This window comes from Sphingomonas sp. 2SG, assembly GCF_005503285.1.
Lineage (GTDB): Bacteria > Pseudomonadota > Alphaproteobacteria > Sphingomonadales > Sphingomonadaceae > Sphingomonas > Sphingomonas taxi.
Genome location: NZ_SCMZ01000031.1, coordinates 1 through 47,329 on the forward strand (window position 1 = coordinate 1; position 47,329 = coordinate 47,329).

Sequence of the window (47,329 nt, forward strand, 5' to 3'; positions counted from 1 at the left end):
GTTCGGGTGCCGCGGCCACCGGTGCGGGCGCCGGCACCGGTGCGGGCGCATCTAAGTCAGCGTCCAGCATCGGGAGCGGCAGGTCGAACGGCAGATCGTCGTCATTGTCCGCAGTAACCGCGCCACCGATCCGCTCTATGCGCAATTCGCACTCGCCCATGAATTCGAAGATCGCCCGGATGTCGTCCTCGGCGACCGCCGCCGGCACGATCGCGGTCCAGCCGAGATAACAGCGCTCGGGGTGCAATTGGGTGAGCGGCGGCAGCGCCGACAGGTCGGCGGCGAGCACCTTGCCGTCCAGCATCGTCAATTCGCGCAGCAGCAACAGCGGATCGCCGCCATTCTCCAGCGCATCGGCACCGGGGACGAAAGTCACCTGCCAGTCACCCGCCGCACCGGCCGGCGCGGGCGCCTCGCACAGCGCGAACAGATCGTCGAAATCGTCGCCGGCGAACGCCACCGGCGCGAAGCCCGTCTCGTCGGCGACCTCCTCGGCAGCGGCCGGTGCCGCCGGGGCGGCGGCCGCAGGCGCGGCGTCCGGCGAGGCGGCGGCGACCAGCCGCGCGAGCATCGCGCCGTCGGCGGGCGGTTCGCCGCCGTCGCGCGCCGCGGTGACGTGGTCGCTCAGCATGTCGAACGCACCGACGATCGTGCCGAGCAGGTCGGAGGTCAGCGTCAGCGTGCCGTTGCGCACCAGGTCGAGCAGCGTTTCATATTCGTGCGCATAGGCCTGCAACCGCTCGTGACCGAAGGCGCCGGCGCCGCCCTTGATCGAATGGACCGCGCGGAAGATCGTGTTGATCGTCTCGGGATCGTAATCGCCCTGGCGGACGCTGCCGAAGCTCGCCTCCATCGTGGCGAGGCCTTCGTCGCATTCCTGAAAGAAGATCTGCTGGATCTCGTCGAGGTTCATCATCAATCCTTTCAGGCGGCCAGATCGCGATCGTCGTCGCCCGGCAGGCCGAGCGCCGCGTCGAGCCCGGCGAGCGCGATCATCCGCGCCAGCGCCTCGCTGGGCTGGTCGAGCCGGAAGTCCACGTCCTGTTCCGCCGCGGTGGCGCGGGCGCTGGCGAGCACCTGAAGGCAGGCGAGGCCCGCGCGCGTCACCTCGCTGCCGTCGAGACGGACCGGCTCACCGCGGTCGATGCGGTCGAGCAGCGCGATGCGCAGCGGGCCGGCCGCCGACGTATCGAGCGTCTCGGGAAGCAGGGAAGTGGCGGACGAGGACATGCGGGTTCGACTTTCGATACGTTCGAAACGGGTTAGAATTCGGACCAGTCGTCACCGGCGACCGCGACGGCGGTCCCCCGGCGCGACTGGCCGGCGAGGCGACGGCCTTCGTCGGCGGCGCGGCGCTGCAGACGGTGGACGCGATTGTCGGTCGGCACGGCCTTCAGCGCCGGCTGGGCCGGGCGCCCGGTGCGGAACCGCACCATCTGCGCGACCAGTTCACTGGCGTCGGCGGACAGGTTGCGCGCGGCGGCGGTCGCCTGCTCGACCATCGCCGCATTCTGCTGCGTGACGCCGTCCATCTCGCCGACCGCGACGTTGACCTGCTGCAAGGCGGTCGCCTGCTGCTCGGCGGCGGTGGCGATCTGCGCGACCAGCCCGCTGATCTCGCCGAACCGGCCGATCAGCCGCTGCAACGCCTCACCGGTCGCGCTGACCAAGGCGACGCCGGCATCGACCTGCACCGACGAGGCGGTGATCCGCGTCTTGACGTCCTTGGCCGCTTCCGCCGAACGCTGGGCGAGCGCACGCACCTCGGAAGCGACCACCGCGAAGCCGCGACCGGCATCGCCGGCCCGCGCCGCCTCGACCCCGGCGTTGAGCGCGAGCAGGTTGGTCTGGAAGGCGATGCCGTCGATCACCGAGATGATCTCCGAAATCTCGTTGGAGGCGCGTTCGATCCCGCCCATCGCGTCGACCGCACGGGCGACGACCTGGCCCGATTCCTCGGCCTCGCCGCGCGCCGAGCCGACGACGCCATTGGCGCGTTCGGCGCGCGCCGCGGTGTCGCGGACGGTGACGGTGATCTGCTGCATGGCCGCCGCGGTCTGCTCGAGGCTCGCCGCCTGCTGTTCGGTGCGCTGCGACAAATCGTCCGACGCCTGAAGGATGTCGGCGGAGCCGCCATCGATGCTCGCGGCGGCGTGATTGACCGCGGCGACCGCCGCCATCATCGCCTCCATCGCGACGTTGAAGTCGCTGCGCAGCGCCTCGAACTCGGCCGGGAAGTCGCTGGTGATTCGGAAGCTCAGATCGCCCTGCGCCAGATGCCCCAGCCCCTCGGCCAGCGCCCCCGCCATCGCCCGCTGGGCGGCGGCGGTATTGGCTTCCTCCATGTTGCGGCGGAAGATCGCCATCGCCTTGGTCATCCGGCCGACGCAATCCTTGTTCTCGGTATGCTCGATCGGCGCCTGGAGGTCGCCCGCGGCGAGCGCCTCCATGCGCAGCACCGTCTGGACATAGGGCCGGCACATGATGCCGCCGGCGAACAGCGTGGTCATGCACAGCACCACGACGGTCAGCGTGGCGGCGGCGACGTCGATCGCCGGACTGGTGTGGATCATACCGGTCGCCGCGCCCGCCGTGATCCCGACCAGAATGGCGCCGAGCAGCGCCTGTATCCCTGCGAGAACGCGGAACTTGACGCGGATCGGCGCGCGTTTCTCGAACCAGCTCAACATCGGTAACGTCTCCATCGACGACCAGCGGAAACGGTCCGTCCGGTCCATGACGATGGGGGGTGGCAGCATCGACTTAACGCGACGTTGACCACCCATTTTGGGTGTAATCGGCCGATGGCGGCTTCGGCTGCGTGCGACGACGGGTTCGTAGCCGGTAAGGCCGACGGAAGAGCGGCGGCGCGTACGGTCGCGTTGATCGTTACGATGATAGTGCACGCTGCCCCCCTTCCCTTCTATCTTCCTAGAGCGGACCGGCGGTGGCCGGTCGCGATGGCTTAGAATTCCGACCAATCGTCCGTTGCCACCGCAACCGCGGTGCCACCGCCGCCGGTACCGGTGCGGCGCGCCGACCGGGCGATGCGGCGGCCGGCGTCGGCGGCGCGATCCTGCAGCTGATGCACCACCGGCACCGCGCGCAGCACGGGTTCGCCGGCGGTCAGCTTGAAGCGCGCGACCTGACGGGCGAGTTCGTCCGCCTCGGCCGACAGGCTGCGCGCGGCGGCGGTCGCTTCCTCGACCATCGCGGCATTCTGCTGGGTGACGCCGTCCATCTCGCTGACCGCGGTGTTGACCTGCTGCAGACCGGTCGCCTGCTGCTCGGCGGCCGAGGCGATCTGGCCGACCAGCGTGCTGATCTCGCCGATGCGGCCGATGATCCGGTCGAGCGCCTTGCCGGTCTCGCTGACCAGCTCGACGCCGGCGTCGACCTGTTCGGACGAGGCGGTGATGCGCGTCTTGACGTCCTTGGCCGCTTCGGCCGAACGCTGGGCGAGCGCGCGCACTTCGGAGGCGACGACCGCGAAGCCGCGACCCGCGTCACCGGCCCGCGCCGCCTCGACGCCGGCGTTGAGCGCCAGCAGGTTGGTCTGGAAGGCGATGCCGTCGATCACCGAGATGATGTCGGAGATTTCGTTCGAGGCGCGCTCGATCCCGCCCATCGCGTCGACCGCGCGGCGGACGACCTGCCCCGATTGCTCGGCCTCGATGCGCGCTTCCTCGACGACGCTGTTGGCACGCACCGCACCCGCGGCGGTCTGGCGGACGGTCGAGGTGATCTCGTCCATCGCCGCGGCGGTTTCCTCAAGGCTCGCCGCCTGCTGTTCGGTGCGCTGCGACAAATCGTCGGACGCCTGGCGGATGTCGATCGCGCCGTTGTTAATGCCGCTGGTCGCGTCGGTCACGGCGCGCATCGTCTCGGCGACCGCGTCTAGCGCGCGATTATAGTCGACGCGCACCCGCTCGTAATCCGCCGGGAAGCTCTGCTCGATCCGGAAGCTGAGGTCGCTCGCCGCGAGCCGCGTCAGCCCCTCGCCGAGCGTGCCGACGACCTGCTGCTGCGCCGCGGCGGCGGCCTGGACCGTTTCGGCATTCTGTTTGAAGACGCTGACCGCGCGCGACATCCGGCCGATGCAATCGCGATGGTCGGCGAACGGGATCGGCGTCTTGAGGTCACCCGCGGCCAGTTCCTCCATGCGGACGACCGATGCGACATAGGGATCGCTGATTACTTTGCCGCTGACCAGCACGGCGACGACCGTCACCACGAACAGGATGGCGGCGACGACGACGTAGATCATCGCTTCGGCGGGCGTGGCCTCGGCGGCCAGATAGGTCGTCACGACGCCGGTCGCGGCCACGGTACCGTGCAAGGCGAGCAGCACCTTGAACTTGGTACGGATGGGCGCGTGATTGGCGAACCAGGTGAACATCTTCAGGTCCTTCGATGAAGGCGGACGATCCCGCCGATCCCGGCCTCTTCATCGTTTCGAATCAGCCTCTAACGTTCAAATTGGACCGAAAGTCTGAAGACCCCGTTAAATACGGCCATATTGAACCGACCTGTTACAATTATAGAACGGTCTGGAAATCGATCGGCGTACGCTGTGGCCCCGACACTCAATGTCATCGATCCGTCGCGCCATCGTCGCGGCGCTGTCACCGGCGCACGTCACCAGCCGCCTTGCACGCGCGTCAGGCGGCAGGGGATGACGAGATGATCGAACGGACTTGGTGGGTCGGCGTCGCGCCGGTGGCATTGCTGCTCGCGCAGGCCGCGGAAGCGCAGGAGATGCCGCAGGATACCGCCGCCGCGGTGACGCAGAGCGACGATACGCCGACCGGCGGCACCGGCAGCGACATCGTCGTCATGGGCTTTGGCAAGAGCCGGCAGGTGCAGACGGTATCCGCGATTGACATGGAACGGCTGACCCCCGGTACCTCGCCGCTGAAGGCGGTGGCCAAGCTGCCGGGCGTCAATTTCCAGTCGTCCGACGCCTTCGGCGCCTATGAATGGTCGACGCGGATCTCGCTGCGCGGCTTCAACCAGAACCAGCTCGGCTTCACGCTGGACGGCGTGCCGCTCGGCGACATGAGCTACGGCAACGTCAACGGCCTGCACGTCAGCCGCGCGATCATTTCCGAAAATCTGGCGACGACGACGGTGGCGCAGGGCGCCGGCGCGCTCGGCACCGCCTCGACCAGCAATCTCGGCGGCACGCTGCAATTCACCAGCCGCAAGCCTTCGGAAACCGCCGATCTCGTCGCCTTGGGCACCTATGGCAGCGACCAGACCTATCGCGCCTTCGTCCGCGCCGAGAGCGGCGACATGGGGGGCGGGCTCAAGGGCTATCTGAGCTATGGCTTCCTCACCACCGACAAGTGGAAGGGCCAGGGCGTCCAGCGCCAGCATCAGGCCAATGCCAAGCTGGTCAAGGATTTCGGCGAGCGCGGCAGCATCACCGGCTTCGTCGATTTCTCCGACCGGCGCGAGAACGACTATCAGGACCTCAGCCTCGACATCATCCGCCGCCGCGGGCTGAACAACGACAACATCACCGGCAACTATCCGCTCGCGCTGGAGATCGGGCGAGTCTACGCCAATCAGCAAACACGTGCCGGCAGCGCGACGGCTGCTTTACCATATCCTTCGTCGGGTCTGTCGTTTCCGAACGGCATCGCCACCGTGGACGACGTCTATTACGATGCAGGCGGCCTGCGGCGCGACTGGCTTGGTGGCCTGACCTTCGACGCCCGATTGACCAGCGTTCTGTCGATCACGTCGACCATCTATTATCACCATAACAAGGGGCAGGGATCGTGGATCACGCCCTACCTTGCCACGCCGGCAGGCGCGCCCAATTCCGACGGTTCACCGATCACCAACCCGGCGCCGCTCTCGTTTCGCACCACCGAATATGGCATCGACCGGGCCGGCAATCTGACGCGGCTGCTCGTCGAGACGGGAGCAAATCGTTTCGAACTCGGCGGCTGGTATGAAAGCAACACCTTCACGCAGGCGCGTCGCTTCTACGGCATGACTGCCGGCAGCACCCCCAATCGCGAGACGCTGGCCTTCCAGTCCAACCCGTTCGCGACGCAATATAACGGCAAATACGATACGGAGACGCTGCAATATCACGTCGCCGACACGCTCGACCTCGGTCCATTGACCTTGAACGGCGGGTGGAAGGGCATGCGGATACGCAATCGAGCGAACCTGCTCACGGGCGCGCTGGTCGCTGGCAAAATCCAGGCGCGCGATTGGTTCCTGCCGCAGGTCGGCGCCTTGTATCGGCTGGGTGGCGGCGTCGAGGCATTCGCCAGCTACACGGAGAACATGCGTGCCTTCGTTTCCGCTGCGACGGCGGGGCCGTTCGCGACGACGCAGGACGGCTTCGATGCGATCCGCTCGACCTTGAAGCCGGAGACGTCGAAGACCGTCGAGGGCGGCGTCCGCGTGCATAGCGGCGGCTTGCAGCTGTCCGCGGTCGGCTATTACGTCGACTTCGCCAATCGCCTGCTGACCTTTTCCAACGGCGCCGGCATCATCGGCAATCCGCCGACCCTCAACAACGCCGGCAACGTCGAAAGCTATGGCGCCGAGGCGTCGGCAAGCTATCGCATCGTCCGGCCGCTGACGCTGTTCGCCAGCTATTCCTACAACAAGTCGACCTATCAGGACGATGTCCGTGACGCCAAAGGCGTCTTATTGTCGCCGACCAAGGGCAAGACCGTCGTCGATACGCCCGAACATATGGTCAAGGGCGAGATCGTCTATGACGACGGCGGCGTCTTCGCGCGGGCCGGCGGCGATTACATGACGAAGCGCTACTTCACCTATCTCAACGACCAGTCGGTCGGCGCGCGGCTGCTGGTCGATGCCAGCATCGGCTATCGGCTGCGCGGCCTCGGCGGCGTGCTGGAGGGACTGGCGATCGAGGGCAGCGTCACCAACCTCACCGACAAGCGCTATATCGCGACGATCGGCAGCAACGGCTATGTCGCCAGCGGCGACAATCAGACGCTGCTCGCCGGCGCGCCGCGCCAGTGGTTCGTCACGCTACGCCGCGGCTTCTGACCGGCCGGGCGTCAGCGGGTGCCGAGCAGGCGACGATATTCCTGCTCGGCATGCCCGTAGGTGTCGCCAGCAAGCTGCATCAGCTTGCCGCGGTCGCGCACCACGACGCGGCCGCGGAAGGCCCGGATCGCCTGTTCTTCCTCCAGCCGATGCAGCGCATCGGTGACGCTGCTGCGCCGCACGCCCAGCATCAGCCGGAATTCCTCGTGCGTCATGCAGATGTCGTCCTCGCGGACGCGATCGTGATAGAGCAGGATCCAGCGCGCCATGCGCCGCTCGATCGGGTGCGCCAGTGACGAGACGATCGTCCGCCCCATCTGCAACATCAGCGTCTGGACGAAGCGGAGCAGCACGCTGCGCAGCCCGGCGCTCGCGTCCAGCGCGGACAGGAGCGCCGCGGCGGGCAGGCGCAGCGCCTCGCCATGTTCGGCGCGCATCGTCACGTCATAGGGCGAGCGGTCGTCGCCGAGCAGCAGCGGCCAGCCGATGAATCCCTCCGCGCCGACCAGCGCCACCGCATAGCGCCGGTCGCCTTCCAGCGCGTCGAGGATGCCGGCGATGCCGTCGTTGAGGAAACAGACGCTGGCGATCCGCTCGCCGGCGCGGGCGATATCGTCCCACACCGCGAACGACACGCGTTCCAGATGCGGGGCCAGCAGCGCCCAGTCCGCCTCGGCCAGTTGCAGCAGCAGCCGGTTGCTGGTGCCCCGATCCTGCGTGCCGATCACGCTCTTCAACCCCGTCGCCATCCGCCGTTTGCGTCCCCCGCAGCTCCGCCGGTGCCCTTTGGTCCGGTTCCGTACAGCAACATAGATTGATCCGGGTTGTTCCTCGACAGTAACAACAGGAGGAAACATGTCCGTCACCCGCACGTCCGCGCGCACCGCGACCACCGTCGCCGTCGCGCTGCTCGGCTCGACCGCCGTCTGGGCGCAGTCCGCCCCCTCGCCGAGCGCGCCGCCACCGCCCGCACCGCCCGCCACCGCGACCCAGCCGCCCAAGGCGGCGCCCGACATGCAGGCGGTGCTCGACGCGCTCGCCGGGCTCGGCGGCAAGCCGATCGAGACGCTGACCCCGGCCGAAGCGCGCATGCAGCCGTCCGCCGCCGACGGCGCCAAGGCAGTGATGGCCAAGCGCGGCATGCCGACGACGCCCGATGCTTCGGTGACGACGCAGGACAAGCCCTATGGGGGCGATCCCAAGCAGTTCGCGCGCATCTACAAGCCCGCAAACGCGCCCGCGGGCGGTGCGCCGCTGCCGGTGATCGTCTATTATCACGGCGGCGGCTGGGTGATCGCCGATGTCGATACCTATGATGCTGCGCCGCGCGCGATGGCCAAGGCGCTCAATGCGATCGTCGTCTCGGTCGAATATCGCCATGCGCCCGAGTTCCAATTCCCGGCGCAGCATGACGATGCCGCCGCCGCCTATCGCTGGACGCTGCAGAATGCGGCGAGCTGGGGCGGCGATCCCGCCAAAATCGCCCTCGCCGGGGAAAGCGCCGGCGGCAATCTCGCCGTCGCCACCGCGATCTACGCCCGCGACAATCGCCTGACCGCGCCGCTGCACGTCGTCTCGGTCTATCCGATTGCCAACAGCAGCAAGACGCTGCCGTCGCGTCGCGATTCGGCGAATGCCAAGCCGTTGAATGCGGCGATGCTCGACTGGTTCGGCTATTATTACCAGACCCGCGCCGCCGATGCGCAGGATCCGCGGCTCAACCTCGTCGCCGCCGATCTGCGCGGGCTGCCGCCGACGACGATCATCAACGCGCAGATCGATCCGCTGCGCTCGGACGGCGAGACGCTCGCCGCGGCGATGCGCAAGGCGGGTGATAAGGTCGAACAGCGCACCTTCCCCGGCGTCACGCACGAATTCTTCGGCATGGCGAAGGTGGTGCGCGGCGCCCAGGACGCCAACGCCCTCGCGGTCGCGCGGCTGAAGGCGGCGTTCGCCGCACCGGCGCGCACGCGCTGATCCCGACGCGGGGCGGAATCCTCCGCCCCGCGTTCCCTGCCCGAAGAGGAGACCTTCGATGACCGACGCCCCCATCCGCTATCGCCCCGACGTCGAGGACGTGCAGCCCGACGAAGGCGAGACGATCGCCGCGCTCTGCACCACCTTCGACACGATCCTGGAGCGGACCGCCGAGGATTATGGCCACGCCGTCCGCTCGGTCCACGCCAAGGCGCATGCCTTGCTCGACGGCGAGCTGACCGTCGATGCCGGCCTGCCGCCCGAGCTCGCGCAGGGGCTATTCGCCAGCGCCGGTACGCACAAGGTGCTGCTGCGCCTGTCGACCAACGCCGGCGACATCCTGCCCGACGCGATCAGTCTGCCGCGCGGCGTGGCGATGAAGGTGTTCGACGTCGAGGGCACGCGTCTGCCCGGTGCCGAGGGCAATGCGCAGGACTTCGTGATGGTCAACGGCACGGTGTTCCAGGCCAAGACTGCCGACAAGTTTCTCGGCAACCTCAAGCTGCTCGCCAAGACCACCGATCGGCTGGAGGGCACCAAGAAGGTGCTGTCGTCGGTGTTGCAGGGCGTGCGCGCGACGCTGGAGACGGTCGGCGTCGAGAGCGCGGCGCTCAACTCGCTCGGCGGCGCCCCCAATGCCGAACCGCTCGGCGAGACCTATTACAGCGTCACGCCGTTCCGCTACGGTGACTATATCGCCAAGTTCAGCCTGAAGCCGATCGCGCCGGAGATGACCGCGCTGACCGGCAAGACGATCGACGTCGACGGTCGCGAAGACGCGATCCGCGACGAAGTGCGCAGCGAAATGCGCACGATCGACGCCGCATGGGAGTTCCGCGTGCAATTGTGCCGCGACCTTGACCGCCAGCCGATCGAGGATCCGACGGTGGAATGGGACGAGGACGAGGCGCCGTTCCACCGCGTCGGCATCGTCCGCGCCGCCGCGCAGGAAAGCTGGTCCGAGGACAACGTCCGCGCGATCAACGAGGAGAGCCGCTTCAGCATCTGGACTGGGCTCGACGCGCACCGCCCGCTCGGCAACATCAACCGTGCGCGCAACGAACCCTATCGCCACTCCGCCGACTTCCGCGCGCGGGTGAACGGCTGCCCATATCACGAGCCGATGGGGGTTTAAGCGCCCCCAATCGGCTGGTGATAAGGCGTGGGCGATTCCCCGGCGTGACCCGGAGCCATACGTAACGTCTGCTGTGCCCCGGCCTCCGCCGGGGTACAGCCCCGCGGAGTGTCAGCGGCTGACGAACTGCTGCTGCGAAGGCGAATAGCGTGCGCCGTGGATCTCGATCCCGGCCAGCGCTGCGTCGATCCTCGTCAGATCCTCGCCGCTCAGCACGATGTCCGCCGCGCCGAGATTCTCCTCCAGCCGGTGCAGTTTCGTCGTTCCCGGGATCGGCACGATCCACGGCCGCTGCGCCAGCAGCCAGGCGAGCGCGATCTGCGCCGGCGTCACCGCTTTCTCCGCCGCCAGCGTCGCGATGAGATCGACGAGCGTCTGATTGGCCTGCCGCGCCGCCGTGGTGAAGCGGGGCACGTTGCTGCGGAAGTCGTTGGCGTCGAACGTCGTGTTCGCGTCGATCTTACCGGTGAGGAAGCCCCGGCCGAGCGGCGCGAACGGGACGAAGCCGATGCCGAGTTCCTCCAGCAGCGGCAGGATCTCCGCTTCCGGCTCGCGCCACCACAAGGAATATTCGCTCTGCAAGGCGGTGACCGGCTGCACCGCGTGCGCGCGGCGGATCGACTCGACCCCGGCCTCCGACAGGCCGAAGTGGCGCACCTTGCCGGCCTGGATCAGCTCGCGCACGGTGCCCGCGACATCCTCGATCGGCACGTTCGGGTCGACGCGGTGCTGGTAGAGCAGATCGATATGATCGGTGCGCAGCCGGGTCAGCGCCGCGTCGGTGACCGTACGGATATTCTCGGGCCGGCTGTCGAGCCCCTCGGTGGTCACGCCGTTGGTGAAGCCAAACTTGGTCGCGATCACCACCTCGTCGCGCACCGGCGCGAGCGCTTCGCCGAGCAGATCCTCGTTTGCGCCCTGCGCATAGGCCTCGGCGGTGTCGAAGAAGGTCACGCCGCGATCGTGCGCGCCGCGCAGCAGCCGGATCGCCTCGCTTCGCTCGGTGGCGGGTCCATAGGCGTAGCTCAGCCCCATGCAGCCCAGCCCCAGCGCCGACACTTCGAGCCCGCGGCCCAATATACGCGTCTGCATCATTCGTCCTCCGATTGGTTCTTGCGCAAGATAGGCGGTCGCGGAGCGCGCGATTAGACAGGCCGCATCGCTTGAGCCTATGAATGCCGGTCATGAGTTCTGATCTGCGCCGCGAAGATCTCGCCAGCCTGGCGTTGTTCCTGACGGTCGCCGAGGAGCGCAGCTTCACCCGCGCCGCGGTTCGCCTCGGCCTGTCGCAATCGGCGCTGAGCCATGCGATGCGCCGGCTCGAAACGAAGCTGGGGCTACGGCTGCTGACCCGCACCACACGCAGCGTCGCACCGACCGAGGCGGGCGAACGCTTGATCGAGACGCTGCGGCCCGCGCTCGACGCGATCGACGGTCGCATCGCCGCGCTGACCGAGTTGCGCGAGAAGCCGGCGGGCACGGTGCGGATCACCACCCCCGAACAGCCGGCGCGATCCATCCTGTGGCCGGCGCTCGACCGGCTCGCGGCCGCCTATCCCGACGTCTGCGTCGAGCTCGATCTCGACGCGAGCCTGACCGACATCGTCGCCGGACGGTTCGACGCCGGCGTGCGACTCGGCGAGCGGCTGGAACGGGACATGATCGCCGTACCGATCGGCCCGCGTCTGCGGATGGCGACGGTCGCCGCGCCGGACTATCTCGCCCGGCACGGGGCGCCGGCGACGCCGCACGATCTGTCCCGCCACGCCTGCATCAACCGGCGGATGCCCAACGGCAGCCTGTATGTCTGGGAATATGAGAAGGATGGCCGCTTGCTCAACGTCAAGGTCGAGGGCCGGATCGTCGTCAACGACGTCGATCTGATCCTGACCGCGGCACGCGCCGGCCATGGCCTCGCGCACGTCGTCGAGGATCGGGTCCTGACCCCGGTCGCCGACGGGTCACTCGTCCGCCTGCTCGCCGATTGGTGCGCGCCGTTCGACGGCTATCACCTTTACTATCCGTCGCGCCGCCAACCTTCGGCGGCATTTGCGCTGGTGTTGGAAGCATTGCGGTATCGCGATCCGTTCGCATAAGCGAACAGCGAACTGGCCGACGTTGGTAGAAACATGCGCCGAGCCGAGGCCTCTCGCGAATTTTTTCACCCATGCCGCCGGCGCTCTCCCCGGCAGCCATGCTCGCGTAAACCCTTGTGAGGCGGGTCTAATCTGACAAGGGCGGGACGCCACGACCGCCCAGCGCCAGCAAGGAAGTTGTTCAAATTCAGTCACTTAGACGCGAAAACGATCTACGGCGCCATTATGTCCATTTTTAACTCATCTTTACGAAATCGGTCATAGCTGGACGGAACAACGTCAAGTGGAGCCCGCGATGTCCCTCGCCAAGAAAAGCACGATGTCCCTTCCCGGCGAGACCAGCGCTCGAGCCGGCGGCATGAACAGCAGCAGCGTCCGCCTGACCGCAGACGCCGAAAAGCGTCGCGCCAGGACGTTCGCCCGCCAGCAGAAGGGCTCCGAACGACTCGCTTCCGCCACCGCCGAACTGTCCAGCGGCATCGCCGAAGCCTCGTCGGCGTCCGAGGAACTGCGCAAGGCCGCCGAGCAGATCAGCGTCGGCGCCGAACAGGCCTCGGCCGCGGCGCAGCAGACGATGAAGTCGATGACGCTCGCCACCGACCGCCTGCGCGACATGAAGACGCGTGCCGATGGCTCGGCGACGCTGACCCAGGCGCTGGCCGACCTCGTCGCGACGACGAGCAGCGACGTCGCCAATTCGCTGGGCGCGATCGTTCGCGCCTCCGAGCGTCAGGAGGCATCGGTCAAGCTGGTCGAGGAACTCGACCGTCAGGCAAGCGCGATCGGCGAGGTGGTCAAGGCCGTGGCGCGCATCGCGGACCAGACCAACCTGCTCGCACTCAACGCCGCGATCGAGGCGGCGCGCGCCGGCCAGCACGGCAAGGGCTTCGCCGTCGTCGCCGACGAGGTGCGCACCCTCGCCGAGACGAGCGAGAAGTCGGCGCGCGACATTCAGGACCTCATCGTCCAGGTGCAGGACGACGTGCGGCAGGTTGCCGAGGGCATCGAGACATCGGCGACCTCGGCGCGCGAGGAGGCGCAGAAGGGTACGATCGTCACCGCCGGGCTCGACCGCATCCGCGAGGAGATGGCCGACATCCTGAAGGGCTGTACCCTGATCGCCAGCGGCGCCGAGGATGCCGTACAGGCGGCCAATGAAGCGCTGAAGGGCGCCGAGGTGATCGCCGCCGCCGCCGAGGAACAGGCCGCCGCCTGCCAGGAATCGAGCAACACGATCGAACAGCAGACCGGCGCGCTCGAACAGAGCGAACAGGCCGCGCAGGAACTCGGCCAGCTTTCCGAAGAGCTGAAGAACAGCACCAACATCAGCAAGAGCGCCGAGGAAGTCGCGTCGGCGGCCGAGGAACTGTCGAGCGCGGTCGAGGAGATCAACCGCGCATCGGTGCAGGTGTCGACCGCCCTGGAGCAGATCAATCGCGGCTCGCAGCAGTCCGCCGCCGCCACCCAGCAGTCGGCGACCGCGATCGAACAGATCGAACAGAATGCCAAGGCCGCCGCGCAAGCCGCCGCCTCCGGCGCCGAGAAGGGCGAGGAGATCGCCAGATTGCTCGACGAGAACAAGACATTGGTCGGTGCGATGATGCAGGGCGTCGCTGCATCGGTCGCCGCCGGCCGCAACAGCCGCGACCAGATCAGCGCGCTGGAACAGGTCAGCCGCCGTATCGACAAGATCATCGATGCGATCACCACCGTGTCGATCCAGACCAACATGCTCGCGGTCAGCGGCTCGGTCGAGGCGGCGCGGGCGGGCGAATTCGGCAAGGGCTTCGCCGTCGTGTCGACCGACATCCGCAACCTCGCCCGCGACTCGGCGGAGAATGCCGAGCGGATCAAGGATACGGTGAAGAGCATCCAGGACACGATCGGCATCGTCCGCACCGACTTGCAGGACATCGCCGACACCGCCGCCGCCGAGGTCGAGAAGAGCCGGGCGATCTCCACCGGGCTCGAGCGGATCGCCGTCGACGTGAGCGAGGTCGTGCGCGGCAACGGCGAGATCTCCGATGCCGCCGGCGAGGTCGCCCGCGCGCTCGGCGAGACGCAGGTCGCGATCGAGCAGATCGCCACCGCCGCGCAACAGGCGGTGCGCACCTCGAACGAGGCGAGCAACGCCGCCCGCGAACAGGCGCGCGGCGCCGAACAGCTCGCCGCCGCGATCGAAGAGATCGCCTCGCTGGCCGACGAACTGCAGGCCGCCTGATCCCCGACCGCGACGAAAGGACGGGCGCATGACCGAGACGACGACGATCCCGGCGGAGGCCATCGCCTCCGCCGACCCCAATGCCGCAGACCACGAACGCGCTGGCCTCTGCCAGTTCGTGATCTTCCACAGCGCCGGCGAGATGTTCGCCGTGCCGCTGGAACAGGTGAAGGAGATCATCCGCGTGCCCGACGTGGTGCGGATGCCGCTCAGCCCGCCGGCGCTGATGGGGCTCGCCAATCTGCGCGGCACGGTGCTGCCGGTGCTCGACCTGCGCCATCTGTTCGGGCTGCCGCCGGTGCTGAGCGACGACGCCAGCCGCGTCGTCGTGCTCGATCACGGCCACCCGGTCGGCCTGATGGTCGATCGCGTCGCCAACGTCGTCACCGTCGAGCGCGAGCGGCTGGAGCCGGTGACGCAGATCCAGGCGACAATCGACACCGAATTGCTCACCGGCATGATCAAGGAGGAGGACGGCCGCGGCATCGTCATGGTGCTCGACGTGTCCAAGTCGATCGGCCGCACCTTTGCGGCGCAGGACGCGGCGCTGTGCCTCGCCGATGTCGCCGGGCCGACCGCGCTGACGCTGGAGGATGACGCCGCCGACGGTGCCGCCGACGAGGACCAGTTGGTCAGTTTCGAGGTCGACGGCCAGGAATATGCCTTCCCGATCGGCGAGGTGCAGGAGATCGTCCAGCTACCCGCCGCGATCACGCAGGTGCCCGGCACCCGCGGCCACGTGCTGGGCGTGACGACGCTGCGCAACCGGCTGCTGCCGCTGGTGTCGCTGCGCACGATGTTCGGCATGCCGGTGGAGGCGTTCACCGACGCCAACAAGGTCGTCGTCGTCTCGTTGCCCGGCGAGCGCGACGGCGAGGCGCTGTCGGTCGGCGTCGTGATGGACAAGGTGAAGGCGGTGCTGCGCGTCGAGCGCGCGCTGGTCGAGCCGGTGCCCGCCGCGCTCCATTCGCAGGACGGGCACAGCGATATCCGCGCGATCTGCCGCCTCGACGAGGGCCGTCGGCTGGTGTCGGTGCTGTCGGCGGACGCGATGTTCGACGTCGACGAATTGCGCGCGCTGCGCGCCACGCAGGGCGATGCCGGTGCCGCAGCGGACGGCGCCGCCGAAGGAGATGCCACGATGAGCGATGCAACGACCGAAGACGCGCAATATGTGATCTTCCGCCTGATGGGCGAGGAATATGGCGTGCCGGTCGAGGCGGTGCAGGAGATCGTCCGCGTTCCCGACCAGCTCACCCACGTTCCCGGCACCCCCGATTTCGTCGAGGGCGTCATCAACCTGCGCGGCACCGTGCTGCCGGTGATCGACCAGCGCCGCCGCTTCGACCTCGAAGAGGCGGCCCGGTCCGACCGCCAGCGGATCATGGTCTTCACCATCCACGGCCAGCACGTCGGCTTCATCGTCGACAGCGTGTCGGAAGTCGGCCGCATTCCCGAGGCGACGATCTCGGCGGCGCCCGATCTGTCGGGCAGCCGTGCCAAGGTCGTGCGCGGCGTCGCCAATCTCACCGCGCAGAACCGCATGATCCAGCTGCTCGACGTCGATTGCCTGATCGAGCCGGCGGCCGACGCGCTGCTGCCGCCGCACCAGCCGGCGCTCGCCGCCTGAGCCTGCCATGACCCGCGTCCTCGTCGTCGATGATTCCGCGCTGATGCGCCGCCACCTCGCCCAGCTCCTCCAACAGCAACCCGGCTTCGAGGTTCGCACCGCCCGCAACGGCGCCGAGGCGCTGGAACTCGTCGAGGCATTCGATCCTCAGGTCGTCACACTCGACGTCAACATGCCCGAGATGGACGGCATCACCTGTCTGTCGCGGATCATGGTCGGCAGCCCGCGCGCGGTCATCATGGTGTCGTCGATCACCGAGAAAGGGGCGGAAACCACGTTGCAGGCGCTCAGCCTCGGCGCGATCGACTTCGTGCAGAAGCCGGGCGGCACGATCTCGCTGTCGCTCGACGAGATCGCCGCGCAGCTCGTCGCCAAGGTGAGGATGGCGGCCGGCGCGCGGGTGCGCGGGCGCGCCGGCGTGGTCAAGCCGCCGCCCCCCGCCCCCGCGCCGCCGCCCGCACGGATGATGAAGGACGGCACCACCGAGCCGGGCCTCGTCATCCTCGGCGTCTCGACCGGCGGCCCGTCGGTACTGGAGACGATCCTGCCGGCGCTCCCGGCGACGCTGCCGTGGCCGGTGCTGGTCGCGCAGCATATGCCGAGCAGCTTCACCGGCGTCTTCGCGCGCCGGCTCGATGCCTTGTGCGCGATCCACGTGCAGGAGGTGCGCGCGCCGACGCCGCTGCTCGGCGGCAACGTCTATATCGCGCGCGGCGACGCCGACATGATCGTCGCCCGCCGCGGCGGCGTGCTCACCGCAATGTCCGTGCCGGCCAGCGAACAGCATGCCTGGCATCCCAGCGTCACCCGGCTGGTCGAGAGCGCCGCCGAGCACGTACCCGCCGACCGGCTGATCGGCGTCCAGCTCACCGGCATGGGCGACGACGGCGCGGAGGCGATGGCGCGCTGTCACCGCCGCGGCATGCGGACGATCGCACAGGACGCCGACAGCAGCGCGGTGTTCGGCATGCCCCACGAACTCATCCGCCGCGCGGGCGCCAACCTCGTTCTGGCGAGCGACGCCATCGCCGGACAGATCGCCACCTGGCTCGCCTCGAACCGGCGCGCTCACGCGTCATAATCAACAGGATACGCACCGTGCCGCTGGTCAAAGCCCCTATCGATACCCCCGCCGAACCATCGTCCGCGGCGGCCTGTACGCTCGCCGATCTGGTCGATCTGCTCGCCTCGCCGAGCGGGGCGGACCGCCGCGCCGCGGTGCGCGGGCTGGAAGCGCATGCCGACGGCGTCGCCCCGCTCTGCGCCCGCCTCGCCGAGGAGAATGCGCCGAGCGTGCGCGAGGCGATCATGGCGGCGCTGATCCGGCGGCGCTCGCCGGCGGTGGTGACCGCGCTGCTGCCGTTGCTGCGCAGCGAAGGCGCGCCGCAACGCAATGCCGCGCTGGAAGGTCTCGCGGCGATGCCCGACGAGGTCGCGCCGCACGTCGAACAGCTGCTGCGCGATCCCGACGACGACGTGCGCATCTTCACCGCGAACCTGCTCAGCGTGCTCCCGCATCCGCGCGCCGCCGCGTGGCTCGTCGCTGCGCTGGCCGACGCGCACGTCAACGTCTGCGCCGCGGCGATCGACGGGCTGGCGGAGATCGGCGACGAGACCGCCCTGCCCGCGCTGCTCGCTCTGCCCGACCGCTTCCCCGGCGATAGCTTCATCGCCTTCGCGGTGCAGGTCGCCGCGCAGAGGATCAACCGGTGCTGAGCGCCTCCAGATCCGCCGCCGCCGCCGCGCCGCCACCGGGCGCACCGGCCATCACGCCAATGGATTACGCCAAGTTCTGCGAATTCTTCTACCGCAAGACCGGCATGATGTTCAGCGACACCAAGGCCTATTTCGTCGAGCGCCGGCTGCAGGATCGTATCCTGACGACGGGCAAGACGACGTTCCGCGAATATTTCACGCTGGTGCGCTTCGAGACGTCGGGCGTCGAGATGCAGCATCTCGTCAACGCGATGACGGTCAACGAGACCTATTTCTACCGCGAGGACTATCAGTTCGACGCTCTGGTCCAGCACGTCCTGCCCGAGATCGCCAGGAACCGCGCACCGGGCAAGCCGATCCGCATCTGGTCGCTGCCCTGTTCGACCGGCGAGGAACCCTATTCGATCGCGATGCAGATCCTGGAACATTGGCCGCTGGCCGATGCCTATGACATCCAGATCCTCGCCTCCGACATCGACAGCCGCGTCATCGCCGATGCCCGCGCCGGTATCTACAGCGATCGCGCGCTCCATCGCCTCTCGGCGCAGCTCAAGGGCAAGTATTTCACGCCGCACGCCGAGGGCTTCCGCATCTGCGACGCGCTACGCCAGTCGATCGACTTCACCGTCGTCAACGTGTCGGACGCGATGGCGATGCGCCGGTTCCGCGACATCGACATAATCTTCTGCCGCAACATGCTGATCTATTTCGACGACGTGTCGCGGCGCGAGGCGGTCGAGACGCTTTACGACAGCATGCGGCCGGGCGGCGTGATCTGCCTCGGCCATTCGGAGAGCATGAGCCGCATCCAGTCGATGCTCGAACGGATGGGGGTCAATATCCGCGGCGATACGATGCGGACGCAGAACGTCGCCGCCGTCTCGGTGACCGCGACCCTGCCCGCCTTCGCGCGCGCCGGCAGTACGATCGACGTGCAGATCGCCGCGATGGGCGACGCCACCAGTCTACAGGGCGGCCTGCTGCTCGTCACCTCGCTGCGCGGGCTCGACGGGGAGATCTATGCGGTCGCACAGGGGCCGCTGTCGGTGTCGGGCTTCCGCGCGCAGGGCGCCGCCGCCTCGATCAGCCGCGGCGTGACCACCTCGGCGCGCATCGCCGGCGGGGCGATCGTCGAACGCGAAGTACCCTATTCGCTGCGCACCGCGACGACGCTGAAGCTCGCGCTCAAGAACCCCGATTTCACCACCGCCTTTCGCATCGCCGAGGTGATCAACCGCCGCTTCGACCGCGTCGCGCGGGTGCTCGACCCCGGCACGATCGAACTCGCGCCGCCGGCAGGCTCGGTGGATCACGTCATCGATCTGGTCGCGGGGATCGAGGAGCTGCCGGTCGAGGTCGACCTGCCCGCCCGCGTCGTCATCAACGAGGCGTCCGGGACGGTGGTGATGGGCGCCGACGTGCGGATCAGTCCGGTCGCGATCGCACAGGGCGGGCTGACGATCAGCATCGCCGAGACGCCGGTGGCGTCGCAGCCCGGCCCCTTCTCCAACGGCACCACCGAAGTGCTGCCGCGTACCCAGATCGGGGTGAGCGACGGCAACGGCCGCGGGCTCGGCGTCCTGCACAATGCGACGTCGCTGGTGTCGCTGGTCGCCGGATTGAACGCTTTCGGGGTCAGCCCCCGCGATCTGATCACCGTGCTCCAGGCGCTGCGCACCGCCGGCGCGCTCCAGGCGGAAATCGAGGTACAATGATGGACAACAGTCTTTCCGCCACTTTGCCCGCCGCGACGCCGGCGCCGCAACCGATCCGCAGGGCCAACGATCCGGCGGCAACCGCGCAATCGTTCGAGGCGGTGTTCGTCGGCCAGATGGTGCGGATCATGATGGACACCGCGCCATCGGACGGGCCGTTCAGCGGCGGCCATGGCGAGGAGATGTTCCGCGGCGTGCTCGCCGAGAAGATGGGCGATGCGATCGCACGACGCGGCGGCTTCGGCCTCGCCCCGGCGGTGCTCAACCAGATCATCGCCTTGCAGGAGGGCGGCGCATGATCGACCGGCTGACCGATGTGCTCGACTCGTTGCTGATGCTGATGGAGGAGGAGACGCGGCATCTGCAGGAAAGCCCGTTCGGCGCGGCGCTGCCCGAGTTGGCGGCGACCAAGGTGCGGCTGGTCGGCCAGCTCGAACAGATGACCGCTGCTTACGGGCGCAGCACGGTCGACTGGAACCGGTCGCTCGACGAGGCGCAACGCGCGCGGCTCGAGGAGCTGCTCGCGCGGCTGGAGCCGATCTCCGCCGCCAATGCCGCGGCGCTGGAGCGGCAGATCGATCTGTCGGTGGAAATGATCGGCGCGATCACCAGCGAGGCGAAGCGGCTCGCCGGGCGCGCCACCTCGACCTATGGTGCGCAAGGTCATCTGTCGCGCTTCGATCCGACGATGCCGATCGCGATCAATTCGAGCTACTGAGCACTCGCCGATGCTCGCCCGTCCTATCCCGTGCCGGACCGTGGTGGCGTCAGTCGAGCAGCACCGCGACGACGGTACCGACATCGGCGGCGTCGAGCGTGTCGAGCTCGATCTCGCGGTCGGGATTGACGCTGTAGCCGATCATCCGGCCCTGGCGATCGAAAGTGACGACCAGCAGGCGCAGCCCGCCCGCCTCGCGCACGACGGCGAGCCCGCCGGAGGATGGGAAGCGGTCCGGATCGACCACCACGATCGCATGCGCGGGCAGCGCCGGCCCCAACGTCGCCCGGCAGACGCGCAGGCCGTAGCTGTTGGGCTGGGCATGGCGCGGCGCCTCGACGGTGCGGCCGACCGGCACGCGTTCGACCAGCCCGTCGGCGAGCGGCGCGCCGAACACCGGCACCAATCGCACGGTCGCGGTTTCGGACCGTTCGATTGCGGCAAGAACGGCGGCGTCCACCCCGTCCGGCGACGTCGCGGCGGACGCGACGCGCGGCGGTTGCGCGGCCTTGACGCGGATCGCCGCCGGCTGGGCGGGATCGTGCAATTCCTCGCGCAACAGCGCGACGCGGGCGCGCGTCTTCTCGATCCGCGCCGCGCTGCTCGCCGCGGCGGGCAGATAGGCGCGCAGCGTGCCATCGGCATCGGCCCGCGCGACATGCGCGCGCAGGCTCTCCGCATCCGTGACGTCGAGCAACTGGCAGACCGCACGCACGGTCTGCGCGTTCCAGCGCCCGAGCGGCTTGTAGCCGTTCTCCAGCCGCGACAGGATCACCGGCGCGATGCCGAAGCGGCGTTCGACGTTGACGATCGACAGCGACCGGTCGGCATCGCGCCGCGCACGGATCGCCGCGGCGAGCAGCACCGCAAAGCGATCCTCGGCGATCTCCTCGTCGGTCAGGTCCTGCAATTCGGTCGCCCATGCGGCGATGTCGAACGCCGGATCGTCGATATCGAGCAACAGATCCTCGGGCGCGACGCGCATCGCCATCGCGATGCTGCGCAATTCGCTGGCCTTGGCGACGACCTCGCCGCGTTCGATCTTGGAGAGGCGGACATAGGGGATGTCCGGCAATACGGCCGACAATCCAAGCAGCCTGGCGAAGCCCTGTTGCTTGCGTAATTCGCGCACGGCATTGGGGAAGACGATCGAGCGATAGCGGTCGATATCCGGACCGTCAGCGCTAACCCCTTGTGCTGCCCAGGCCTCTTGCTCTCGGACACTGTCTGCGTGGCTCATCGGCGCAGCTTGTGCCCGAATGTGCGCGCGCTGTCGATCACCGCTCACGGCCATTCCGGTGCGATTCCCGTATGATCGGGCACGGCAAACCGCGGCGCCCGATCATCAACCCGCGGTTCAGCCTGCCACGCCTAGCGCGACGGTGCTGCCGGAGACGAGGATGCGCGACCATGCCGACGAAGCCGACGCACGCCGCAACGATGAGCGCGGCGGCGGATCGCGACCGGCGGATCGATCACAGCCTGTCGGCGCTGCTCGTCCTGCAAGGCGTCACATTGTTCGTGGTCGTGCCGATGGCGCAGGGCTGGTCGTCCGGCCGCAGCCTGCTCGACGCCTGCCACCTCGCCTTCGCTTTCATCTGCGTCACCGTCTTCACCCGGAACCGGCTGTCGCGGGTGCTGCTGATCGTGTCGATCGCGTTGCTGACCGCATGGCCGGCGTTCGGGCGGGTGGTGTCCGCCTCGCTCCAGCTCGACGCCACCGAGCAGCACGAGGCGATCGCACTGGTCGCCTTCCTGTTCAACGTCGCGGTGACTGCGGTGGTCGCGCCGCACGTTTTCGCCGCCGGGCGGGTAACCGCGCATCGCATCCGCGGCGCGGTGCTGCTCTATCTCAACGTCTCGGCGTTGTTCGCGATCGCCTATGGCGCGATCCAGATGCATGCGCCGGGCGCCTTCGGCGGTAGCGGCTTCGATCCGCACAGCGCCACCAGCGCGAATGCCGCTTTCACCTATTTCAGCCTGGCGACGATCACCACCACCGGCTTCGGCGACATCGTGCCGGTGGCGCCATTGGCACGCAGCCTCGCCAATCTGGAATCGGTGATCGGCCAGCTCTTCCCGGCGACGCTGCTCGCGCGACTGGTCGCGCTGCATCTTGCGCATGAGGACCGCGGCTAGCGCCGCGCGACTGCCGCCTCCACCCCCGCCAGCGCGGCACGACGCTGCGCGTCGAGCGCGTCGATCGTCGTCGCGGCGAGATCGAAATGCAGCTCGTGCATCTCCATACCGGAACGATACCCCTCCGGCCAGACCGCGGTCAGCGCGAAGCCGCAGCGGCGGAAGAACGGCGCGACCAGCGGCGAGGTATCGACGGTGACGTAGCGGGTCGGCGGCTCGGCGTAGCGTGCGACGTGCGCCAGTCGCTCGAACAGCAGCAGCCGGCCGAGCCCGCAGCGGTGGAAGCGTCGCGCCGCCATGCCCCAATAGAGCAGCGCCTTGTTGTAATGGTCCCAGATCTCATAGCCGCCGAACGCCGCCGGGACGCCGTCGACGGTGACGACGAACCCCGGACCGTCGGGCTCGTCGAGCGTCTCCTCCAGCCAGCCGCGATCGCCGGCCCCGAAATATTCGGGCAGGTTGGAGTCGAAGATCGCCAGCACCGCCGCCCGATCCGCGGCCTCGTAGCGGCGGACCGCGACCCGGCTCATGCCGCCGCCTGCCACAGCGCGACCGTCTCGATCGCCTCGCCATCGTCACGCGTCCAGCAGCGCGACATGCCCTCGCAGCGGGCGGTGGCGTGCACCGGGTCGATCACCTCGGTCTCGATCGTCTCCGGGGCGATGCGGCGCGGCTCGCCGACCAGCTTGGCGTGCGCTTCCTTGATCGTCCAGCGCCGCAGCCAGGCACGCGGCTGCACGAGCGGGTCGAGCCGGCGCAGCGCGCGCCCTTCCCGTTCGGTCAGCATGTCCCACAGGGGCGGCGCGTCGTCGACCAGTTCGCGATCGACCGCGATCGGCCGGGTGGCGACACCGATCAGGCAGTGTGCGCCGCGATGCGACAGGCCGACGTACCAGCCCCCCGGGCTCGCGACACGCGGCGCGCCCGCGACGGTGCGCGCCAGCCGCACCTCCTCGACGCGCCGCCGCGCCAGCCGCGCCACCAGCGCCCGCGCGAGGTCCTGCCGCGCCGCCGCATCCCGCGCCGCGGCGCGCCACACCACCGGCGCCGCCCCGTCCCAGTCCAGCGCCGCCAGCGGCCCGTCGTGCCAGTGCGGCGTCATCCGCCGGTCGCGATCCGGGCGGGGCTGCCCTCCCAATTGGTACCGTCGGGCAGGGTCTCGCCCTTCATCACCACCGAAAGATCGCCCAATTGCGCGTCGGCGCCGATCTCCGCATCGTACAGCACGATCGCCAGCGAACCGATCGTCGCGCGGTCGCCGACGCGGATCGGGCCGACCTTCATCACCCGGTCCTCGAACAGATGCGTCTGGAGCCCCGCGAAGTCGTTGAGCGCGACGTCGTCGCCGATGGTCACCAGATCGTGCTCGGTGAGGTCGGTGGTGTCGATATAGCAGCGCTTGCCGATCTTCGCCCCCATCAGCCGCAGGTAGACGGCGATCCACGGCGTCCCGCGCAACGGTTCGAGCAGATTGGCGACCGCGAGATTTTCGTAGGTCGCGGTGACCAGCTCGCTGCGCCAGACGAAGGTGCTCCACAGCGGCGCGGTGGTCGCCTTGTAGCGGCCGGCGACCAGCCATTTCAGCGCCAGCACGAAGCCGCCGCAGGCGAGGCAGAAGCCGACGTAGAGGAACGGAAAGGCCAGGCCGATCACCAGCCCGCCGCGCTCGAGATCGTCGAGATCGCCGACCACCGACAGCAACAGGCTGAAGAAGACTAGGAAGGCGGTGAGCGACAAGGTGGTGCGCACCGCCTCGATCGACAGGCGCGTCGCGATCAGCCCGCGCGACGGGTTGAAGCGCGCGCCCTCGTCGAACATCGTCGCGACCTGGCGCACCGGCAGCTTGAACGCGGGCGAGCCGAACCAGGTGCTGCCGCTCTCCATCGCCAGCGCCGGGTCCTCGGGCGGCTTGGAGAGCACGCCGATCAGCACCTCGTCGCCGATCTGCGCGCCGCTCGGCAGCAACGCCGAATTGCCGATGAAGCTGCGCCGGCCGATGCGGGTGTGCGCCAGCTCGATCGTGCCGTGGCCGATCCGCGCCGCGCCGAAGATGACCGAATCGGCGATGAAGCTCTCCGCGCCGATCTCGACGAGGTCGGGGACGATCGCGCTGGCGGTGGAGATCTCCGCCCGCCGCCCGACCTTGACGCCCAAGGCGCGATACCAGGGGATGACGTAGAGCGTCGCGAAGATCGGATGCAGCAGCCGCAACGCCAGATCGTTGATCTGCTTGACCAGCCAATAACGCACGTAGAACCAGCTATCGAGCGCATAGGTGGCGGGCGCGACCTTGCCGAGGATCAGCCGCTTCGCCGCGACGGTCAGCACGCACATCATCACGACATAGGTCGTCGCGAGGAACGGCGAGACGAGCACATAGGCGTAGCCGGTGGTTGCCCAGTCGAGCTCGATCAGCGCGATGAGCCCCGGCGCGATCGGCAGGATGGCGATGATCGGCAGCATGAACGCGCCGAGCAGCAGCCCGAGCAGCGGCCCGAGCGGTTCGCGCACTTCCCGCTGCGGCCGCGCCGGGACGTCGCCGGCGAAGGCCGCGGGCGATCCGGTCCAGCGTTGCCGCGCCGGGATGACCGCATCGGTCGGCAACGCCGACATGTCGTCGAGCACCGCATCCTCGCCGAGCGTGGCGTTGCGCCCGACCACCGCCTGCGACCCGACGAACGATCCCGGCGCCAGCGTCACCGTGCCAAGGCGCAGCAGCCCGCGCTCGACCGAGCTGGTGGCGAGCACCGCCTGGTCGCTGATGATCGCATCGTCGCCGACCTCGAGCAGGTCGGCGGTATCGATGACCCCGGTGCCGATATGGACGCGCGCGCCGATGCGTGCGCCGAGCAGCCGGTAATAGCCGCGGATCATCGGCGTGCCCGCCAGATAGGGCGTGGCGGTGACGCCGATGATCCGCCGGATCAGCCACCAGCGGAAATAATAGAAGCCCCACAAAGGGTAATCGCCCGCCTTGAAGCGGCCGACGATCAGCCATTTGAGCGCGATCGACAGGAACATCGACGCGATCGGCACGATCGTGAAGAACAGGGCGCTGAGCACGAGCGCGCTGATCCGGTCGACCCGCCCGGCGAGATGCGTATAGGCGATATAGGGCGAGAACCATTGCAGCCCGGCGAGCGTGTAGATCGGCAGCAGCGCCACCGTCTGCGCCGCGACGCACAGCCGCCGCTTCCACGCCGCGATATGGTGGAAGCTGTCCGCCTGCTGCACCGCGACCGCCGCGCTGCCGCCGACGCGCAGCGCCAGCGCGCGGATCGTCGGCGCGGCATAGACGTCCTCGAGCGACAGGCCCTGCAACCCCGGCACCTTGCGCGCGGCGGAGACCAGCCGCGCGGCCTTGAGCGAATGGCCGCCGAGATCCTCAAACAGATCGTCGAGCACCGAGACGGGCTGCGGCGCGAACGCCTCCGCCCAGACGCGGTGCAACGTCTCCTCCATCGGCGTCGCCGGCGCGACGATCGCGCGATCGGTGGTGACGGTGATCGCCGGCTTGACCAGCGCCTTGCGGTCGACCTTGCCCGAGGCGGGCAGGGTCGGCAGCGCGGCGAGCGTCTGATAGGCGGCGGGGCGCATGTAATTGGGCAGACGTTCGGCGACGAGCGTGCGCAGCCCGGCGAGATCGATCGTCTCGTTGGCGCGCGCGACGAGGAAGGCGGCGAGGAATTCGGCGCCGTCGTCGTCGTTGAACAAGTGCACGACGACCTGCGCGACGCCCGGCCATTCGCCGATCACCGCCTCGATCTCGGCGAGTTCGACGCGAAAGCCGCGGATCTTCACCTGCGTGTCGATGCGGCCGACGAAGTCGATGTCACCCGCCGCGTCGAGCCGGACGAGATCGCCCGACCGGTAGATCCGCTCGGGACCGCCCGACACCGTGTCGAACGGCGTCATCGTGAACTTCTCGGCGGTGAGGTCGGGCCGGTTGACGTAGCCGACGCCGACGCCGGGGCCGCCGATCACCAGCTCGCCCTCCTGCCCCGCCGGCACCGGCTGCAACGCCCCGTCGACGATCCAGGCGGTATAGCCGGGCAGCGGCTTGCCGATCGTGATCCGTTGGCCGGGCTGCACCTCGGTCCAGGTCGCGGTGACCGAGGTCTCGGTCGGGCCGTAGGTGTTGAGCAGCCGCAGCCCCGGCCGGGCGAGCCGCCGCGGCAGGTCGGGCGGACAGGCCTCGCCGCCCATGTTGATGAGGCGCAGCGTCGGTACCGGATGCTCGACCAAAGCGATCAGCGACGGCACGACGTGCCAGATCGTCGCCCCCGCCTCGGCCAGCGCGATCGCGACGTCGGGGCCGCTGGTGGCGAGCGCCTCGGTCGCGACGAGCAGCCGCGCGCCGACGAAGAAGGCGCTCCACATCGTCTCGACCGACATGTCGAAGGCGAGGCTGAACCCGCCGAACACGACGTCGGCGGGGTCGAGCGCGAGGATCGCACTTTCCGAGCGGACGAGATGGCAGGCGTTGGCGTGGGTGATCATCACCCCCTTCGGCCGCCCGGTCGTGCCCGAGGTATAGATGATATAGGCGAGGTCGTCCGGCACGCTGCCGGTCTGGTCGCGGCCGAGCGGACCGATCGGCTCGGCGGCGAGGTCGCCGAGCTCTGCGTCGATCGCCAGCGTCGCGCCGGCGATCGTCTCGGCGCGGCTGGTGACGGTGAGCGTCAGCGCGGCACCGCTGTCTTCGATGATATAGTCGATCCGGTCCTGCGGATATCCCCAGTCGACCGGCACATAGGCGGCGCCCGCGCGCAGCACGCCGAGGATCGCCATATATTGGTCGAGCCCGCGCGGCAGGCAGAGCACCACCCGGTCGCCGCGGCCGATGCCCATCGCGCGCAGCCGCTGTGCCAGCGCGAGGCTGCGCCGCGCCAGCATGTCGTAGCTCCAGCTGGTGCTGCGGCCATATTCCTCGCTGGCGCCGATCAGCTCCAGCGCAACCGCGCCGCCGCTGCGCCGGCCGGTCGCGTCGAACAGTTCGTGCAGCAGTTCGTCGCGTGCATAAGGCTCTTCGGGGCGCAGCGCCGGGGCGGGCGCGATCGACGCCTGGATGGTGTGATCCGCCGGCGCGATGTCGGGAGTCGTCATAGAATCTGCGTGCATCCCAACGTCTCAATCCTTCGTTACGATCGTAGCGGGTGTCAGAACCACGCGGCGATGCTGAGCGCGACGCCGATCGCCGCGAACAGCCCCGCCCCGCCGAGCAGCCAGCGCCGCCGGGTCAGCGCGCTGATCGAGGCGAGCGCGATGCCGACCTGCAGGAAGGTCATCGCGATCGCCAGCTTGGTATGCGGGCGCAGCGCGCGCCGGGATTCGGCATCCGCCTCTTCCGACCGGCGGTCATACGCTTCCGCCGCCGCACGCAGCGCTTTGCCGCGCCTCGCGTAGCGGGCGGCGTCCGCGGCATAATCGTGCGTCGCGGCCGGTACCAGCACGGCGCTGGTCTCGGCGAGATGGCGCTTGAGATCCTCGGCCTGATAATAGGCCCAATTGTCGGACGCGCGCGCCTTCATCAGCACCGCCTCGTTCTTGTAATAAAGCGCGTCATTCTGTTCGTGGCCGCCGAGGAAGCTGATGATCGCGCCGAGCGTCGCGAGGATCGCCGAAAACAGCGCGATCTTCTGGCCGAGCGGTTCGTGATGCGCGCGTTCCTCGACCGCATCCTCGTGCGCGCCGCGCACCTCCCATTCCTCTTCGCTCATGACCGGTCCGCCGTCCGTGCCGCGCCGACGGCGGCCTCGTCGATATGCTCGCGCACCGCCCGCCCCGACAGGAACACCTCGGTGGCGAAACAGGCGAGCGCGGCGATCGCGGCGACCAGCGCCGCACCGAACAGGCCGAACAATACCGTCGCGGTGCCGGTGTCGCGCAGCACGCCGAAGAAGATCGTCGCCGCCGCGCAACAGGTGAGGCCACCCGCCAGCGCCGCGCTCAGCACCGCCGCGTCGAGCACCTGCGAGCGCAGCCGCAGCCGTGCGAGTTCGGCCGGCGCGCCCTCCCCCTTCGCCTTCAGCGCGTGGATGCGGTCGAGCACCCGCCCGAGCCGCGTCGCGAACACGTTGAGCAACGATCCGACCGCGGTGAGCAGGAAGATCGGCGTGAGGGCGAGCTGGATGACATGCGCGGCACTGTTCAGCGGTTGCGACATCATCGCGATGCGACCCCGTCGCGATCGGAAGCCGCGCGTCGATCCCGCCGCGACACCGCGTCTATCCTCATCCCCGTCCTCACCGGCCTCGTCATAACGGACATAACGACCCTGATCTATATTGGTCCCGCTCGTAACGCCGGTCGGCAGGCGATTTCTTGGCGCCGCCGCTTTGCGGCCGTCGCGGTTTCTCCGGCATGAACCATCAGCGCCGCGTCGCGCCGCGGATCAGGTCGCGCGCCTCCTCGCTGGCGGCGGCGGTCGTGGCGTCGCCGTGCACGATATCGTCGGCGAGCAGCATGAGTTGGTGGCCCGTCACCGATCCGCTGTCGGCGACCTCGCCGAGCGCCAGCCCGCCGTCGCGCGCGATCGCCGCATCCCATCCGGCGCGGACGATCGCCCAATAATCGTGGGTCTTCGCCCAATAGTCCTCCGCCGCCGCGACGGGAAAATCACGCGCCGGGACATAGCTGTTGACGACATATTCGTGGACGAAGGTCGCCGGTCGACCGTCCTTGCTGCCGATCTTGGCATTGTCCTGCTCGTGCACCCAGCCGTTCGGCGTCAGGACATGGCGATTGGTGCCGAGATAATGGTCGTAGGGCACGCCGCGCGTCGCATCGCGGCGGGCGAGCGGACGGCGGGTCTCGTCGCTGGTCCAGCGGGTCGCGCCATCGTCGTAGCGCCAGCGACCGATGCCGCCATAGCGGGGGCTGTCGTCGGTCTGCCACACCGTCTGCGACCAGGCGCCGCGCCGTTCCGCCTCGGGCACCGGGCGCAGCGTCCAGCGACCGGGCGCGACATAGGTCAGCACGTGCGCCGGCTGGAACGTCCAGTCCTGCCGCCAATGCTTGATCACCATCGTCTTGCCGTTACCGTCCGCGACGACCAGCAGGTGCTGGAGCACGACGTGATCCGGCGTATCGACGATCGCACGGACCAGTTCGTGCCCGCCGCTGATCTTGGCGGGATAGGGCGTGTAGCCGGCGACGAGCGGCGTCGTCTCGCGCATGTCGAACGTCACCTTGAAGGTCCCGGCCATCGCCAGGATCGCGGCATGATCGCGGGCCTGGTCGCCATAGTCCGCCTGCACCGCCGCCGCCGCAGGCCGCGCCGCGGCGGCATCCGGCCACGCCGCGAATGCGACCACGATTGCCGCGATATGGCTGCTCCGCCGACCACCGATACCGATCATCGCTTTCCCCCTTTTAGATCGGGATCAGTTAATGCGAATCAATAGCGCCGGCAAGGTGGACGGGGGATCGCTTTGCCTGTTCCAGCGCGAACGGGATCGTGCATAGTGGGCGCCATCGACACAGGGGGATCGTCATGACGCTGCGCAACCGGATCGTGCTCACCATCGCCACGCTGAGCGTCCCGATCGCCGCGGCGGCGCAGACCGCCGCCGCCCCGGCCCTGCGCCCCGACCAGCAGCGCTTCCGCGCGCTCTATCAGGAACTCGTCGAGACCGACACGAGCATCACCACCGGCAGCTGCACCGCGCTCGCCGACAAGGTCGAGACGCGGCTGAAGGCCGCAGGCTATACGGACAGCGCGATCACCCGCTTCGCCGTGCCGGATCACCCCAAGGAGGGTGGCCTCGTCGTGGTGCTGCCGGGTTCGTCGCGCACCGCGAAGCCGATGCTGCTGCTCGGCCACATCGACGTGGTCGTCGCCAAGGCGGAGGATTGGACGCGCGACCCGTATAAGATGGTCGAGGAGAACGGCTATTTCTACGGCCGCGGCACGTCGGACATGAAGGCGATGGACGCGATCTGGATCGATACGCTGATCCGCTTCAAGCAGGACGGCTATCGCCCCAAGCGCACTATCAAGCTGGCGCTGACCTGCGGCGAGGAGACGAGCTGGGCGTTCAACGGCGCCAAATGGCTGGCGCAGAACAAGCCCGACCTGATCGCGGCTGAATTCGCGCTCAACGAGGGCGGCGGTGGCCGCTCCGACGGCAAGGGCAATCTGGTCATCGCCAACATCCATGTCGGCGAGAAGGCGGCGGTCAATTACCGGATCGAGGCGACCAATCCGGGCGGGCACAGCTCGGCGCCGGTGCGCGACAATGCGATCTACGAGCTGGCCGATGCGATCGGCAAGGTGCGCGACTACGACTTTCCCGTGCAGATGACCGACACCACCCGCGCCTATTTCCGCATCGCCGGCAAGGCGCGCGGCGACGCGATGGGCGCGGCGATGATGCGGGTCGCCGCCGATCCGACCGACAAGGCGGCGCTCGCGATCGTCGATACCGACAAGAGCTACCATTCGATGCTGCGCACCACCTGCGTCGCGACGCTGCTCGACGGCGGCCACGCCAACAACGCGCTGCCGCAGCGCGCCGGCGCCAACGTCAACTGCCGCATCTTCCCCGGCATGTCGGCGGAGAGCGTCCGCGTCGCGCTCGAAAAGGTCGTCGCCGACCCGAAGATGACGGTGAAGCAGGTCGACGATCGCGGCCCCGCCGCGGTGCCGCCGCCGCTCGATCCCAGGATCGTTCAGCCCGCCGAACGGCTGCTCGCGCGTTATTATCCCGGCGTGCCGCTCGCGCCGATGATGTCGACCGGCGCGACCGACGGCATCTATCTCGGCGCGATCGGCATCCCCTCCTACGGCCCGCCGGGCCTCTATGGCGATCCCGACGGCAATGGCGCGCACGGGCTCAACGAACGCGCGATCGTCAAGGCGGTCTATACCGGGCGCGACTATCTGTACGATCTGGTCAAGGCCTATGCGGGGTGAACCCGCCCCACATTGTCTCTTCCATCGTGCGGGGGTGCGGGTAAAGGTCTGGCCGATCACGAGAGCCTGCAGGATCCTACCGCCCCGATGTCGGCCTTACCCGCGATGCACCGCACCCCCGACGCCGCGCACGACTTCCTGACCGGCGGCGGCGCCTGCGCCAGACTGATCGGGGAACGTGATTGGTCGGCGACGCCGCTCGGCCCGATCGCGCGGTGGCCGCAAAGCCTGCGCACCGCGACCGCCATCCTGCTGCGCTCGCCGGTGCCGATCGTGATGCTGTGGGGCGAGGCCGGCGTCATGCTCTACAACGACGCCTATTCGGCGTTCGCCGGCGGCCGCCATCCCGAGCTGCTCGGCTCGGAGGTGCGGCTGGGCTGGCCGGAGGTCGCCGACTTCAACGACAACGTCATGAAGGTCGGGCTCGCCGGCGGCACGCTCCACTATCACGACCAGGAGCTGACGCTGTACCGCCACGGCCGGCCCGAACAGGTCTGGATGGACCTCGATTATTCGCCGGTGCTCGACGAGAGCGGCACGCCCGGCGGCGTCATCTGCATCCTCGCCGAAACCACCGAGCGCGTCGCGAGCGAGCGGCGCACCGCCTTCCTGCTGGCGCTCGCCGACGCGCTGCGTCCGCTGGACACACCCGATGCCATCACCCGCCTCGCCGCCGAACGGCTCGGCGAGCGGCTCGACGCCAGCCGCGTCTTCTATGCCGAGATCGTCGACGGCCGGATGACGGTCGCCTGCGACCATGCGCGCGGCGTCGCCTCGATCGTCGGCGACCATTCGCTCGAGGCCTTCGGTCCCGATCTGCTCGGCGCCTATCGGATCGGCACGCCCGTCGTGGTGCGCGACGTCGGCGGCGACCACCGGCTGGGCGTCGAGGCGCGCACCGGCCTGACCGAGCGGCAGGTCGGCGCCTTCATCGACGTCATCCTGTTCGAGGGGACCGGCCGGGTCGGGCTGCTCGCCGTCCAGTCGGCGACGCCGCGGGTCTGGACGGCGGCCGAGGAAAGCCTCGTCCAGGAGGTCGGCGAGCGGGTCAAGACCGCGGTCGAGCGCGCCCGCGCCGAGGAAGGCCTGCGCCGCCTCAACGAGACGCTCGAGGAGCAGATCGCGCTGCGCTCGGCGGAACGCGACCGGCTGTGGACCCTGTCGCAGGACATGCTGGCGCGCGCCGATTACGCCGGGATGATGTCGGCGGTCAGCCCGGCCTGGTCGCGCCTGCTCGGCTGGACCGAGGCGGAGCTGCTCGCCCGCGGCTATGCCAGCTTCATGCATCCCGACGACCAGGCGCATACGCTGGCGGCGATCGGCCGGATGGCCGAGACGCGGCGACCGACCCGCTTCGAGAACCGCATCGCGACCCGCGACGGCGGCTGGAAGGATATCGAATGGACCGTCGCGCCCGAGGCGGACGGGGTCAATTTCGTCGCGGTCGGCCGCGATCTCAGCGACAGCAAGGCGCGCGAGGCGGATCTCGAGGTCGCGCGCGAGGCGCTGCGGCAGAGCCAGAAGATGGAGGCGATGGGCAGCCTGACCGGCGGCGTCGCCCATGATTTCAACAATCTGCTCACCCCGATCGTCGGTTCGCTCGACATGCTGGTCCGCAAGGGCATCGGCAGCGATCGCGAGCAGCGGCTGATCGGCGGCGCGCTGCAATCCGCCGAACGCGCCAAGACGCTGGTCCAGCGCCTGCTCGCCTTCGCACGCCGCCAGCCGTTGCAGCCGACCGCGGTCGACGTCGCGCGCGTGGTCGACAGCATGACCGGGCTGATCGGCTCGACGCTCGGCCCGATGATCGAGGTGCGCGTCGATCTCGCCGATCTGCCGCCGGCCAAGGCCGATCTGAACCAGCTCGAAATGGCCCTGCTCAATCTCGCGGTGAATGCGCGCGATGCGATGCCCGACGGCGGCGCACTGACCATTTCCGCGCGGCGGGAGAGCGTGCGCGAGCGCGACGTGCGCGGGCTGGCGCGCGGCCATTACGTGCGGCTCAGCGTCCGCGATACCGGCGTCGGCATGGATGCCGAGACGCAGCGGCGCGCGATCGAGCCGTTCTTCTCGACCAAGGGCGTCGGCAAGGGCACCGGCCTTGGGCTGTCGATGGTCCACGGCCTCGCCGCGCAGCTCGGCGGCGGGCTGACCATCGAAAGCGCGCCGGGTCAGGGCACGACGATGAGCCTGTGGCTGCCGATCAGCGCGATCGCGGTCAACCGGGAGGATGCGTCCGCTGAGTTCCTTCCCGCCGCCCAGGGCCTGGGAACCGCGCTGCTGATCGACGACGAGGAGCTGGTCCGGCTGAGTACCGCCGACATGCTCGCCGAAATGAGCTATGTGGTGGTCGAGGCCGCCTCCGCCGAGGAGGCGTTGCAGTTGCTCGATGCCGGCCTGACGCCCGACATCGTCGTCACCGATCATCTGATGTCGGGGATGAGCGGCGCGCAGCTCGCGCGCGCGCTCAGGCACAGCCATCCCGGCCTGCCGGTGCTGATCGTCTCGGGCTATGCCGAGGAGGACGGGATCGATGCCGCCATTCCCCGCCTGACCAAGCCGTTCCGCAACGCCGAACTGGCCGCCAGCCTGTCGGCGCTGACCGCCTCCGCGCTCGGCGGCTGACCCGGCGGTCGCGCGTTGCGACGGCGCGTGCGCCCGATCGCATGACGCGGGGAACATGGCCGCGCCTCATCCGCTGTGGGGGCTCCCCCGGTTAGGATGTTCGGCAATGGAAATGCGCAAGCTCGGCTCGCAAGGGCTCGAAGTCTCCGCCCTCGGCCTCGGCTGCATGGGCATGTCCGAATTCTACGCCGGTCGCGACGACGAGGAATCGGCGGCGACGATCCACCGCGCGATCGACCTCGGCCTCACCTTCCTCGACACCGCCGACATGTACGGCGTCGGCCGCAACGAGGAACTGGTCGGCCGGGTCGTCCGCGAACGGCGCGAATGGGTCGTGGTCGCGACCAAATTCGGCAACGTCCGCGGCGCCGACGGCAGCTTCCAAGGGATCAGCGGCCGCCCCGATTATGTTCGTCAGGCGTGCGACGCGAGCCTGCAGCGCACCGGGCTGGACGTGATCGACCTCTATTACCAGCACCGCGTCGATCCCGACGTGCCGATCGAGGAGACGGTCGGCGCGATGGCCGAGCTGGTGAGCGCGGGCAAGGTCAAGTATCTCGGCCTGTCGGAGGCCGCGCCCGAGACGATCCGCCGCGCGCATGCGGTGCATCCGATCACCGCCTTGCAGACCGAATATTCGCTGTGGACGCGCGATCCCGAGGGGGCGATCCTGCCGACGGTGCGCGAGCTCGGCATCGGCTTCGTCCCGTACAGCCCGCTCGGCCGCGGCTTCCTGACCGGCCAGTTCCGCCGCCCGGAGGATATTCCCGCCGACGATTATCGCCGCGACAATCCACGCTTTCAGGGCGACGCCTTCGCCAGCAACCTGGCGCTGGTGACGGAGATCGAGACGATGGCGCAGGAGAAGGGCTGCACCGCCGCGCAGCTCGCGCTTGCCTGGGTGCTGGCGCAGGGCGACGATATCGTGCCGATCCCCGGCACCAAGCGCCGCCGCTATCTGGAAGACAATATCGGCGCGCTCGACGTGACGCTGACCGACGACGACCGCGCGCGGGTCGACCGCATCCTGCCGCCGGGCGCGGCGACCGGCACGCGCTATGCCGCGCCGCAGATGGCGTCGCTCGGCCGATGAGCGCCGCGGCAGCCGCCTTCGCACCCGGAACGGTCGCGGTGGTTACCGGCGCGGCGGGCGGGATCGGCCTCGCCGCCGCGCGGCGCTTCGCCCGCGAGGGCATGCGGACATGCCTCGTCGATCGCGAACGGGGTGCGCTCGACGCGGCGGTGGCGACCATCCCCGGCGATACGGTCGGCATCGCCTGCGACGTATCCGATCGGCAGGCGGTCGAGGCACTGGCGGCGGACGTCGCCGCGCGGTTCGGCGCGGTGTCGGTGCTGATGAACAATGCCGGGGTCGGCGGCGGCGGCGATGCGCTATCCGACCGCGGCGGCTGGGACCGGCTGCTCGGCGTCAATCTGTTCGGCGTGCTCAACGGCGTGCAGGCATTCGTCCCGGCGATGATCGCACACGGCGGGCCGGCGCTGGTGATCAACACCGGCTCGAAACAGGGCATCACCCAGCCGCCGGGCGACACCGCCTACAACGTCAGCAAAGCGGCGGTGAAGGCGCTGACCGAAGGCCTCGCGCATACGTTGCGCACGCAGACGGGCGACCGCGTCGCCGCGCATCTGCTCGTGCCCGGCTTCACCTGGACCGGCATGACCGCGCGCGGCCGCGGCGACCAGCCGCCCGGCGCCTGGTCGCCCGATCAGGTGGTGGACTTCATGATGGCCGGCATCGCCGCCGGCGATTTCTACCTGATCTGCCCGGACAATGAGACGACGCCCGAACAGGACCGGCGCCGGATCGCCTGGGCGGCGGGTGACCTGATCGAGAACCGCCCGGCGCTGTCGCGCTGGCACCCCGATCATGCCGCGGCCTTCGCGGCCTATATGGAGGACGGACGATGAAGGTCGGTTTCATCGGACTGGGCCGGATGGGCGCCGCCATGGCGCAGAATCTCGTCACCGCCGGGCATCAGGTCACGGTGTGGAACCGCTCCCCCGACAAGGCCGGGCCGCTGGTCGCCGCGGGCGCGAGGCTGGCCGCCAGCCCGGTCGAGGCGGCGCAGGGCGAGGTCGTGATGTCGATGCTCGCCGACGACCATGCGCTGGCGGCGGTGACCTTCGGTCCCGACGGCATCGCCGGCGGCCCGGCGCTGCACGTCTCGCACAGTACGATCGGCGTCGCGATGGCCGAGCGGCTCGCCGCGGAGGCGGGCGCCGGCGGCTTCGTCTCGGCGCCCGTCTTCGGCCGCCCCGCCGCCGCCGAGGCCGCGCACTTGTTCGTCGTCGCGGCCGGCGCGGCGGCGCATCTCGACCGCTGCGCGCCCTTGTTCGAGGCGATCGGCCAGCGCACCTTCCGCGTCGGCGATACGCCATCTGCTGCCAATCTCGTCAAACTCTCGGGCAACTTCATGATCATGGCCGCGGTCGAGGCGATGGCGGAGGCGATGACGCTGGCCGACAAGGGCGGCGTCGATCGGCGCACCCTGCTCGACGTGCTGACCGGCACGCTGTTCGATGCGCCGATCTACAAGATCTATGGCGACTTCCTCGTCGAGGATCGCTTCCGCCCCGCCGGCTTCACCGCGCCGCTCGGCCTCAAGGACATGGGGCTGGTCGATGCCGCAGCGACCGCGTCGCGCGTGCCGATGCCGCTGCTCGGCATCGTCCGCGACCATCTGCGCAGCGCGATCGCCACCGAAGGCGAGGACGTCGACTGGGCCGCTGCCGGGCTGGCGGTGCGCCGCGGCGCCGGACTGTCCTGACGCCGCCGCCTTCACCCGATCCCGATCCGGAGACGTTCATGTCCATCGATTTCGACCGTAGCGACGCGCTGCACCGTCCACCCCTGGGCCAGACGCATGCGCCGACCGGCAAGCCGCTGATCGTCACCCCGACCTTCGTCAGCCGCGTCGACGATACCGCCCGCGGCGACCGTCCGCAGGATTCGGGCTCGGCGAAGAGCCGGCACGGGCACGAGGTGCATCTCCCTAATTGGCGCCCGCACGCGCTGGCGCTGGAGAGCGACCCCAATCTCGCGTTCGAACATTGGGACGAATATTGGCGCAAGGTCCACGGCCCGAAATTCGCCTGGGACGAGCCGGGCAGCTCGTCGGAGCGCGTCCTACGCTACGACCAGATCCACCGCGTCGCGAGCGGCCCCTCCTCCGCCTTCCCGCCGCCCTATCGCGCGATGGTCGACGAGCACGGCCTGCTGCCCGCCGATCCCTGGCAGCGGGTGCCCGCCTTCGTCCGCCCACGATGGGACGGCCTCGCCTATATCGCTTATGCCGAGGAAGCCGACATCGCGCGCACGCTCGATCAGGACAAATTCGCCAAGCGGATCATCGCCGACGAACAGACCGCCTTCCGCATGGTAACGCGCGAGATCACCCGCGAATATATCCTGATCCCCAGCGAGCGGCATCGCGACGCGGTCAGCTTGGTCAAGATCCACATGCGCCGCCCCGATCTGTCGCGCGAGGAGTTCCAGGAGCGACTGCTGCGCGAGCATGCGCGGCTGGTGATGGCGCAGCCGGCGACGGGCGAATTCGTCCGCCGCTATGCGCAGCTCCATAACATCGGCTCGACGCAGAAGGACCCGGAGGGCAGCAAGATCGATGCGGTGTCGATCTTCGCCTTCGCCTCGATGAACGACGTCGAGGATTTCCTGGCGAGCAAGGATGGCGCGACGATCGCCGCGGCGGAGGCCGATCTGCTCGGCGAAGGCTCGGAATATTGGACGGCGATCAACTACAGCGTCATCAACCGCCTCCACCCGGAACGCGCGACGGTGTTCTGACCTTCCGTCGGCGGCGGATCAGCGACGGACGAAGTCCCAGACCTTTGAGATGACGACCGAGCCTTCGCCGACCGACGAGGCGACCCGCTTGACCGATCCTGCGCGCACGTCGCCGACGGCGTAGATGCCGTGGCGCGACGTGGCGTAGGGCGAGGCGGCGCCGGCGTCCGCGCCGGTCAGCACGAAGCCCTTGTCGTCGAGCGCGACCAGCTCCGCCAGCCAGCCGGTGTTGGGCGCCGCGCCGACCATCACGAACATCGCGCAGGTCTCCACCCGCCGGTCGCCGGCCTTGTCGCGGATCGTCACCGCCTCCAGCCGGTCGTCGCCGTGCAAGGCGGCGACATGCGCGCCATATTCGATCGTGAGCGCCGGATCGGCCTGCAGCCGGCTCGACAGATAGTCCGACATCGACGTCGCGAGACTGTCGCCGCGCACCAGCAGCCGGACGTGCCGCGCGCTGCGGCTGAGGAACATCGCCGCCTGCCCGGCCGAATTGCCGCCGCCGATCACCACCACCTCCGCCTCGCGGCAATAGCGTGCCTCGGTCTCGGTCGCGGCATAATAGACGCCGGCGCCCTCGAGGTCGGCGAGCCGGTCGAGCGGCAGCCGGCGGTATTGCACCCCGGTCGCAACCACCACCGCCGTGGCGCGCACCCGCTCGCCATTGGCGAAGGTCGCGCAGAACTGCGCGTCGGGCAACGCTTCCAGCGTCGCGACCCGCCGCGGCATCACGAAGCGCGTGCCGAACTTCATCGCCTGCACCTCGCCGCGCCAGACCAGATCGGCGCCGGAGATCCCGGTGGGAAAACCCATGTAATTCTCGATCCGACTCGACGTGCCCGCCTGCCCGCCGATCGCGCATTCGTCGACGACGAGCGCGCGCAGCCCCTCCGCACCGGCATAGACCGCCGCCGCGACGCCGGCCGGGCCGGCACCGACGATCAGCAGGTCGAACGCCTCATGCTCGGGCAGGTCGCGGTCCAGCCCGAGCAGCCGCGCGACCTTCTCCGGCGTCGGCTCGGTGACGATCAGGTCGCGCCCGTAGAGCACCACCGGCGTGTCGGCGGGCGTCCCGCAGCTCACCGCCACCCGCGCGGCATCGGCGCTGCCGAGCGGATAGGAGCGGTAGGGCATGCGGTTGCGCGCGGCGAACTCCGCTACTCGCCGCACGTCGCGGTCGACTTCCTCGCCGACCAGCACGAGCATGCCCGTCCCCCCGTCGAGCTGCCGCCGACGCCGCGCCGCCAGCACGGTGATGACGATGTCGGACATTTCGGGGATCTCTGCCATCAGCCGCAGCATGTCCTCGCGCGGCACCTCGACGACGCGGGTATCGGCGGCGGCGCGCATCGTCATCGACCAGCTGCCCCCCGACAGCAGCGAGATCTCCGCCATGAACTGCGTCGGCCCCAGCGTCGAGGGCACCAGCCGGTCGCCGGTGAACGGATCGACCACCTCGATCTCGCCCGCCTCGACATAGACGAACCGGTCCGCCGGATCGCCGATCGTGGCGAGCAGCTCACCCTTGCGATAGCGACGTTCGGTGCCGGTCGCGCGGATCGCGCGGACATGGCCCGGCTCCAACGGAATGCGCTGCATCTCGTTGAGATCGCGTCCAATCGTTTCCATCGACCCATTCCCCAATCGCGCCCAAGCTAAAGGCGCCCGCCCGCCACCGCAACGCCGTCGGCGCAGGCTCGCGCGTCAGCGCCGGCGCTTGTAGACCGGCGCCGCATTGGCGCTCTCGGCGGCGGCGAGCAGGCGCCAGCGGTCGAACCGCTCACGGGTCAGCGTACCCGCCGCGATCGCCGCCCGCACCGCGCATCCCGGCTCGTTGCCGTGCGCGCAATTGGAGAAGCGGCAATCCGCCGCGGCCAGCGCGAAATCGTCGAACACCTCGGCGATGCCCTCCGCCGCCTCCGACAATTGCAGCTCGCGCATGCCGGGCAGGTCGAGCAGCCAGCCGCCATGGTCGAGCCGGTGCATCCGCCGCACCGTCGTCGTGTGGCGGCCGGTGTCGTCATGCGCACGGACCGCCTGGGTGGCGATGCTGTCCGAGCCGCGCAGGCTGTTGACCAGGGTCGACTTGCCGACGCCCGACGAGCCGAGGAACGCCACCGTCCGGCCGATCCCGCACCACGCCGCCAGCCGCGCGACCTGCGCCGGCACGCGTCCGTCGACCGTCTCGATCGCCAGATCGGGTTCGATCGCGCGGATCGCCTGGACGAAATCGGCCACCGTCTCGGTCAGGTCGATCTTGGTGAGCACCACGACCGCCTCCACCCCGACGTCGCGGGCGAGGACGAGATAGCGCTCCAGCCGCGCGACGCTGAAATCCTGGTTGCACGAGGCGACGATGAAGACGGTGTCGACGTTGGCCGCGATCATCTGCTCCTTGCGGCCATCGCCCGGCGCGCGCCGCTTGAACAGATTCTTGCGCGCGAGCACGCGGACGGGCAGCAGCGTGTCGTCGGCGATCAGCAGCCAGTCGCCGACGGTCGGATGATCGTCGGTCGGTCTGGCGCCCTGTACGTAGGGAGAGACGAGCCTGTCGAAGCCGGCGCCGACGACTTCGACCTGACCGCGATGCACCGCCATCACCCGCACCGCATGGGTCTGCGTCGCCTCCGCGGCCGAGAGCTGGCCGGCGAAATGATCGTCCCAGCCGAGCTCGCGCAATGTCTGATCAGTCGCATTCATAACGTTTGCAGCAGCATCCTTCCCGGCGCGGACCCCGCATCGGTCATGCACGATCCTGCCCGGACCGTCATGCGCCTTCGTCGCCGCGCCCGCGCGATCAATAGGCCACCGACAGCGACCAGGTCACCAGCGGGATCACCGTCCCGGTCTCGCCGTCCGGCCCGCTGAGCGCGGCGAGGCGATCGTCGCGAACCAGCGCCAGCGCCTCCCAGCGCATCGTGCCGTGCGTCGTGCCGAGCAGGAACGGCGCCTCCAGCGCCGCCCCGGCGCTACCGAACAGGCGGTCGCCGCTCTGCGCACCGTAGAAGCCGCGCCAGCCCGTCCCGACCGCGAGCGGCATACTGAACCGCGGCGCGCGTTCGCCGTTGCCGAGATCGACGCCGGGTTCGATCGCCGCCTGCGCATAGACGCCGCCATCCCCCTTGGTCCGCGTCGTGACGACGAAGGTCGGCGAGATGCTGCCGAAGCCGTCCTTGCCGGCATAGGCCAGCGACATGCTGGCCTCGTGCGTCGTGCCCGATACATGGTTGGGGCTGGTCTTGATCGTATAGACCGCGGCAGTCCGCAGCCCCTGCAGCGGTGCGAAGACCACAGCGGCGAGGTTGTTGCTCTCATACCAGGCGCGCGGCGTGCGCGTCTCGCTTCGGTTCGGCGCGTGAAAGCCGTTGGAGGAACGCAGCACCAGCCAGCTCGTCGTCTTGCCGTCCGCGCCGCGCGACAGATCGATCGCCCCGCCGACCTGCGCATGGACGGGCAAACGGGCGAGATCCGCGCGATCGTCATCGTAATTGCCGCGCGCGAAATCGCCGTTGCGCGCATCGACGGAAAACATCGGGTGGATCCAGCCGTCGCCCACGTCGGCGCTGCCCAGCGTGGCATCTTCGGTATCGATCGTCGGCACCGATTGCGCGCTCACCGCTGCACTCGTCAGCCCGGCGCAAACGATCCAGGCACAGCGGCTTGCTCTTCGGAATATCCGTCTCATCATCGGCTGGTAACTGGCAGGATCGGGGTCCGTTGCGTCACCGGCAAATAATCCGCCCAGTCGTCCCCTGCCCCGGACAATCGCGATCGACGTTTATACGGCAGAATAGCTTGCCCATATCTTTGCCGGCCGGGAACGGATCGTCGTGCGTTGCGCTGTAGCCTGATGAGCGCCAATACACCGTCAGATCGCGCCGCGCGCGACGAGGGCAATCCGCGATCGACGGCGAAGCTGTTCGGTCACCCCCTGCATCCCATGCTGGTGCCGTTCCCGATCGTCTGCTTCATCGGCGCGTTGATCACCGATCTCGCCTATCTGGGTTCGGCCAACGTCCAGTGGAGCAATTTCTCGATCTGGCTGATCACCGCCGGACTGGTGATGGGCGGCCTCGCCGCGCTGACCGGGATCATCGATTACGCCGGCGATCGCCGCGTCCGCGCCGCACGCCCGGCGACCCCGCATATGATCATCAATCTCAGCGTCTTCGTGATCGAGATCGTCAACGCCTTCGTCCACAGCCGCGACGGCTGGACCAGCGTGGTGCCGACCGGACTGACGCTGTCGGTGATCTCGGTGCTGTTGCTCGGCATCAGCGCCTGGCTCGGCGGGTCGCTCGTCTACAAGCATCGCGTCGGGGTCCGGTCGTGACCGCCGCCCGTACGATCCTCGCCGGCGCCGCCTCCGCGCTGGTGCTGGCGCTCGCCGGCTGTAACGACGGCGGCGCCAAGTTCGATCGCAACAGCCAGATCGGTCCCGATCCGGTCCTGCCCGCGCCGCAGCAATATCTGGTACCGCCGATCCATGTCGCCGAAGTCGTCGGCTGGGGCGCGAACGAGACGCCCACCGCGCCGGCCGGCCTGCGCGTGCAGGCATTGGCGCGCGATCTCAACCACCCGCGTAACATGCTCGCGCTGCCCAATGGCGACGTGCTCGTCGTCGAATCGCAGGGACCCAATCTCGATCCGATCACCCGTCCGAAGAACCCGATCGTATCCTGGGTGCAGAAGCGCGCCACCGGCCAGAGCGGCGCCAAGCCCAAGGGCGCGACCAACCAGATCACCCTGCTCCGCGATGCCGACGGTGACGGCGTCCCCGAATTGCGCACCGTCCTGCTCGGTCATCTCAACTCGCCGTTCGGCGTCGTCTTCGCCGACGGCTATCTGTACGTCGCGGCGACCGACGCGGTGCTGCGCTATTCCTATGCGCTCGGCCAGACGCGGATCACCGCGGCGCCGGTGCGCCTGACCGAATTGCCGGGCGGCCCGATCGACCATCATTGGACGAAGAGCCTGACGCTCAGCCCCGACGGCACGCTGCTGTACGCAACGGTGGGGTCGAACAGCAACATTACCGAAAACGGCATGGAGGCGGAGAAGAACCGCGCCGCGGTCTGGGAGATCGATCGTGCGACCGGCCGGTCGCGGGTGTTCGCATCCGGATTGCGCAATCCGAACAGCCCCAATTTCTATCCCGGCACCAACACCTTGTGGGTCGTCGCCAACGAGCGGGACGAATTGGGGCCGAACCTCGTCCCCGACTATCTGACCTCGGTGCGCGAAGGCGGCTTCTACGGCTGGCCGTATAGTTACTATGGCCAGCACGTCGATCCCCGCGTCATGCCGCAGCGTCCCGATCTCGTCGCGCGCGCGATCCCGCCCGATTATGCGTTGAGCAGCCATGTCGCCGCGCTCGGCCTCACCTTCTACACCGGCAGCAGCCTGCCCGCGAAATATCGCGGCGGCGCATTGATCGGCGAACACGGCAGTTGGGACCGCGACGAGCTTAACGGCTATAAGGTGATCTTCGTCCCGTTCACGAACGCCCGTCCCTCCGCCAAACCGCAGGACTTTCTGTCCGGCTTCCTGACCGCGGACGGCAGCAAGGTGCGCGGCCGCCCGGTCGGCGTGACCGTCGACCGCACTGGGGCCGTGCTCGTCGCCGACGACGCCGGCAATGTCGTGTGGCGGGTATCCGCTCCGCGCTGAACAGGTGACGCGCGGCCGGCCGAGCCGATGCCAACCCGCATTGCCGCACTGACGGCATGGTGTCGCGTGGCTGTCGCATCCCGGATCCGCCCGATATAGCGGCACCGGCAATGCGCCCGGCAGTCTGGCCGAAGCTGTTGCGCCGAAAAGGAAAACACGGATGATCGATCGCCGTCTGTTCTGTCTGGGCTCCGCTGCGACGCTGGCCTTGTCGCGCGGTGCCTCCGCTGCGGCGACCACAGCGGCCGGTCCAGCCGATGCGGCATTGACGCACCTGCTCGACCAATTCTACCAGACCGCGCTCGACGAAAGTCCGACGCTGGCGACGTCGCTCGGCGTCGATACCGGCACGCGGGCGGCGGCGAAGCGCCGGCTCGACGACGCGTCGCCGGCCGCCCTCGCGCGGCGCAAGCGCGTGGTGACGGAGCAGCTCGGCCAGCTCCGCCGCATCGATCGCACGCAATTGAGCGCCCCGGCGGCGATCAACTACGATGCCGTCCTCTACGACACCGAAGCGACCGACGCCGCGGATCGCCGCTTCGCTTATGGCGGCACCGGTGCCGGCAGCCCTTATGTCCTGTCGCAATTGAGCGGCGCATATTCGGGTACGCCCGACTTCCTCGACAGCCAGCATACGATCGCGACCGCGGCGGACTGCGAGGCCTATCTGTCCCGCCTCGACGCCTTCGCCGTCGTCATGGATCAGGAGATCGAGCGCGTCCGCCACGATGCCGGGCTTGGCGTCGTCCCGCCCGATTTCGCGATCGATGGTGCGCTGGCGCAGATGAAGGTGCTGCGCCAGCCCGCCGCATCCTCGACGCTCGTCACCTCGCTCGCGACCCGCGCGCAGGCGAAGGGGATCGCCGGCGACTGGCAGGCCCGCGCCAGTGCGATCTACGACAAAAGCGTCGTCCCCGCGCTCGACCGGCAGATGGCGCTGCTCACGACGCTGCGCGCGAAGGCGGTGCACGATGCGGGGGTCTGGCGGCTGCCCGATGGCGACGCTTATTATGCCGCATCGCTGCGCGCCGCGACGACGAGCGATCTGTCGCCCGATGCGGTCCATCAGATGGGGCTCGACGTCACGCGGGAACTCAGCGCGCGCGCCGACACGCTGTTCGGCAAGCTCGGCATGACCAAGGGCACCGTCGCGGAGCGCTACGCCGGCCTCTTCAAGGACCCGCGCTACCTCTATCCCAACACCGACGCCGGCAAGGCCAAGGAGATCGCCGACCTCAATACGCTGGTGCAGGCGATGCAACGGCGGCTGCCGTCCTATTTCGCGACGCTGCCCAGGACGCCGCTCGAGATCCGCCGCATCCCCGCGGCGACCGAGGCGGCTTCCTCGACCCATTATACGGAAGGAAGCCTCGACGGCACGCGCCCCGGCATCTACTGGCTCAACCTGCGCGACACGGCGGAGGCGCCGTTCTGGGACATGCCGACGACCACCTTCCACGAAGGCGTCCCCGGCCATCATCTCCAGCTCACGCTGCAGCGTGAATCGGCGCTGCCGTTGTACCGCAAGATCCTGTTCTTCGGCGCCTATATCGAGGGTTGGGCGCTCTACGCCGAACAGCTCGCCGACGAGATGAACTTCTACAAGGACCAGCCGGCCTGGGAGCTCGGCTATATCCACGACGCGCTGCTCCGCTCCGGCCGGCTCGTCGTCGATACCGGCATCCACGCCAAGCGCTGGAGCCGCGAGAAAGCGATCGCGACGCTCAGCGGCATCGACGGCGACCCCATCTCGCTGTCGACGCAGGAGATCGAACGCTATGCGGTCTCCCCCGGCCAGGCGAGCAGCTATATGGTCGGCAAGGTCACCATCCTGCGTCTGCGCGAGAAAGCGAAGGCGGCACTCGGCGCGGGCTTTTCGATCGGCCGCTTCCACGACGCCATCCTGCTCGCCGGGGCGCTGCCGCTCAAGGTGCTGGAAACGCGGGTCGATGCCTTCATCGCCAATGGCGGTCGCGCATAGGTCGAGGCGGACGACCGGCGACGCGTCGCGATGCGCCGCGGCGTCGCCGGCGTCGTCGCGCGCGGCATCGAACACGATAACGTCGTCGCTATTTGGGAGCCCATCATGCCCGTCGTTCCATTCACGATTGCCGTGCCCGAAGCCGAGCTCGAAGATCTGGCACAGCGGCTTCGCACGGTGCGCTGGCCCAGCTCGTTCGATGCCGACGGTTGGGACGACGGCGCAAGCTTGGCCTTCATGCGACGCCTGGCCGATTACTGGCTGAACCGGTTCGATTGGCGTGCACAGGAAAGACGGCTCAACCGATTGCCGCAGTTCAAGACGACGATTGACGATCAAGAGATCCATTTCGTTCATCGGCGGGGCGTCGGGCCGGCGCCGCTGCCGATCATCGTCACCCATGGCTGGCCGGGGTCGTTCGTCGAGATGGAACGCCTGATTTCCCTTCTGGCGGATCCCGGCGCGCATGGCGGCGATCCTGCGGACGCCTTCGACGTCGTCGTCCCTTCGCTGCCGGGTTACGGCTTCTCGCCTGCGCCCACGCGACCAGGTGTGAGTTCGCGGGAGATCGCAATGCTATGGCAAAAGCTCATGCTTCGGCTCGGCTACGATCGGTTTGGGGCACAGGGCGGTGACATCGGCGCCGGCGTGTCGACCTGGCTCGCCCGGCTGTTCCCGGACAGCGTGCACGGCATCCATCTCAACTTCGTCCCGGGCAGCTACCGTCCGCCCTTGGGCGGCGACGCACCCCCCATCACGCCCGACGAGCAAGCGTATCTGGATCATGTGGCGGCATGGTCGGCGGACGAAGGCGCTTACGCGGCTCTCCATGGCACGAAGCCGCAGACCCTGGCCTTCTCCCTCACCGACTCCCCCATCGGGCTGGCCGCCTGGGTGACGGAGAAGTTCAGATCGTGGAGCGACTGCAACGGCGATCTCGAAAGCGTCATATCGCTCGACGACCTTCTCACCGACATTTGCCTCTACTGGTTCGGCAACGATCTCAACGGGTCGCTTCGTCTCTACAAGGAAAACCGGCGCCGCCCGCTGGTCTTTGCCCCGACCGAGCGGATCCGTCCTCCGCTCGCCGTCGCGGTGTTTCCGCACGAAATCGCGATGCCTCCCCGCTCCTGGCTCGACCGCGTTTTTCATGTCCAGACCTACACCCCCCTCCCCACCGGCGGACATTTCGCCGCGTTGGAGAAGCCCGAATTGCTGGCTGCTGATATCCAGGCTTTCTATCGATATATGAGGCCACCCATCATCGACTGATAAATAGTTGAGCAGAACTGCGCGCAACGCCGTGCTGCATTCACTTGCATTACATTGCACGTCGTTGCTGGTCATTTTGTACCGACCATCATCGAGTATAATCGTGGTTACGATTGATCGCTTCGATGGCAGATAGAGGCTATTCTGGTTAAAACGCCGCGTATCGAGGCCACCGAGATAAGTGATGCTGCACTGCATCGCCGGGACCAGCATCTCGAACTCGATGTCACTGAGCACTGAACAATTGCAACGATATCGCCATTGCTACCGATACGTTTCGGCTTGGCGTTGCCGGCCTTGATGAACGCCGACGCAGATGAGCTGTGGCAATGCTGACCGCAGCACCGGTTCCCGGTAGTGTTACAGCGGCGATCACCTCCATCCCAACGAAGCGGGCTATCGGGCGATGGCAGACGCAGTCCCGCTGCGTCTGTTCGGCGCGAGCGCCGTACGAGCCCATCGGTGGAGATGACCACGGTGATGTGCCCCAAACGCAGAAAGCCCCGGCTTATCGGCCGGGGCTATCGTGGAATTTGGTTGCGGGGACAGGATTTGAACCTGTGACCTTCAGGTTATGAGCCTGACGAGCTACCGGGCTGCTCCACCCCGCGACAGGGTTGTGACGCGAACGCCCCCGCTGTTTG

At 68.7% G+C, this 47,329-nt stretch carries 38 protein-coding genes, 1 tRNA gene and 1 pseudogene; 23 read left to right on the plus strand and 17 right to left on the minus strand.

Annotated elements, in window-relative coordinates; translation table 11 throughout:
- From FFS23_RS13140 to FFS23_RS13155, 4 genes are all read right to left on the minus strand, one after another.
- Positions 1–913: Hpt domain-containing protein (locus FFS23_RS13140; protein ID WP_249340675.1), on the minus strand; the 913-nt coding region annotated here is incomplete at its 3' end.
- 11 nt (positions 914–924) lie between these two features.
- Positions 925–1,230 (minus strand): STAS domain-containing protein, encoded by a 306-nt coding sequence (locus tag FFS23_RS13145; protein ID WP_137898956.1) that lies wholly within the window; start codon positions 1,228–1,230, stop codon positions 925–927.
- Between the two features lie 32 nt (positions 1,231–1,262).
- Positions 1,263–2,690, minus strand: coding sequence for a methyl-accepting chemotaxis protein (locus FFS23_RS13150; RefSeq protein ID WP_249340676.1), 1,428 nt, complete (start codon positions 2,688–2,690; stop codon positions 1,263–1,265).
- A gap of 275 nt (positions 2,691–2,965) precedes the next feature.
- Complete coding sequence (locus FFS23_RS13155; RefSeq protein ID WP_137898957.1) at positions 2,966–4,399, minus strand: methyl-accepting chemotaxis protein; 1,434 nt, start codon at positions 4,397–4,399, stop codon at positions 2,966–2,968.
- Between the two features lie 284 nt (positions 4,400–4,683).
- Here FFS23_RS13155 and FFS23_RS13160 point away from each other — a divergent pair, with 284 nt between their 5' ends.
- The gene (locus FFS23_RS13160; protein ID WP_137898958.1) at positions 4,684–7,047 is read left to right on the plus strand and encodes a TonB-dependent receptor; all 2,364 of its coding nucleotides are present in this window, start codon (positions 4,684–4,686) and stop codon (positions 7,045–7,047) included.
- An 11-nt stretch (positions 7,048–7,058) separates the two neighbouring features.
- Here FFS23_RS13160 and FFS23_RS13165 read toward each other — a convergent pair whose 3' ends face one another.
- Complete coding sequence (locus FFS23_RS13165) at positions 7,059–7,796, minus strand: Crp/Fnr family transcriptional regulator (protein WP_137898959.1); 738 nt, start codon at positions 7,794–7,796, stop codon at positions 7,059–7,061.
- 106 nt (positions 7,797–7,902) lie between these two features.
- Between FFS23_RS13165 and FFS23_RS13170 the strand changes: the two genes are divergently transcribed.
- Both FFS23_RS13170 and FFS23_RS13175 read left to right on the plus strand, forming a co-directional pair.
- Complete coding sequence (locus FFS23_RS13170) at positions 7,903–9,024, plus strand: alpha/beta hydrolase (protein ID WP_137898960.1); 1,122 nt, start codon at positions 7,903–7,905, stop codon at positions 9,022–9,024.
- 58 nt (positions 9,025–9,082) lie between these two features.
- Complete coding sequence (locus tag FFS23_RS13175; protein WP_137898961.1) at positions 9,083–10,159, plus strand: catalase family protein; 1,077 nt, start codon at positions 9,083–9,085, stop codon at positions 10,157–10,159.
- 111 nt (positions 10,160–10,270) lie between these two features.
- Here FFS23_RS13175 and FFS23_RS13180 read toward each other — a convergent pair whose 3' ends face one another.
- Positions 10,271–11,251, minus strand: coding sequence for an aldo/keto reductase (locus FFS23_RS13180; protein WP_137898983.1), 981 nt, complete (start codon positions 11,249–11,251; stop codon positions 10,271–10,273).
- A 104-nt stretch (positions 11,252–11,355) separates the two neighbouring features.
- Here FFS23_RS13180 and FFS23_RS13185 point away from each other — a divergent pair, with 104 nt between their 5' ends.
- From FFS23_RS13185 to FFS23_RS13220, 9 genes and pseudogenes are all read left to right on the plus strand, one after another.
- Positions 11,356–12,255, plus strand: coding sequence for a LysR family transcriptional regulator (locus tag FFS23_RS13185; protein ID WP_137898984.1), 900 nt, complete (start codon positions 11,356–11,358; stop codon positions 12,253–12,255).
- 295 nt (positions 12,256–12,550) lie between these two features.
- Positions 12,551–14,476 carry a methyl-accepting chemotaxis protein gene (locus tag FFS23_RS13190; protein WP_137898962.1) on the plus strand — a complete coding sequence of 642 codons (1,926 nt, stop codon included), beginning with the start codon at positions 12,551–12,553 and terminating at the stop codon, positions 14,474–14,476.
- A gap of 28 nt (positions 14,477–14,504) precedes the next feature.
- Positions 14,505–16,106 (plus strand): chemotaxis protein CheW, encoded by a 1,602-nt coding sequence (locus tag FFS23_RS13195; RefSeq protein ID WP_137898963.1) that lies wholly within the window; start codon positions 14,505–14,507, stop codon positions 16,104–16,106.
- Positions 16,107–16,113: 7 nt separating this feature from the next.
- Positions 16,114–17,187: a chemotaxis-specific protein-glutamate methyltransferase CheB gene (gene cheB / locus FFS23_RS13200; protein ID WP_137898964.1), complete on the plus strand. Its 1,074-nt coding sequence runs from the start codon at positions 16,114–16,116 to the stop codon at positions 17,185–17,187.
- A 17-nt stretch (positions 17,188–17,204) separates the two neighbouring features.
- On the plus strand, positions 17,205–17,822 hold the full coding sequence (locus tag FFS23_RS13205; protein ID WP_137898965.1) for a HEAT repeat domain-containing protein: 618 nt from the start codon (positions 17,205–17,207) through the stop codon (positions 17,820–17,822).
- A gap of 59 nt (positions 17,823–17,881) precedes the next feature.
- Positions 17,882–18,067: pseudogene (locus FFS23_RS20625) on the plus strand (hypothetical protein); the annotation flags it as partial.
- A gap of 6 nt (positions 18,068–18,073) precedes the next feature.
- On the plus strand, positions 18,074–19,537 hold the full coding sequence (gene flgI, locus FFS23_RS20630; protein WP_283214458.1) for a flagellar basal body P-ring protein FlgI: 1,464 nt from the start codon (positions 18,074–18,076) through the stop codon (positions 19,535–19,537).
- Complete coding sequence (locus FFS23_RS13215) at positions 19,537–19,836, plus strand: rod-binding protein (RefSeq protein ID WP_137898986.1); 300 nt, start codon at positions 19,537–19,539, stop codon at positions 19,834–19,836. The genes flgI and FFS23_RS13215 overlap by 1 nt, the downstream gene beginning before the upstream one ends.
- Complete coding sequence (locus tag FFS23_RS13220; RefSeq protein ID WP_038661700.1) at positions 19,833–20,255, plus strand: flagellar export chaperone FlgN; 423 nt, start codon at positions 19,833–19,835, stop codon at positions 20,253–20,255. The genes FFS23_RS13215 and FFS23_RS13220 overlap by 4 nt, the downstream gene beginning before the upstream one ends.
- A gap of 49 nt (positions 20,256–20,304) precedes the next feature.
- On the opposite strand, the gene FFS23_RS13225 is transcribed toward FFS23_RS13220, so the two are convergent.
- Positions 20,305–21,387: an XRE family transcriptional regulator gene (locus tag FFS23_RS13225; protein WP_137898966.1), complete on the minus strand. Its 1,083-nt coding sequence runs from the start codon at positions 21,385–21,387 to the stop codon at positions 20,305–20,307.
- Between the two features lie 278 nt (positions 21,388–21,665).
- Between FFS23_RS13225 and FFS23_RS13230 the strand changes: the two genes are divergently transcribed.
- The gene (locus FFS23_RS13230; RefSeq protein WP_171009485.1) at positions 21,666–22,394 is read left to right on the plus strand and encodes a potassium channel family protein; all 729 of its coding nucleotides are present in this window, start codon (positions 21,666–21,668) and stop codon (positions 22,392–22,394) included.
- Here the strand turns inward: FFS23_RS13230 and FFS23_RS13235 are convergent.
- The 6 genes from FFS23_RS13235 to FFS23_RS13260 all read right to left on the minus strand — a co-directional run bounded on the left by FFS23_RS13235 (position 22,391) and on the right by FFS23_RS13260 (position 29,755).
- Complete coding sequence (locus tag FFS23_RS13235) at positions 22,391–22,924, minus strand: GNAT family N-acetyltransferase (protein WP_137898968.1); 534 nt, start codon at positions 22,922–22,924, stop codon at positions 22,391–22,393. The two genes, FFS23_RS13230 and FFS23_RS13235, sit on opposite strands and share 4 nt — an antisense overlap.
- On the minus strand, positions 22,921–23,496 hold the full coding sequence (locus tag FFS23_RS13240; protein ID WP_137898969.1) for a 4'-phosphopantetheinyl transferase family protein: 576 nt from the start codon (positions 23,494–23,496) through the stop codon (positions 22,921–22,923). The genes FFS23_RS13235 and FFS23_RS13240 overlap by 4 nt, the downstream gene beginning before the upstream one ends.
- On the minus strand, positions 23,493–27,500 hold the full coding sequence (locus FFS23_RS13245) for a Pls/PosA family non-ribosomal peptide synthetase (protein WP_137898970.1): 4,008 nt from the start codon (positions 27,498–27,500) through the stop codon (positions 23,493–23,495). Before FFS23_RS13245 ends, FFS23_RS13240 begins: the two co-directional genes overlap by 4 nt.
- Before the next feature lie 53 nt (positions 27,501–27,553).
- Positions 27,554–28,114, minus strand: a complete 561-nt coding sequence (locus FFS23_RS13250) for a DUF4337 domain-containing protein (protein ID WP_038661712.1) — start codon at positions 28,112–28,114, stop codon at positions 27,554–27,556.
- A complete protein-coding gene (locus FFS23_RS13255) occupies positions 28,111–28,563 on the minus strand; it encodes a DUF2721 domain-containing protein (protein ID WP_245640885.1) in 453 nt (150 codons plus the stop codon). Before FFS23_RS13255 ends, FFS23_RS13250 begins: the two co-directional genes overlap by 4 nt.
- A 202-nt stretch (positions 28,564–28,765) precedes the next feature.
- On the minus strand, positions 28,766–29,755 hold the full coding sequence (locus FFS23_RS13260) for a DUF6607 family protein (protein WP_137898971.1): 990 nt from the start codon (positions 29,753–29,755) through the stop codon (positions 28,766–28,768).
- 134 nt (positions 29,756–29,889) lie between these two features.
- Between FFS23_RS13260 and FFS23_RS13265 the strand changes: the two genes are divergently transcribed.
- The 6 genes from FFS23_RS13265 to FFS23_RS13290 all read left to right on the plus strand — a co-directional run bounded on the left by FFS23_RS13265 (position 29,890) and on the right by FFS23_RS13290 (position 37,762).
- A complete protein-coding gene (locus FFS23_RS13265) occupies positions 29,890–31,311 on the plus strand; it encodes a M20/M25/M40 family metallo-hydrolase (RefSeq protein WP_137898972.1) in 1,422 nt (473 codons plus the stop codon).
- Between the two features lie 87 nt (positions 31,312–31,398).
- Complete coding sequence (locus FFS23_RS13270) at positions 31,399–33,936, plus strand: ATP-binding protein (protein ID WP_249340677.1); 2,538 nt, start codon at positions 31,399–31,401, stop codon at positions 33,934–33,936.
- Between the two features lie 106 nt (positions 33,937–34,042).
- A complete protein-coding gene (locus FFS23_RS13275) occupies positions 34,043–35,029 on the plus strand; it encodes an aldo/keto reductase (protein ID WP_137898973.1) in 987 nt (328 codons plus the stop codon).
- A complete protein-coding gene (locus FFS23_RS13280; RefSeq protein WP_137898974.1) occupies positions 35,026–35,865 on the plus strand; it encodes an SDR family NAD(P)-dependent oxidoreductase in 840 nt (279 codons plus the stop codon). The genes FFS23_RS13275 and FFS23_RS13280 overlap by 4 nt, the downstream gene beginning before the upstream one ends.
- A complete protein-coding gene (locus FFS23_RS13285; protein ID WP_137898975.1) occupies positions 35,862–36,725 on the plus strand; it encodes an NAD(P)-dependent oxidoreductase in 864 nt (287 codons plus the stop codon). Before FFS23_RS13280 ends, FFS23_RS13285 begins: the two co-directional genes overlap by 4 nt.
- A gap of 38 nt (positions 36,726–36,763) precedes the next feature.
- The gene (locus FFS23_RS13290) at positions 36,764–37,762 is read left to right on the plus strand and encodes an EthD domain-containing protein (protein WP_137898976.1); all 999 of its coding nucleotides are present in this window, start codon (positions 36,764–36,766) and stop codon (positions 37,760–37,762) included.
- A gap of 18 nt (positions 37,763–37,780) precedes the next feature.
- Here the strand turns inward: FFS23_RS13290 and FFS23_RS13295 are convergent, their stop codons facing one another.
- From FFS23_RS13295 to FFS23_RS13305, 3 genes are all read right to left on the minus strand, one after another.
- Positions 37,781–39,391 carry an FAD-dependent oxidoreductase gene (locus FFS23_RS13295; RefSeq protein ID WP_137898977.1) on the minus strand — a complete coding sequence of 537 codons (1,611 nt, stop codon included), beginning with the start codon at positions 39,389–39,391 and terminating at the stop codon, positions 37,781–37,783.
- A gap of 75 nt (positions 39,392–39,466) precedes the next feature.
- The gene (gene rsgA, locus FFS23_RS13300) at positions 39,467–40,462 is read right to left on the minus strand and encodes a ribosome small subunit-dependent GTPase A (protein WP_137898978.1); all 996 of its coding nucleotides are present in this window, start codon (positions 40,460–40,462) and stop codon (positions 39,467–39,469) included.
- A 97-nt stretch (positions 40,463–40,559) separates the two neighbouring features.
- Positions 40,560–41,378: a hypothetical protein gene (locus FFS23_RS13305; protein WP_212742977.1), complete on the minus strand. Its 819-nt coding sequence runs from the start codon at positions 41,376–41,378 to the stop codon at positions 40,560–40,562.
- 234 nt (positions 41,379–41,612) lie between these two features.
- Here FFS23_RS13305 and FFS23_RS13310 point away from each other — a divergent pair, with 234 nt between their 5' ends.
- The 4 genes from FFS23_RS13310 to FFS23_RS13325 all read left to right on the plus strand — a co-directional run bounded on the left by FFS23_RS13310 (position 41,613) and on the right by FFS23_RS13325 (position 46,685).
- On the plus strand, positions 41,613–42,095 hold the full coding sequence (locus tag FFS23_RS13310) for a DUF2231 domain-containing protein (RefSeq protein WP_137898979.1): 483 nt from the start codon (positions 41,613–41,615) through the stop codon (positions 42,093–42,095).
- Positions 42,092–43,432, plus strand: a complete 1,341-nt coding sequence (locus tag FFS23_RS13315) for a PQQ-dependent sugar dehydrogenase (protein ID WP_137898980.1) — start codon at positions 42,092–42,094, stop codon at positions 43,430–43,432. The genes FFS23_RS13310 and FFS23_RS13315 overlap by 4 nt, the downstream gene beginning before the upstream one ends.
- 160 nt (positions 43,433–43,592) lie before the next feature.
- Positions 43,593–45,413, plus strand: coding sequence for a DUF885 domain-containing protein (locus tag FFS23_RS13320; RefSeq protein ID WP_137898981.1), 1,821 nt, complete (start codon positions 43,593–43,595; stop codon positions 45,411–45,413).
- Between the two features lie 30 nt (positions 45,414–45,443).
- A complete protein-coding gene (locus tag FFS23_RS13325; RefSeq protein WP_212742978.1) occupies positions 45,444–46,685 on the plus strand; it encodes an epoxide hydrolase family protein in 1,242 nt (413 codons plus the stop codon).
- A 534-nt stretch (positions 46,686–47,219) separates the two neighbouring features.
- Here FFS23_RS13325 and FFS23_RS13330 read toward each other — a convergent pair.
- Positions 47,220–47,296, minus strand: a tRNA-Met gene (locus FFS23_RS13330).
- Positions 47,297–47,329 lie beyond the last annotated feature (33 nt).

Bases quoted from the DNA above. Each gene is read 5' to 3' on its own strand.
- FFS23_RS13230 (WP_171009485.1), top strand. From the start codon at position 21,666: ATGCCGACGAAGCCGACGCACGCCGCAACGATGAGCGCGGCGGCGGAT.
- FFS23_RS13265 (WP_137898972.1), top strand. From the start codon at position 29,890: ATGACGCTGCGCAACCGGATCGTGCTCACCATCGCCACGCTGAGCGTC.
- flgI (WP_283214458.1), top strand. From the start codon at position 18,074: ATGACGGTCAACGAGACCTATTTCTACCGCGAGGACTATCAGTTCGAC.
- FFS23_RS13180 (WP_137898983.1), bottom strand. From the start codon at position 11,251: ATGCAGACGCGTATATTGGGCCGCGGGCTCGAAGTGTCGGCGCTGGGG.
- FFS23_RS13275 (WP_137898973.1), top strand. From the start codon at position 34,043: ATGGAAATGCGCAAGCTCGGCTCGCAAGGGCTCGAAGTCTCCGCCCTC.
- FFS23_RS13270 (WP_249340677.1), top strand. From the start codon at position 31,399: ATGTCGGCCTTACCCGCGATGCACCGCACCCCCGACGCCGCGCACGAC.
- FFS23_RS13240 (WP_137898969.1), bottom strand. From the start codon at position 23,496: ATGACGCCGCACTGGCACGACGGGCCGCTGGCGGCGCTGGACTGGGAC.
- FFS23_RS13190 (WP_137898962.1), top strand. From the start codon at position 12,551: ATGTCCCTCGCCAAGAAAAGCACGATGTCCCTTCCCGGCGAGACCAGC.
- FFS23_RS13195 (WP_137898963.1), top strand. From the start codon at position 14,505: ATGACCGAGACGACGACGATCCCGGCGGAGGCCATCGCCTCCGCCGAC.
- FFS23_RS13250 (WP_038661712.1), bottom strand. From the start codon at position 28,114: ATGAGCGAAGAGGAATGGGAGGTGCGCGGCGCGCACGAGGATGCGGTC.
- FFS23_RS13145 (WP_137898956.1), bottom strand. From the start codon at position 1,230: ATGTCCTCGTCCGCCACTTCCCTGCTTCCCGAGACGCTCGATACGTCG.
- FFS23_RS13285 (WP_137898975.1), top strand. From the start codon at position 35,862: ATGAAGGTCGGTTTCATCGGACTGGGCCGGATGGGCGCCGCCATGGCG.
- FFS23_RS13150 (WP_249340676.1), bottom strand. From the start codon at position 2,690: ATGTTGAGCTGGTTCGAGAAACGCGCGCCGATCCGCGTCAAGTTCCGC.
- FFS23_RS13245 (WP_137898970.1), bottom strand. From the start codon at position 27,500: ATGACGACTCCCGACATCGCGCCGGCGGATCACACCATCCAGGCGTCG.
- FFS23_RS13170 (WP_137898960.1), top strand. From the start codon at position 7,903: ATGTCCGTCACCCGCACGTCCGCGCGCACCGCGACCACCGTCGCCGTC.
- FFS23_RS13155 (WP_137898957.1), bottom strand. From the start codon at position 4,399: ATGTTCACCTGGTTCGCCAATCACGCGCCCATCCGTACCAAGTTCAAG.
- FFS23_RS13260 (WP_137898971.1), bottom strand. From the start codon at position 29,755: ATGATCGGTATCGGTGGTCGGCGGAGCAGCCATATCGCGGCAATCGTG.
- FFS23_RS13215 (WP_137898986.1), top strand. From the start codon at position 19,537: ATGGACAACAGTCTTTCCGCCACTTTGCCCGCCGCGACGCCGGCGCCG.
- FFS23_RS13165 (WP_137898959.1), bottom strand. From the start codon at position 7,796: ATGGCGACGGGGTTGAAGAGCGTGATCGGCACGCAGGATCGGGGCACC.
- FFS23_RS13255 (WP_245640885.1), bottom strand. From the start codon at position 28,563: ATGATGTCGCAACCGCTGAACAGTGCCGCGCATGTCATCCAGCTCGCC.
- FFS23_RS13310 (WP_137898979.1), top strand. From the start codon at position 41,613: ATGAGCGCCAATACACCGTCAGATCGCGCCGCGCGCGACGAGGGCAAT.
- FFS23_RS13325 (WP_212742978.1), top strand. From the start codon at position 45,444: ATGCGCCGCGGCGTCGCCGGCGTCGTCGCGCGCGGCATCGAACACGAT.
- cheB (WP_137898964.1), top strand. From the start codon at position 16,114: ATGACCCGCGTCCTCGTCGTCGATGATTCCGCGCTGATGCGCCGCCAC.
- FFS23_RS13235 (WP_137898968.1), bottom strand. From the start codon at position 22,924: ATGAGCCGGGTCGCGGTCCGCCGCTACGAGGCCGCGGATCGGGCGGCG.
- FFS23_RS13280 (WP_137898974.1), top strand. From the start codon at position 35,026: ATGAGCGCCGCGGCAGCCGCCTTCGCACCCGGAACGGTCGCGGTGGTT.
- FFS23_RS13320 (WP_137898981.1), top strand. From the start codon at position 43,593: ATGATCGATCGCCGTCTGTTCTGTCTGGGCTCCGCTGCGACGCTGGCC.
- rsgA (WP_137898978.1), bottom strand. From the start codon at position 40,462: ATGAATGCGACTGATCAGACATTGCGCGAGCTCGGCTGGGACGATCAT.
- FFS23_RS13175 (WP_137898961.1), top strand. From the start codon at position 9,083: ATGACCGACGCCCCCATCCGCTATCGCCCCGACGTCGAGGACGTGCAG.
- FFS23_RS13295 (WP_137898977.1), bottom strand. From the start codon at position 39,391: ATGGAAACGATTGGACGCGATCTCAACGAGATGCAGCGCATTCCGTTG.
- FFS23_RS13290 (WP_137898976.1), top strand. From the start codon at position 36,764: ATGTCCATCGATTTCGACCGTAGCGACGCGCTGCACCGTCCACCCCTG.
- FFS23_RS13220 (WP_038661700.1), top strand. From the start codon at position 19,833: ATGATCGACCGGCTGACCGATGTGCTCGACTCGTTGCTGATGCTGATG.
- FFS23_RS13160 (WP_137898958.1), top strand. From the start codon at position 4,684: ATGATCGAACGGACTTGGTGGGTCGGCGTCGCGCCGGTGGCATTGCTG.